Origin of the sequence: Pseudomonas sp. PS01301 (assembly GCF_029960215.1) — a bacterium.
GTDB classification, from domain to species: Bacteria; Pseudomonadota; Gammaproteobacteria; order Pseudomonadales; family Pseudomonadaceae; genus Aquipseudomonas; species Aquipseudomonas coleopterorum.
On record NZ_JASCPM010000038.1, the window covers coordinates 1 to 45,719 of the forward strand.

Here is a 45,719-nt window from a genome sequence, read left to right on the forward strand (position 1 = left end):
GGGGTCCGCCATCTCTGTCGCGGGGGCGCACGCCGCGTCGGCGGTGCATGCGGTGTGCCTGAATGAACGCGATGAAGCCGGACGCGGCTTGCGCCGCTGCTACAGGGGGGTGAATGTGGCTACGAGGTGTTCCTTGGCGGGCTTGCGCAGGCGCTTGATCAGCCGTTCGTGGCGCAAGGCTTCGCTTTTGCTTGGCCATGCTTCCACGTACACCAACGCCACTGCCGGGCTGGACAGGAAAAACCGCGCGCCCTTCCCACTCTGGTGCTTGGCGAAACGGCGCTGCGGATCGTCACTGATGCCGCAGTAAAGCGAGCCATTCGCCGCGCGCACCAGGTAGACGTACCAAGGCTTGGGTGGCGCGATAGCGGTCATCGATTCAGCAGCGTCTGTGAGCAAGCAAAATCACTCCACCTTAGTCGCCACCGCACCTACATGCAGCGTACGCCCTGCACCCATGCCGGCGGCCGTGGCCGCGACGCCGATGACGGCGAACACCCAACCCACTGCGCCCCACCCACCCGTCATGTCGTGCACCAGGCCGACCGCAAAGGGCCCCATCGACGCGATGGTGTAGCCCACGCCCTGAGCCATGCTCGATAGATTGGCCGCCACATGGGCATCGCGCGAGCGCAGTACGATCAAGGTCAGTGCCAGCGCGAACACCCCGCCCTGGCCCAACCCCAGCACAATCGCCCAGCCCCACATCCCGCCCAGCGGTGCGTAAAGCAGGCCGAACAACCCAGCCAGGCTCAGCGCCATTACCGCGAGAATCGGCAGGCGCTGGTCACGGCCGCGGGTGGCCAGCCATGGCACGGTCAACGCGCTGGGCAACTGCACGATGATCGAGAATGACATGACCAGACCCGCTTCCGCAGCCGATAAACCGCGCCCGATCAGGATCGACGGCAACCAGCCGAAGACGATATATGCCAGCGAGGACTGCAGCCCCATGAACAGCGTGACCTGCCACGCCAACGGATCACGAAACAGCCCACTGACACGATAGCGAGCGCGCTGCACACCATGCTTCTGTCGCGTCTGCGGCCACCAGAACACCGCAGCCAGCAACGCCGGCACCATCCAGAACGCCAGGCCGATGCGCCAGCTGTCATCGAAATACTGGCTCAGCGGAACGCTGGAACCGGCCGCCAATGCCGCTCCCAGGCATAACGCCATGGTGTAGACGCCGGTCATCGTGCCGGCCTGTCGGGCGAAGTCGCGCTTGACGATGCCAGGCAGCAGCACACCGATGATCCCGATACTGCCACCGGCCACCAGGCTGCCGATGAACAAGCCCCAGATGCCCAACTGACTGCGCAAAGCGATACCGGCCGCCAGCACGAGCAACACGCCAAGGACCACGCGCTCGCTGTCGAAGCGGCGAGCCAGCAAAGGCGCCAGCGGCGCGAAAAGGCCCAGGCACAGAACCGGGAGCGTGGTCAGCAGACCGGCCGTCGAGCCGCTCAGGCCGAGGCTGGCAGAGACCTGCGCAAGCAACGGCGCCATGCTCGACAGAGCCGGACGCAGGTTGAGCGCCACCAGCACCAGACCAAGGATCAGCAACCAGGGTTTATGCAGCGGCGTGACGATATCGCGACTCGAAGGGGTACAGTTGGCAGTAGGCATAAAAGTCCAGAAACGAAAGTGCGGACCATTGCCAGGACGAGAATGCCTGGTGGTCTCTTGGATACGGCTTTGAACGAAGAAGCGTAGAGCCTATTGCCAGCAATGGCAAATGCCTGGCTAGCAGTGTGTCCTTCAGACCGCGGCGCGCCCTTCGCGGGCAGAGCCCGCTCCCACAACTGGGCCCCATAACAGGCGCGGATCCCCTGTGGGAGGGGGTATGTCAGCAAGGGCAAATGCCTGGCTGGCAGTGTGCCCTTCACCCCGCAGCGCGCCCTTCGCGGGCAGAGCCCGCTCCCACAACAGGGCTCCACAACAGGACCTCACAACAGGCGCGGACCACCTGTGGGAGCGGGCTCTGCCCGCGAAGCAGGCGCCGCGGTGCAGCAGACCTGAGACGAAAAAACCCGGGCACAGGCCCGGGCTTTTCGTTTGCTGCAAACAGTGATCAGTGCAGGATCTGACTCAAGAACATCCGCGTCCGGTCACTCTGCGGGTTGTCGAAGAAGTCGTTCGGCGCGGCCTGCTCGACGATCTCCCCCTTGTCCATGAAGATCACCCGGTTCGCCACGGTGCGGGCAAAGCCCATTTCGTGGGTCACGCAGAGCATGGTCATGCCGTCTTCGGCCAGGCCGATCATGGTGTCGAGCACTTCCTTGACCATTTCCGGGTCGAGCGCCGAAGTCGGTTCGTCGAACAGCATGATCTTGGGCTTCATGCACAGCGCCCGCGCAATGGCCACACGCTGCTGCTGACCACCGGACAACTGACCGGGAAACTTGTGCGCCTGCTCCGGAATGCGTACGCGCTCCAGGTAATGCATGGCGATTTCCTCGGCCTGGCGCTTGGGCATCTTGCGCACCCACATCGGCGCCAGCGTGCAATTCTGCAGAATGGTCAGGTGTGGAAACAGATTGAAGTGCTGAAACACCATGCCCACTTCGCGACGTACCGTTTCGATCTGCTTGAGATCATTGGTCAGCTCCACCCCGTCGACGATGATGGTGCCCTGCTGATGCTCTTCCAGACGATTCAGGCAACGAATGGTGGTCGACTTGCCCGAACCCGAAGGCCCGCACAACACGATACGCTCGCCTTGGGTCACGTTCAGGTTGATGTCCTTGAGCACGTGGAACTGGCCGTACCACTTGTTCACGCCTTGCATCTGGATAATGCCCGGAGCGCCGGCCGGTTTCTTGATCGCTTCACTCATGATTAAGCTCCTAACGCTTGTGGCCAGTGTCCAGCTTGCGCTCCAGGTGCATGGAGTAGCGGGACATACCGAAACAGAAGATCCAGAACACCAGGGCCGCGAACACGTAGCCCTCGGTCGCCATGCCCAGCCACGCCGGGTCGGCTGCCGCCTGCTTGACGCTGTTGAGCAGGTCGAACAGGCCGATGATGATCACCAGGCTGGTGTCCTTGAACAATGCAATGAAGGTGTTGACGATGCCCGGAATGACCATCTTCAGGGCCTGCGGCAGGATCACCAGACCCATGCTGCGCCAGTAGCCCAGCGCCATGGCCGAAGCCGCCTCGTACTGCCCCTTGGGAATGGCCTGCATACCACCGCGCACCACCTCGGCGACATAGGCCGACTGGAACAGGATCACGCCGATCAGCGCACGCAGCAGCTTGTCGAAGTTCATGCCCTCAGGCAGGAACAGCGGCAGCATCACCGAGGACATGAACAGCACGGTGATCAAGGGCACACCGCGCCAGAACTCGATGAAGGTGACGCAGACCACCTTCACCGCCGGCATTTTCGAGCGACGGCCCAGGGCCAGCAGAATCCCCAACGGCAAGGCACCGGCGATGCCGACAGTGGCGATCACCAGGGTCAGCATCAGACCGCCCCACTGGCTGGTGGCCACGTTAGGCATGCCGAACGCCCCGCCGTGCAGCAGGAAGTAGGCGATGATCGGGTACAGCACCAGGAAACCGATGCCGTAGACCGCCTTGCGCTTGAACCGCGAGATGAACAGCGGCGCCACACCCAGAACCGCCAGCCAGACGGTCAGGTCGACGCGCCAGCGCAGCTCGGGCGGGTAGTAGCCATACATGAACTGTCCGAAACGTTGCTGGATGAACACCCAGCAGGCGCCTTCCTTGGTGCAGTCGGCACGGGTGGTGCCGACCCAGTTCGCGTCGAAGATCGACCAGCTCAACAACGGCGGTACGATCAGCCAGATCAGGTACAGCGATAACAGCGTCAGCAAGGTGTTGAGCCAGCTGGAAAACAGGTTCTGGCGCATCCACGCGACCGGGCCGAACACTTTGCTCGGTGGTGGCTGGTCGGGTTTGAAAATATGGGTCGTCATGCGCTCATCCTCACCGTTCGATCAGCGCAATGCGCTTGTTGTACCAGTTCATCAGCAGGGAAATGCTGATACTGATCGCCAGGTACACGCTCATGGTGATGGCAATGACTTCGATCGCCTGCCCCGTCTGGTTGAGCACGGTACCGGCGAACAGCGAAACCATTTCCGGGTAACCGATACCGGCAGCCAGCGACGAGTTCTTCGCCAGGTTCAAGTATTGGCTGGTCAGTGGCGGAATGATCACGCGCAGGGCCTGCGGGATGATCACCTTGCGCAGGGTCGGGCCGTTGCGCAGCCCCAGGGAATGCGCCGCTTCGGTCTGGCCGTGGTTCACCGACTTGATGCCCGAACGCACGATCTCGGCGATGAACGCCGCGGTGTACACGGTCAGGGCCAGGGTCAGGGCCAGCAGTTCCGGGATCAATACCCAGCCACCGACGAAGTTGAAGCCCTTGAGCTCGGGTTTTTCCCAATGCACAGGAGCGCCGAAGATCAGCGAGCACAGGGCCGGCACGACGATCAGGATCGCCAGGCCCACCCAGAACTTGTGGAACGGCTCGCCGGTGGCTTCGAAGCGCTTGGTGGCCCATTTGGACATCAGCACGATGCCGACGATGGCCAGGATGACGCTGATCACGAACGGCCAGAAGCCCGGTGCAGCAAGGGCAGCCGGCATGTTCAGGCCGCGGCTGCTGACGTAGAAGCTGTCCATGAAGCCATGGGCGGCGCGCGGCCCAGGCAGCGTCAGAAACACCGCGAAGTACCAGAACAGGATCTGCAGCAGCGGCGGGATATTGCGGAACACCTCGATATAGATCGTCGCCAGCTTGTTGATCATGAAGTTGGGCGACAGCCGAGCCACACCGATCACGAAACCCAGCAGGGTTGCCAGGATGATGCCGATGATCGACACCAGCAGGGTGTTGAGCAGGCCGATCACGAACACGCGCGCGTAGCTGTCCGATTCGGTGTAGTCGATCAGGTGTTGGGCAATGCCGAAGCCGGCACTGCGTTCAAGAAAGTCGAAGCCGGAAGTGATGCCCCGGTGTTGCAGGTTGGTCTGTGTATTGTTGAACAGAAACCAGCCCATACCGACCACCGCCACAATGGTGATGATCTGGAAAAGCCACGCACGCACACGTGGATCAGTCAGGGACAGGCCCTGCTTGGGTGCGCCGATTTGATTTTGCATGGAAAGCCCCAGAGGAGAGGGAGAACAGCGCCTGACGGCAACGTGCCGTCAGGCGCAGGGCCGATCAGCGTACAGGTGGTGCGTACTGGATACCGCCAGCGTTCCACAGAGCGTTCTGGCCACGGTCGATCTTCAGCGGGGTGTTCGCGCCCAGGTTGCGCTCGAACATTTCACCGTAGTTGCCGACCTGCTTGACGATCTGTACCACCCAGTCTTTCGGCAGTTTCAGGTCCTTGCCGTATTCGCCATCGGCGCCCAGCAGACGAGCCACGTCGGGGTTCTTGGTCGACTTGGCTTCGGCTTCGACGTTCTTCGAGGTCACGCCCGCTTCTTCGGCGTTGAGCTGAGCGAACAGGGTCCACTTGACGATTGCCAGCCAGTCTTCGTCGCCACGGCGTACCACTGGGCCCAGAGGCTCCTTGGAAATGGTTTCCGGCAGCACGATGTAGTCGTTCGGTGCGGCCAGCTTGCTGCGCTGGGCGAACAGCTGCGACTTGTCGGAGGTCAGTACGTCGCAACGGCCGCCTTCCAGGGACTTGGCGCTTTCGTCGGAAGTGTCGAATGTGATTGGGGTGTACTTCAGGCCATTGCCGCGGAAGTAGTCGGACACGTTCAGTTCGGTGGTGGTACCGGCCTGGATGCAGATGGTTGCACCGTCCAGTTCCTTGGCGCTCTTCACGCCCAGCTTGTTGTTCACCAGGAAGCCGATGCCGTCGTAGTAGGTCACGCCGGCGAAGACCATGCCCATGCCCGCATCGCGGGAGCTGGTCCAGGTGGTGTTGCGCGACAGGATGTCGATTTCACCGGACTGCAACGCGGTGAAACGCTCCTTGGCGTTCAGCTGGCTGAACTTGACCTTGGTGGCGTCGCCGAACACGGCGGCAGCGACGGCACGGCAGACGTCGGCGTCGATACCAACGATCTTGCCCGAAGCATCAGGAACGGAGAAACCCGGCAGGCCGTCGGAGACGCCGCACTGTACGAAACCTTTCTTCTGGATGGCGTCCAGAGTGGCACCCGCCTGAGCGAAGCTGCTCACGCCCAGAACGGTCGCAGCGGTCAGTACAGCCAGGGTGGATTTCAACATCTTCATTCAAAACCTCCAGTTGCTCTTGTTGTGTCCGAGCTTGAATTGCGCTGCACCTAAATGAGGCGGTATCGACCCGTGTCGGCTAGTTGTTGGGTCAAGCATCAATCGCAATACAAGTGATGAACCCGAGTGGCCAGATGGCGCGACCGGGATATGCAACGCTTGCCCCCGCTCCCCGCAAGGTCCGACGCAGTGCCCTGCGGCGTCTTTCGCGATCATCGACGGATTTCCATAACCCGGGTGGACTGCTCTGCGTCAGTTCCGGAGGGCCGTATAGTGTTACCGCCGATGAGGATGCTGGTATTACGCCAGTTACATAGCAAGCGCCGTACCATAGTGGTTACCGAAAGCGTTTAAGTGCACGTCAATAGAAAAACTTGTAGCCTTGCGACATCTTCTTCAGAGATCGCACCATCGCGCCCCGTCGCACTGCACTCAAACAGAGCGGGCGCCCCACAACGGAGCAACCATGACTGATCCCTTGATCATCGAACCGAACCACACCGCCGACGCCTGTGTCATCTGGCTGCATGGTCTGGGCGCGGATAGATATGACTTCCTGCCGGTAGCAGAAGCCCTGCAGCAACGCCTGCACAGCACGCGCTTCGTACTGCCCCAGGCGCCGACCCGCGCGGTCACCATCAACGGCGGCTACGCCATGCCCAGTTGGTACAACATCATTGCCATGAGTCCGGCACGGGCGATTGACCAGGGTCAGCTGGAAGCGTCTGCGCAGATGCTTTGCGGCCTGATAGAGGAGCAGCAGGCGAGCGGGATCGCGCCGGAGCGAATCTTCATCGCCGGGTTTTCCCAAGGCGGCGCGGTGGTCCTGCACACGGCCTACATCACTTGGACAGGACCGTTGGGTGGGGTGCTGGCGCTGTCGACCTATGCGCCGACCTTCGACGAGAAGATCGAGCTGGCCGCGAGCCAGCAGCGCACCCCGGCACTCTGCCTGCATGGGCAGAACGACGAGGTGGTGATCAATGCCATGGGCCGCAGTGCCTACGAACACCTCAAAGGCTGGGGCGTGGACGCAGCGTGGCGGGAATACCCCATGGGTCACCAAGTGTTACCGCAAGAGATCGCCGATATCGGCGACTGGTTGGCGCAGCGGTTGCACTGACCCCAGGCAGGCCATTCACGGCCAATGACCGCTCCTACACATCCCTCGTAGGAGTGGTCATTGGCCGCGAACCAGGCGCCCTGGTGTATCTGCCATACATCGGTACACCCTTCACCCGCCTTTCCCACATCCAGCACTCTTCTACCGTCGTGCGCGATTCTTGCATTACACTGCCTGACGCACATTCCTTAACCAATCGATGAGAAGCCCGTGCTCAAAGCACTCAAGAAGATGTTTGGCAAGAGCGACGCACAGCCGCTTGCTGCCGACACTGGCGCCACCCGCGCGCTACCCGTCGACACTGAAGAATCGACCCCGCCGACCACTGCGGCGGTTGCACCGGCCGCCAGCCCTGAACCGGCAGCAGCCGCTGCACCCATCATCGTCGAAACGCCCCGCCGCCCTCGCCCACCCAAGCCTGTGGCACCGGCCTGGAACCGCGCCGACTTTCAGGTCGCCCCGCAGGAAGGCAAGACCCGCTTCCACGACTTCGCGCTCACCGACGAGCTGATGCACGCCATCCACGACCTCGGTTTCCCCTATTGCACGCCGATCCAGGCGCAGGTGCTGGGTTACACCCTCAAGGGCCGCGACGCCATCGGCCGTGCCCAGACCGGCACCGGCAAGACCGCCGCCTTCCTCGTGTCGATCATCTCCCAGTTGCAGCAGACGCCTGCGCCCAAGGAGCGCTTCATGGGGGAGCCGCGCGCGCTGATCATCGCGCCCACCCGCGAGCTGGTGGTGCAGATCGCCAAGGATGCCGCAGGCCTGACCAAGTACACCGGCCTGAACGTAATGACCTTCGTCGGCGGCATGGACTTCGACAAGCAGCTCAAGCAGCTCGAAGCCCGTCACTGCGACATCCTGGTCGCCACCCCCGGTCGCCTGCTGGACTTCAACCAGCGCGGCGAAGTACACCTGGACATGGTCGAAGTGATGGTGCTCGATGAAGCCGACCGCATGCTCGACATGGGCTTCATCCCCCAGGTGCGTCAGATCATTCGCCAGACCCCGCCCAAGCAGGAGCGCCAGACCCTGCTGTTCTCGGCCACCTTCACCGAAGACGTGATGAACCTGGCCCAGCAGTGGACCACCGACCCGGCCATCGTCGAGATCGAACCTGAGAACGTCGCCAGCGAAACCGTCGAGCAACACGTATACGCCGTCGCCGGCAGCGACAAGTACACGCTGCTGTACAACCTGGTCACCGGTAACGATTGGGAGCGCGTCATCGTGTTTGCCAACCGCAAGGACGAAGTGCGCCGGATCGAAGAGCGCCTGGTGCGCGACGGTGTGAATGCCGCGCAGCTGTCCGGCGATGTGCCGCAACACAAGCGCATCAAGACGCTGGAGGGGTTTCGCGAAGGCAAGATCCGCGTGCTGGTGGCCACCGATGTGGCAGGCCGTGGCATCCATATCGATGGCATCAGCCATGTGATCAATTTCACCCTGCCCGAAGTGCCGGATGACTACGTTCACCGCATCGGTCGTACGGGGCGGGCCGGCACCAGTGGCGTGTCGATCAGCTTCGCAGGCGAAGACGACTCCTACCAACTGCCTTCGATCGAAGCGCTGCTGGGCCGCAAGATCAACTTCGAAATGCCATCAGCCGAGCTGCTCAAACCGGTAGTGCGCAAGCACAGCTAATCCCTGTAGGAGCGGTCCGTGGCCGCGAAGGCCTCACCGCGCCGTCCTTTTGTGGGAGCGGGCTCTGCCCGCGAAGGCCTCATCGCGGTACACCTGCTCCACAGCACCGATCTCTTGTGGGAGCGGGCTTTGCCCGCGAAAAGGCCGCCACCGACCTTCAGATCACTCCCAGCGCTGGGCCGCCTGCTCGTCGCTTTCTCGCCCCTGCACCCAGCGCGGGCCATCCTCGGTGTTCTCCTTTTTCCAGAACGGCGCGCGGGTCTTGAGATAGTCCATGACGAAATCACAGGCCTGAAACGCCGCCTGACGATGGGCGCTGGCCACACCGACGAACACGATCGGCTCACCCGGTTCCAGCGCACCGACACGGTGCAGGATCTCCAGTTTCAGCAGCGGCCAGCGCTGCGCCGCCTCGACAACGATCTTCTCCAGAGCCTTTTCCGTCATCCCAGGGTAGTGCTCCAGCAACATCCCGCGCACTTCGAGCCCGTCATTGAAATCGCGCACGTAGCCAACGAAACCCACCACGGCGCCCACCCCGGTATTGGTCTGATGCAAAGCGTTGAGCTCGGCACCGGGGTCGAAAGGTTCGTGCTGCACGCGAACGCCCATGCTCAGCCTCCGGTAACGGTTGGAAAGAATGCCACTTCATCGCCGTCGAGCAGCGGCTCGTTCAACCCACACATCTCCTGGTTGCGGGCGCACATCAGGCCCTTTTCACCGAGCACTTCGCGATCGCCGCGCAGGATGAGGAATTCACGCAGCGTCTCGACATTGGCGAACTCACCCTCTACCACTTCCTCACCCACCCCCAGCAATTCGCGATAGCGGGCGAAATACAGCACCTTGCAGTTCATGATGCATCCGCCTGGAAATGGCCACTCTTGCCGCCCAGCTTCTCCAGCAGGCGCACCGTTTCAATGACCATGCCGCGATCCACCGCCTTGCACATGTCGTAAACCGTCAGCGCAGCCACGCTGGCCGCCGTCAGGGCTTCCATTTCCACGCCGGTCTGGCCGGTCAGCTTGCAGCGGGCGTGGATCAAGACGCTGTCCTCGCCATCGGCTGCCAGCTCGACCTTGACGCCGGTCAGCATCAGCGGGTGACACAGAGGAATCAGATCGCTGGTCTTTTTCGCCGCCTGGATGCCAGCAATGCGCGCTACCGCGAAGACATCGCCTTTGGGGTGCTCACCGTCGACGATCATGCGCAGGGTCTGCGGCAGCATGCGAATGCGCGCCTGGGCCACGGCCTCGCGAAAGGTCACCGCCTTGTCGGTCACGTCGACCATATGGGCGCGGCCTTGAGAATCGAGATGAGTCAGCACGGAAAGACAGCTCCTGGATATGAACCTGAGTATGAAGGGCTCGAGTGTAAACCCGATGCCTGTTTCCTGCACAAGGCCAGGCGCTCCTCCTCGGAAAATTCGCAGATTCTTTGGGATTTGGATGACTTTGCGCAGCCATCGAGCCTTCGATAATCGTCCCGCCTGCCGTGATCCACGCGCCCCCCAGTGTGGACCGCCGCAGGCGCCCCATCACCCAAAGGAGAAACCCCCTGATGAAATCTCGCTTGCTCGCATTGCCCCTGGCCCTGCTGATGACCGGCTCGGCCTGGGCCGACCAGCGTATCGACCACGTCTTGACCGTCACCGCCACCATCCCAACCGACAAGTTCTTCGTCGAACCGCTGGGCGGCAACTGGATGAACGACCCGCAGAACATGAGCTTCAAGCCAGTGGACGGGACCCTGGAGCCGATCCGCAAGCAGCTCTCGGTCAAAAGCAGCAGTGGCGCCATCAAAGCCAAGCTGCTCAACTCGCCAGCGATGACCAGCGGTGCCAACACGATCGCGCTGAACGTCAAGATCGGCAGCCAGGTGCTCAGCACCAAATCGGAAATCGTGACCACTGCCGCCGACGCCGCTGCCGGTAGCGTGGTCGACTTCCTGGTCACCGCAGGCGCCAAGCCCACGACCGGCTATGTACCGGGTAACTATCAGGGCTTGGTCAACCTCGTGTTCGAAACTCCAGATCCAAAGTGATCGCGCTTCCGCTTCTGAGCTGAACCCTGCCTCCCGGCGGCGCGCCTGTGCGCTCGACCGGGCGGCATTTGCCTGTGTGATACCCATGACGAGAACCGCCACATCGGTCTTCAGAGAACGTTTGGCGGCGGGCATGCTGTGCCTGGCGACGTTGCCGACCACGGCATCCGCCGACACACCCGCTTCCTTTAACCCCTTGGGCGTGTTGAGCCAGGCCGAAGGCTTGCCGCGCGAATTCAACGACCACTTCTTCGATGTTCCTCTGGCAGTACGCGTGGACCTGGATGGGCGCCTGCTGGGCGAAGCACTGGTCATGCTCAGCCGTGATGAAAAGGTGCAACTGATCGAATTCACCGGCAGCGAAGACAGCCAGGAACCCGACGCGCAACGGCAACGCTGGAGCGAGTACCTGAGCGACCCACAACCGCTGGGCAACTGCGCCCGAGACTGCACCAATGACTTGCTGGCGCTGCATTACAGCCTGAGCAATTCACAGCTTTCCATTCTGACCCGTACCGTCGAGCGTCTCAGCGAAGAGGAGCGCTACCACGCGCTTCCCGCGCAAGGCAGTCACGGCGTCATTCTGCGCAACCAACTGAACATCTCCGGCAATGAAGCCGACCAGACCGGCCGCTATGCATTGCAAGCCCAAGGCAGCGTCGGCCAATGGACCACCCTGGGGCAGCTTCAGGTGGACCGCTCCAGCGACACCCAACAGCGCACCCGGCACCGCGTCGACCAACTGTACGCCGAGCGCCTGGAGCAGGGTCATTTCTACCGCCTGGGCTACTTCATGCCCGATGCCCAGGGGCTGATGCGCCAGCCGCGCCTGCTCGGCGACAGCCCGGACACGGCGCTGGGCATCATGTATGGCAGCAGCGACAGCCTGGCGGTAAACAGCGCCAATCCCAGCGCCACGCCGATCTACGTCACGCCGAACCGGCCCGGCGTGGTGGAGATCTATCGCAACGGTGCGCTGATCAATAGCCAACCGGTCCAACCGGGCTTGCAGGCAATCGACACCAAGGTGCTGCCCGGCGGCATCTATGACGTGGAAGTACGCTTGATCGAAGATGGTCAGGTCACCGCCAGCACGGAGGAATTCATCTACAAGCCGTCCAACTGGAGCAATCCCGACGAGCCTTGGCGCTACAACCTTTACATGGGCCAACGCACCACCTGGCTGTCCAACTGGGAAGATGATGACGATACCAGCATGACCGCCGGGGCCTTGTTCAACTACCTGGCCCACTCGCGACTGGTACTTGGCGGCTCGCTGCAGCACGTCAGGGGCTTCAACCAGTATGGCGTTTCCGCCGACTGGGACGCGCTGGACACCCTCAAGCTGTACGCCAATGTGTTCCAGACCGACGAGCACGGCCATGGCTACGACCTGCAGGCGTTATGGAACTACCCAGCCGGCAACCTGGTGCTCAGCCGCAGCCAGACCTGGCAGCAATACCCACGCCTGCGTGGCGAGCTTGTGCGCGCACCGGGCCAGGAAGTCACGCAGACATCGCTGTCGTGGCTGCACCGTCTGGACCGCCGCATCAGTACCACCAGCCGTGTTTCGCAAACCAATGGCCTGTATGGCGGCACCTCGGTGGACCTGGGTCTGACCTACCATGGCAGCTTGCTGGGCTCGCTGGCCAACTGGCGCACCTCGGTATTCGATCGACCAGGCAACCCCGGCACCGACAACCAGCGCAACCGTGGCATCAACTTCACATTGAGCATGAGCCTGGGCGACGACGGCCGGCGCTTCTCCGGCACGCTCGGCTCGCGCACCGCGCGCGATGGCACCCGCGACCAGAACCTGTCGCTGACCTATCAGCAAGCGCTGGACCACCACACCTTGCGCAACGTTTCCACCACCCTGAGCGCCGACCGCTACGGCGCCGGGCTGGCAGGCAACATGCAATTCCAGAACCGCGCCGTGTATGGCGACGTTCATATGCAGAACTCGTCCTACGACAACACCCTCAGCGGCGGGCTGAACCTGGAAAGCACCGTGGCCGTGGGTGGCGGCAAAGCGGCCATGAGCGGTGATGTGCAAGCCTACGACGCCAGCATGATCGTCGATGTGATTTCCGACCTGGACGACCTCACCCTGCGCGCCGACAACCTGCAAGGCCCCAGCGCCCAGCTCAAACCGGGCCGCAACGTGATTCCGGTCAATGCCTATCGTCCAGGCCAGGTGCAGTTCGATTTCCAGGGCCTGGACGCCCACGCGGCGGTGATTCAGCCCGCCGGGTTCAGTTACCACCTCAATCGAGGCGGGGTCGATTATCACCAGGTGCGCATCATGCGTACGGTCACCGTGCTGGGGCGCCTGCTGGACGTACGCGGCGCACCGATCAAGGGAGCGCTGGTGATCAACCATGCCAGTCGCAGCCTGACCGAGCCCGACGGATTCTTTGCCGTGGAAATGAGCGAGTCCACGCCCACTCTGGAGGTCCGCCAGCGTGGCGGCAGGCTGTGCTTCATCAAGCTGGATGAGCGCCATGCACGCCGCGAAAACGAAGTGCTGTTGGTCGGTGACCAGCAGTGCAGCCCCGACACGCTGGCAGGCGCCGGCCTCAACCGTGAAGGAGACGCCGGATGAGGCGCCTGATCCTGTTCGCAAACCCTGTGCTGGCCGCGCTGTGTCTGGCCGTGCTGTTTCTGGCCAGCAACGTCGCCCGTGGTTCGGAGGCGGTGATTACCGCAGAGCTCAGAAATGGGGTTTTTATCAACACGACCCCCAGGGCACATTTCTGCAGTGTTTTCGCTTCAGGCAGCTTTTGCTGGAATACCTGGTCGGTCAACCTGCCGCTCAGCTACTACAAATCCATCAACCTGGAGACCACCAACGAGCGAGAAATGATCTATGTACGGGCGCCGAGGGTGATGACACTCCAATTGACCAACCAGGCCACTCATGAGACCGCCCAGGCCACTCTGCGCCCTCAGTACATCAGCCAACGCGCAAGCCATGCCACTCATCGGGTGATGAGCTATGCCGTCGCCGGTGTCAACGGCTGCCAGAGCCTGGGCGCCCATTACAACGGCAGCGACCATACTCGCCATCTGTGGACCATACCTGCAGGCGCCTGCTACAGCCCACCGACTGCCGTTGCGGCGGTCGAGCAGTCTTATGTCAGCGAACTGGGCATGACCTTCTTTCCCGAGTTTCCCAAACCCGAAACCTTGAGCCCCGGCCTCTGGGAAGGCGTGGTCACCCAGCGCGTCGGGCCGGGGGCCGAGTTCGATTTCGGCGAGACATACGGCAACAGCGCAGACTCCATTACGGTGCGGGTACAACTGACGATCAAACACGACATCCGCGTGGACATGCCTGCAGCCGGTACCGAAGTGGCCCTGGTCCCACCCAGAGGCTGGTACGACTACAACAATCACAAAGTAGTGCCCGAGCGCTTGTTCAAGGATCTGCCATTGCGGGTATGGGCGGGCAGTACCTTCTCCGTCTATCTGGAGTGCCAATACCCCAATACACCGCGCTGTCGCATCATCGCGCCGGTGGGTGGAGCAATTGGCTCCCATGCCGTGGAGGTCGATGTGACGCTCAGCTTGCCGGGGCCATTCACCAGCAGCGGTCAACCCGTTGACCACCTCGTACTGCAATCGCGCGTCGCCAACGCCAAGCTGATTACGCCTTCTGGCACTGCCGCCAACCAGCCCGGCACCCTGCACCTGAACATCGGCAAAGCCGCAGTCAGCCGAATGCTCTCCTACCCCGGTGCCCAATACCGCGGAAACATCACCGTCGTTTTCGACGCCAACCCATGAGGGTCCATCATGAAATACCTTATCTACCTACTGTCCTTGATGATCCTTCCAGCCCAGGCTGCGCCCGAGCTGAGCATCGGCGCGCTGTATGAATACCTCGACGGCGGCCGCAGCACCGCCCTCAAACGTATCTACAACGGCGGTGACAGCACCGCCTTCGTCAAGGTCATGGTCGCCGAATTGGTGTATGCCGCCGACGGCACCGTCACCGAGGTCGCCATGGACGGTCAGCCCTCGGACCAGCGCAGCCTGGTGGCGAGCCCGGCGCGGCTGATCGTTCCGGCCAATGGCATGCAGCAGGTGCGTTTGCTGTTCCGCGGCGAACGCGACAAGGAACGCTATTACCGCTTGCGTTTCATACCCGTACTGCCGGAGGTCAACGATGGCTTCGGGCTGACATCCGAGGAAGCCGAACAGTACGACGCATCGCTCAAGGCCGGCGTGAACATCCTGGCGGGGTACGGCGCAGTGGTGTTCGTCAGGCCTGCGCAACCCCAGTACGCCACCGAGGTGGTGCACGAGCCCAAACGCTTCATCATTCCGAACAAGGGTAACTCGACGATCGTGCTCGACCACTTCAACGACTGTGATCTGAACGGCAACGACTGCGCGCCGCCCACCAAACACCATGTGCGGCCGACCAAAAGCCTTGAGTTCGAGCGCAAGCCCGGTCGCAATTATCGCTTCGTACTGGAAGAAGGCACGCAGCAGCGGGCGTTCGATTTCAACGGCTGACCGGCCATCCGGCGGTGCGCGCGAAGCCTGTTCGCGCCCACCGGCCAGTGGTCAGATCAGAGATGGGATTCGGCATACTCGGCCAGAATCGACCGCGGTACACCCTGCAGCGTGATGTGCACGCCCTGCGGGAAATCCTTGAAACGCTCCGTCAGGTAGGTCAGCCCCGAGCTGGGCGCCGACAGGTAGGGGGTGTCGATCTGCGCCAGGTTGCCTAGGCAGATCACTTTGGAACCGGCGCCGGCACGGGTGATGATGGTTTTCATCTGGTGCGGCGTCAGGTTCTGGCACTCGTCGATCAGGATCAGGCTTTGCTGGAAACTGCGGCCTCGGATGTAGTTGAGGGATTTGAACTGCAACGGCACCTTGCTCAGGATGTAGTCGACGCTGCCGTGGGTGTTTTCATCCTCCATGTGCAGGGCTTCGAGGTTGTCGGTGATGGCGCCCAGCCAGGGCTCCATTTTTTCCGCTTCGGTACCGGGCAGGAAGCCGATCTCCTGGTCCAGCCCCTGCACGCTGCGGGTGGCGATGATGCGCCGGTAGCGCTTGGTCACCATGGTCTGCTCGATGGCGGCAGCCAGGGCCAGAATGGTCTTGCCCGAACCCGCCGCACCGGACAGGTTGACCAGATGGATGTCCGGGTCCAGCAGGGCGAACAGGGCCAGCGCCTGATAGATGTCGCGCGGCTTCAGACCCCAGGCTTCCTGGTGCAGCAAGGGCTCCTGATGCAGGTCCAGGATCATCAACTCGTCGTCCTTGATGCCCTTGATCCAGCCAACGAAACCCTGCTCGTCGATGATGAATTCGTTCATGTGCACTGACGGCAGCAGCTCGCTCAACTGCACGCGGTGCCAGGTGCGGCCGTGGTCCTGACGGGTCTCGACCTTGCTTACGCGGTCCCAGAACGATCCGGGCACGTTGTGATAGCCGCGAGAAAGCAGCGACACGTCGTCGACCAGCTGGTCGGTACTGTAGTCCTCGGCGGCAATGCCGCAGGCGCGCGCCTTGAGGCGCATGTTGATGTCTTTGGTGACCAGAATCACGCTCAGGTCGGGGTTGCGTGTGTGCAGGTCGATCAGCTGGTTGATGATGATGTTGTCGTTGAGGTTCTGCGGCAACAGGTTCGAAGGTTCGGGACGCTTATCCATCAGGATGGACAGAAAGCCTTTGGTGCTGCCATTGACGCGCATGATCGGCACGCCGGACTCGACCACTGAAGGCGAGGCATCGCCCAGGGTCTTGTCGATCAGACGGATGGCCTGCCGACACTCGGCAGCGACGGTCTGCTTGCCATCCTTGAGTTTGTCCAGTTCCTCCAGGACGGTCATGGGAATGGCGACGTGGTGTTCTTCGAAGTTCAGCAGGGCGTTCGGATCGTGGATCAGTACGTTGGTATCGAGCACATAAAGGATTGGCTGATCGGAAGAGGTGCTGCGTCCTTGTTCATCCATACTCGGTCACCTTTTTGGGAGCCTGACAACGCAATACCTGGACGGTGCTGCGCCGCGAAAAGGCCGCCGGATTCCCACATCAAGGAGCAGGACCTGCGCACAGGTGGAGTGTCTCTGGAAGACGCCACCTGTGATGCAGGGTTCGGCGGTCTGTCTTCGTAATACCGCAAAACCCATGAAGGAAAAAAGCACTTTACGGTTTTTTTGAAGTTTATTTTTCCGTAGTGCGAATAACGCTTGGCGGCTGCAACGCACGCCGTTAGAGTCCGAAGTTGACCCGCCCGTCATCAGACCGGTAAATTTCGCAAAAAACCTGCCAAAGCCCCGTAAAACCTGACGTTTAACGCTTTTGTTCACTGAACGTCGGCGCAGGCTTGCCATTGGATGTCGGTCTGGGCGGTTTCGCGCATCAGCCAGGGCACCGCAGTCTGAGCCTTGGCCAGGCTGTCATGAAACACCACGATCCCCCGTCGCCACAGCAGCATCAGGCTGAGCGTGCGCTCGCCGGCCTGCTGAGCGGTCAGGCGGCTGTCGTCGTCCATCGAATCGATGTTCCACAGCGCCACTTTCAGACCCGCGCCAGCGAAGAACCCACCGCTGTCGACGCGGCGCTGACCGTACGGCGGGCGGAACCAGGCCACGTAGCTGTCGGGCAGATCGCTCTGCAGCAGAGCGATGCTGCGCAGTATCGAGTCCTGCCATTTGTCCCATTGTCCATGGGAAACGTACTGCCAGCCCAGGGTCGCCACGCACTGCCCGGCATACAGCGCCTGCAATTGGGCCACCGAGGTCTTGTCGGCGCGCGCCTGCAGGCTCTGGCCTGGGACGAAGAACGTAGCGCTCAGATCCTGCGCACGCAGGTAGCCGGTCAGCGCATCGGTGGCGCCATCGACCGGGCTGGGGCCGCCGTCGAAGGTCAGCAGGAAGGTGCGGTCGGCAAAGTCATTGCCATCGAATTCCTGTTCCGACACCAGTTGCACTTCACTGGTGGTCTGCGGCGATACGGCGGCCAGGCGCAACAATTCGTTGAGATAGGCCTCGCTGAACACCTGGCCCGGCACGGCAAACCCGGAATAGAAGGACTCGGGCGCGATACCCAGATCGGCCGCCTGGGTGCGCAGATCGCTTTCGCTGTCGATGGCATAGCAGAACGAGGCGTCCTGCTCGCAGCTTTGCTGCGCCAGATCGAAATTGGCCCAGAGCCGCTGCCAGAGTCGCTGGCGCAAGTCGTCGATCGCCAGCAGGTTGATCTGGCGCAGGCCCAGACGTGCGGTCAGCTGTGCTTCGTCCTGGCTTTCACTGGCCAGCAACGAACGGGCGAACAGCAGTATCTGCGCGCGCGAGGCGACATCGAACAGCACCGGCGAGTCGATGCGCTCGGGCCAGTGACTGCGCTCCAGGGTCGCCACCGGCGGCGCGGCGACGGCGGCCTGAGCGGCGCAGAACAGAGCGGCCAGCATCCTTGATACCCAACGCAACGGCGATCTCCTCGATGAAGGGTGCGCGGGCACTATACCGCTGTCATGCCGCGGCGCGTAGCGTGGTGGTGCGCGCGGGCCTTCCCCCACCTCGTTTCTGTGATTACAGTAGGCAATCAACGGCGGTTCAGGAATCACCCTATGCTTCGCTTGGCCCTCGCCGTGCTGATGCTGGCCACGCCCACGGCGTTCGCCGCCGGCAAGGTCAGCATCTTCAACTGGCCCGATTACATGGCCCCCGACACCCTGTCCAACTTCAAGCGCCAGACCGGCATCGACACCCAGTATGCCGTTTTCGACAGCAACGAAACCCTGGAAAAACGCCTGCGCGAATCACCCGCAAAGTACGACGTGATCTTTCCGTCCAACCACTTCATGAATCGGCATATCAGCGCCGGCAATCTCGAGCCACTGGACCGCAGCCGTCTACCCAACTGGAAGTACCTGAACCCTGTCCTGCTGCGCGCCCTGGAGATCAACGACCCCGGCAATCGTTACGGCTTCCCCTACCTTTGGGGCTTCAGCGGCATCGGCTACAACGTGCAGCAGGTCAAGGCCGCTCTCGGCGACGATGCGCCGGTGGATTCCTGGGATCTGGTGTTCAAGCCGGAAAACATTGCGCGCCTGAAGAAGTGCGGAGTCGCCTTCCTCGACATCGGCCCCGAATTGTTGCCCATGGCCCTCAACTATCTGGGACTGCCCTCGCACAGCCAGAATCCGGCCGACTACGACAAGGCGCGCGCGCTGCTGCTGAGCATCAAGCCCTACGTACGCTATTTCGATTCGGTGGAGTACAGCCATCAATTGGCCGAAGGCAAGCTGTGCGCCGTGGTCGGCTTTTCCGGCGATATCCTGCAGGCGCAGACCCAGGCCAGACAGGCCGGCCAGGGCGTCGAGATCGAGTTCACCTTGCCGCGGGAGGGCTCGACCATGTGGTTCGACATGGTCGCCATCCCCGCCGACGCTCCGGACGAAGACGCGGCGTACACCTTTCTCAACTACCTGCTGGACCCCAAGGTCATGGCCAACATCACCAACAGCGTGCACTACGCCAATGGCAACGAAGGCGCCGATGAATGGGTCGACCCTGCGATCAAGGGCGATCTGCGGATCTACCCCAGCGCCGAGGTGATGAGCAAGCTGTTCCTGCTACAGCCAATGCGGGCCGACATCGAACAGCTGCGCACCCGAATCTGGAACCAGATCCGTCACTGAGGCCCTGGCTTGGATCAGTGATGCTCGCGAGTGGCGCGGAATTTCACGTCCGGCCAGCGTTCTTCCATCAGCGCCAGATTGACTCGCGTCGGCGCCAGGTAGGTCAGGTGCCCACCGCCGTCCAGGGCCAGGTTCTCAGCGGCCTTGTTGCTGAATTCCTCGAGTTTCTTCTTGTCGGCACACTCGATCCAGCGGGCGGACCACACGGTGATCGGCTCGTAGGCGCATTCCACCTTGTATTCCTCTTTCAGGCGGCTGGCGACCACGTCGAACTGCAGCACGCCGACCGCGCCGAGAATGATGTCGTTGCTGCGCTCGGGGAAGAACACCTGGGTGGCACCTTCCTCGGCCAACTGCTGCAGCCCCTGGCGCAACTGCTTGGACTTGAGCGGATCCTTGAGCCGCACCCGGCGGAACAGCTCCGGGGCGAAGTGCGGGATACCGGTAAAGCCCAGGCTTTCACCCTCGCTGAAGGTGTCGCCGATCTGGATGGTGCCGTGGTTATGCAGGCCGATGATGTCGCCGGCGAACGCTTCTTCGAGCTGCTCGCGCTCGGAGGAGAAGAACGTCAGGGCATCGCCGATGCGCAGGTCCTTGCCGGTGCGCACATGGCGCATCTTCATCCCCTTCTCGTAGCGGCCCGAACAGATGCGCATGAAAGCGATCCGGTCGCGGTGCTTGGGGTCCATGTTCGCCTGGATCTTGAACACGAAGCCGGAGAATTTCTCTTCCACCGGTTCCACGGTCCGCTCGTTCGCCACCCGCGGCAGGGGGCGCGGTGCCCAGTCCACGACGGCATCGAGCACATGGTCGACGCCGAAGTTGCCCAGCGCCGTACCGAAGAACACCGGCGTCAGCTGGCCGGTCAGGAACTCGTCCTGGTTGAATTCGTGGCAAGCGCCCTGCACCAGTTCCAGTTGCTCGACGAAGCGGTCGTACTCGTCACCCAGGTGCGCACGGGCCTCGTCGGAGTCCAGCTTCTCGATGATCTTCACATCGGTACGCTCATGGCCATGGCCCGGCGTGTAAACGATGATGTAGTCACCCGCCAGGTGGTAGACACCCTTGAAGTCGCGGTAGCAGCCTATCGGCCAGGTGATCGGCGCGGCCTTGATCTTGAGCACCGCTTCGATCTCGTCGAGCAGCTCGATCGGATCGCGAATGTCGCGGTCCAGCTTGTTGATGAAGCTGACGATCGGCGTGTCGCGCAGGCGGCAGACATCCATCAGAGCAATGGTGCGCGGCTCGACGCCTTTACCGCCATCGAGCACCATCAGCGCCGAGTCCACCGCCGTCAGGGTGCGGTAGGTGTCTTCCGAGAAGTCTTCGTGACCAGGGGTGTCGAGCAGGTTGACCATGTGCTCGCGATAGGGGAACTGCATCACCGAGGTGGTGATGGAAATCCCGCGCTGCTTCTCCATTTCCATCCAGTCGGAGGTCGCGTGACGGTCGGACTTGCGCGACTTGACCGTACCGGCCACGGCGATCGCCTTGCCCATCAGCAAGAGCTTTTCGGTGATGGTCGTCTTACCCGCATCCGGGTGGGAAATGATGGCAAAAGTGCGGCGTTTCGCGACTTCGGCGGCCTGTTGAGTCATGGGGGATCGCCTGGCGAGGGATAGAAAATGGGCGCGGATTATAGCCCAGTTCCAACGGTGGGGGCCACTGCGTGCGCCATGGCATTTACCCAGGCTCTGCCTTGGCCGTGCGATATCTACCACCGCGCAGCTGCGCACCCCAGGCAACGTGGTGCCCCCATCGCAGGGCTCGATTCCTTGAAGCCCGCAGCGGTGCCTCTTGCCCCCCGGAGCTGCCAATGACGACCCTACCACTGCCCTGGTTTCACAGCCGCGCGCTGGAACAGCGCTTCCTGCGCCATCTGAACGCTGTATCCCACCCACTCCTGACGCCTGAAGCGGCGCAATGGCTGCGCCAGCTTGCCCAGCCCGAGCGCGATCACCAGGCACACGACGAAGTACGCGTGGATGGCTTGAGCGTGATCACCGCGCAAGGGCATGCCGTCGAATTGCCCTTGAGCATGATGATCAGTACGAGCCAGCAGCCATGGGTGGCGCATTACCACCCGATCAGCGGCTTGCAGCTGTTCGACGACCGACGCCACCTGAAGCGCCACCTGCTTGACCGTTTGACGGGCCCCGATGGCGATGTGGCGCTGAGCTACCTGCACACGCTGGAGGAAAATCGACAGCTGCACCTCGACGGGCTCGACGAGGTACAGGTCACGCTCATGGAGGGTTCAGTGTTCGATACCCTGATGCTGGACATCCAGCATCGACTGAGCGAGCAGTTGCGCGGGTTGCGTCAGTTGTTGCTGGATCAGCCCATTCCCGATGAGCAGGTGACCCGCGGATCCGCCGCCGTCATGGCCAACCGGCTCGCCCACTACTGGCGCGAGGGAGCCGACCAGCCAGCGCTGCCTGCCGAACAGCTGACCCACCAGTTGCGTACGCAACTGATCACCGAGCTTACCCGTTTGCAATGGGACGGCACGCTGCCTGCCGGCGAGCATGATCGGCTCTGGGCCTGGCTTCAGGGCCAGGTACAGCCATCACCTCTTTCCTGCTTCATCCTGCAAGGATCGACTGCCGAAGGTCGCCAGCAGCCTTTGACAAACAGCCTGGTACTGACCGGTGACAGCACCGCGGCTGCGTACTTCTTCAACGCCGCAATGGGGCTGGTGCATTACGCCGACCGTTCAGCACTCCTGGCAGCGCTCACCGATCTGGAGCAGCGTGCTCGGTGGCTCTCCTGCGTGCCGAACGCACAACAGCCGGCCTTCAAGGCACTGCCCATCACCGGCATCGAACTGGTACCCGAGCCTGACTCCTCAGGGGGTTTGCACAGCTACACCCGACGCCTGCTTCAAGTACAGCACTCGGTGTTCTCGGACAGCTCGCCGGCTGCTGCCACGCGAGATATGCATACGCACTGCGAGCAAGCCCTGGCCCTGCATCAGCGGCTGGCCCCGAGCCTGCAAAGGCTGGCCCCGCCCTTCGCCGCTGACCCACGCGACAGCCTGGTCAGCCTGATGCAACTCACCGGTGCGGCGCAAGATGACCTGCAGCAGCCACAGCGCAGGGTGAGCGCGCTGACCGAACTGCACATCCACTACGCCAGCTACCTCGAACGCGGTCCCGACTTGCGCTGGGCCGCGCTTCAAGCCCTGGAGTTGCAACTGGCGAGCATTCTGCCAAACGGACCACCCGCCCGCTCGCTGTACCTCAGCGACCGCAATCGGTCCGCTGCGGCGACGCCTTGGGTCGATAGCCTCTGGACAAACGAGCCCCTTGCTGCTGGCACTAGCTGGCAGGTCGGTACGGTGGTAGCCGAAGGCTCACGTCAGGTGCTGCAGCAGATACCGAGCTTGCTGATCGAGCACATCACCGGGCAAGCACAGCGCAGCCTGTACCGCGAACTGAAAATCGCCTTGGGCCATCGTGAAGCCACTGGGCAGGCCTATCAACGTTCGTTGCGGCGCTCGCTGTTCGGCGTCGAATGGGCACTGTTCAAGCGGAGTCGATCAGTCGCCTCGCCGCTGGTGGAAGCGTTGCTGCGCGGCGACCCGGTACAGGTGTGGCAGCACAAGACCGGTCACCCCGCGCACGCCAATGCCGACGCGCTGATGTTGAGCCAGTCCACTGATGCCAGCGGGGCCGTTGTGATCTGGTCGCGTGAGGTGGGCTTTCAACTGTTCGAGTCTCTCGAGGCCGCGCATCGCAACGCCACGCAATGGTCGCCACGGCCGGCCGAACTGAGCCCTGGGCTGAGCAACTGGACCGCCCTGCCGGGCGATGCACTGAACACCTTGAACAGCCTGGACAGCGAGGACCGGCAACGAACCGCGCTGCAAGCCTATGATCAACTGCGCAACCAGGACTGGCCCGCTGAATCCTTGCCCGACCTGCTACGCGAAGCCATGACCGTGGACAGCCTGCAGCAACAGCTGTATCGCCTGCAAGACATGGCCCGCGGCTTGGTGGCAAAGGCGGCCCTGCCCGTCTGGTTGCAGCAGGCGGCCGTCGAAGATCAGCAGCACTACCTGCGCGCACTGGGGTTGAACCTGCTGGCGAGCCCGGCCGAAGACGACTATCTGTTTGGTGTTCCCGATATCGGCACTTACACACACGGCGTGCTGCAACGCCGGCTGAACCAGGACTTCACGCACGATCGTTTCAACCCCAAGGCGATCTTCATCACCACAGCCCGATACGTGCCGGCCCCGGTAGCGTCGGGAGAAATTCCGTCCGGCATTCCTGCAGCTTCGATCGTGCGACGGCAAACCCTGATCGAATACGCCTTGAACCACTACCGGGACTGGGACGCCGCCGTCACCCGCATCGAGCTGGGTGAAGGGCATGTGGCGCCCGCCGTGCTGGACGCCGACTACTGCCGCCGATTGGTACGAGAGGCCGATGTGGGCGCGCACTACCAGGCGCTGCTCAAGCAGACCTTCGACCCTACGGACCTCGATTATTCTCGACGACTGACGCTGTACGCCCGCCAGCTCCCGGGGCAGCTGCTGGAATGCGCCTGGCGAACTCGGCTCCAGCAAACCCTGCCCCTGCAGGCGGTCGAGCTGATCACTCGCGTGGCCTGCATGCCCGACCCCACTGTGCGACAGCCACTCAACGGCCAACCCGTGTTGGTGACCGCGCTGCAGTTGATTGCCAAGCCGGGAATGAAACCGGACACGGTGCCCGGTTGCTATCTGTTCAGGGCCGGTGAAGAGGGGCCGCTGGTGCTCTACTTGCCTTATGAAGCCACGTACACCTTCCAAGCTTTCGACAGTGGCACCGCCTTGCTCACGGCCCTCGCCGCCGATCCGACCCTGCAGACGCGACTGCTCGCGCGCATGCCGGAAAACCTGCGGCCGCGCTATGCCCATGGCGGCTTCCGCGAGCCGCATCTGGGCCGCACCGGGGACAACGACTTCAATCTGACGCAGAGCACCCGGACAGGCCCGGCATTGGCCTGCAACCCTATCGCCGGTAACGCGCTGCGCTACCTGTTCGTGGAGAACGGTCTGTATCTGCAAGCCCTTGCCGCCACGCAATGGGTCACCGCAGAACAGGTGCGCTGGCAAGCGTTGGTCAATGTGTTGAGCCTGGCTTGGGAGCAGCTGAGCATGTTCCTGCCGGGCAAGGTCGGGCTGGCCGTAGCCGCCTGGCAAACCGAGCTGGCGCTGTTGGACATCGCCCAGAACGTGCCGCAAAACAGCTGGGGGCAAACCTTGGCGCAGTTGACCTGCGCCCTGGTGCAGGGGCTGGCGATCAGTCAGGGAATGGCGCAGCCTGCGCTTCAGGGCAGCGCGCGTGAGTACTTCTGGCAAACCGTGCACAGCGCTCCGGAGTACGGCCTTGCGCTTACGCGCTACGAGGCGCCCACCGAGACCCTGCGCTCATTGACGTTTCAGCCGCCAACGCGCACTTACCTGAACGCCGGCGACCAGACCCACTTCCTCAGCCTCAACGGCAAGGTCTATCGCACTCGTCAGGAGCAGGATCGATGGTACCTGGCCGGGCAGCCTGATGATGACCTTGGCCCCAGGGTGCTGCTGGACGCCGAGCAAACGTGGGTCATCGATCCCGATCAGGACCTCGCCATCAGCGCAGGTGGAGTGCCCAGCAGCCTGGGCAGTCGCCTGGTCCGCTGGTCGCTGAGCCGTAACGAGATCATCATTCATGCCGTGGGCTGCCAGCAGATCCGCCGATTGCGTCCGCACCGTGCCGACATCCTCTACCGAGCCCATCGCGATGCCTTGGGTTATCTGGGCAATGCGCTGGTCAGCCTGCGAACAGCGCGGACCGTCGGCAGCGCAGACGCCCATACCTTGAAAGTGTTCAAGCACTTCTTCGGTGTCGCCCAGGTCACGGCCCTATTGATCGAACGCGTTCAGGAAGTGCTGGAGAAACTGGCCCGGGTCATGGCGTCGCGCGCCTACTCGCCGACGAGTTCGAAACGCTACGTCATGGCAAGCCGCCTGAGCGAGCAATCCTCGGTGGGTATTGCCTTCGTGTCTGTACAGGACCCACAGGGACAGGTGTTTCTGATGGACGATTTCTTCGATTTCGAAACGGCTCGCCTGTTGCCCCTCAAACCGTCCTACACCTCAACGCAAACCGACGCCGTGAGCAAGGCGATGATCCTGTTGCATGAGTTCAGCCATATCGCCTGCGACACCCGGGACATCCGCTACATCGAAGCGGCGACGCCCTATACCGATCGCTTGCGCCCGGGCGTAAGACGAGCATGGCTGGTGCGTCAGCACGACGTGTCGTTCTCCCATCTCACGCCTGCGCGCCAGTTGTTCGTCGTCCGCGATGGCGCTACCGGACAGGTGCGCGATATCCGCAACGAGGACCGCAAAGGGCGCGCTCTGATCCTGCGTCTGGCAGGCTCGCCCGATCTGGACGATGCACGTCGGCGGTTCCAGACCGACGCGGACATTCGCGCGCAGATTCTGTTGAAGAATGCCGATTCGGTGACGCTGTTGATCTATCGCCTGGGAAATCGCACAACCCCCTGACGCGGCTCGCGCCGCTGCTACACAGCCACCCCAATCCCCTGTGGAAGCGGGCTCTACCCGCGAAGGCAGCGCAATCCCGTGTGGGAGCGGGCTCTGCCCGCGAAGGCCGCACTGCGGTGACTCAGACAGGTCGCATTCAACGCCGACGCGGCTCGCGCCGTTGCTACAGGCACCGCAACCCCCTGTAGCCGCGGCGCAAGCCGCGTCAAATGCCCTGGGCAACTCTCCCCCGAACGCCGTCCCACGCAAGCTTTATGGTCATAAAAGGTGGCCAAATGCTGCCTCACTGTGGGAACCTCTCGCGGCACGGAGACGTCCATTCCCTGATTCGCGCTGTCGTCAGGGGCTGCAAAATCAGCAAGTTAGCCTGACGAGGCTGCGCTTATGGCTCGCACCACGCGAGCTGCTATTCGCGTCCTACCTGGGCCGATCGCTCGCCCGAGCGCTCGTCGCAGGCCCGGTAGGCGCCGACTGAAAAAGGAGTCCGCCTGTGGCTAATCGCTATGGCAAAGGGCTGTTAGGGGGCGCGGTTATCGTTGCCGTCCTGGCCCTGCTGGTCCATTGGATCGGCATAAGCACTATCGAGCACTACCGTGAAGACCTGCTGTTCTACCTGCAAGCGCACCTGATTCTGGTGCTGGTATCAATGTTCGCCGCACTGTTGGTGGGCATCCCTGCCGGCGTCGCGCTGAGTAGACCCAGCATGGTCAAGCGCGCCGAACGCTTCATGCAGATCTTCAACATCGGCAACACCATTCCTCCCCTGGCGGTCCTCGCCATCGCCCTGGGCATCCTGGGCATCGGCAGCGGCCCTGCCATCTTCGCGCTGTTTCTCGCCTCCCTGCTGCCCATCGTGCGCAACACCTACGAGGGGCTGAAAAACGTTCAGGGTTCACTCAAGGAAGCCGCCACCGGCATTGGCATGACCCCACGCCAGGTGCTGTTCAAGGTGGAGTTGCCCAATGCCGTGCCGATCATCGTCGGCGGTGTACGCGTGGCGCTGGCGATCAACGTGGGCACCGCGCCCCTGGCGTTCCTCATCGGCGCCAACAGCCTGGGCAGCCTGATCTTCCCCGGCATCGCCCTGAACAATCAGCCGCAGCTGCTGCTGGGCGCCGCCTGCACCGCGCTGCTGGCCTTGATCCTGGACGGCATCGTGACCCTGGTCAGCCGCCTCTGGCTTGAACGCGGATTGACTCGCTGAGCGAAGGAATGAATTCAATGAAGAAGTTAAGCATCGTACTGGGCCTGGCCCTGCTGTGCGCGGGCGTCGCGCAGGCCGCGGACAAACCCGTGATCCGCCTCGGCGCGCGGGTGTTCACCGAGCAAACCGTACTGGCGGCCATCACCGCCCAATACCTGGGCAGCAAGGGCTACGACGTACGGGTCACCGGCGGCCTGGGTAGCAACCTGGCGCGCAGTGCCCAGGAAAGCGGCCAATTGGACATGCTCTGGGAATACACCGGCGTCTCTCTGGTGTCCTACAACCACATCGACGAAAAGCTCGACAGCGCCGCAACCTATGCGCGAGTCAAGGAGCTGGACGGCAAAAAAGGGCTGGTCTGGCTGACCCCCTCGCGGTTCAGCAACACCTACGCCCTGGCCTTGCCTGAAGACGTCGCCAAGGCGTATCCCCAGATCAACACCATCAGCCAGCTGAATCAGGTGCTGATCGACGAGCCGAAGAAAGACCACATCCTGGCCCTGGATACCGAGTTCGCCAATCGCTCCGACGGCCTGGTGGGCTTGACCCAGACCTACGACCTGAAATTCACCCGCCGTGACATTCGCCAGATGGATGCCGGCCTGGTCTATACCGCACTGCGCAACGGTCAGGTCTTCACTGGCCTCGTCTATACCACCGATGGCCGCCTCAACGCGTTCAAGCTCAAGCTGCTCGAAGACGACCTCAAGTACTTCCCCGACTACACCGCTGCGCCCGTGGTTCGCCAGCAACTGCTCGACGCCCACCCGCAACTGGCCGCGCAACTCAAGCCGCTTGCCGAGATGCTCGACGATGCCACCATGCGTGAGCTCAATGCCCAGGTCGACGTCGCGCACCGCAGCCCGACCGTCGTGGCGGCCGAGTTTCTCAAGGCCCATCCGATCAACGATCAAGCCCAGGAGAAGCCATGAGTTTCCTCGACACCTTCTCCCACCTCGACTGGCCCTTGGTGCTGCAACTGACCTGGCAGCACATCACCCTGGTCGGCATCGCCGTCAGCCTGGCCATCCTCTTCGGCGTGCCGATCGGCATCCTGATGACCCGCTTTCCGGCACTTGCCGGGCCCCTGCAGGCCTGCGCCACGGTGCTGCTGACGATCCCCTCGATCGCCCTGTTCGGGTTGCTGCTGCCGTTCTATTCCAAGTTCGGCCAGGGCCTTGGCCCACTGCCGGCCATCACCGCCGTGTTTCTCTACTCGCTGCTGCCGATCCTGCGTAATACCTACCTGGCCCTGACCGGCGTGGAGCCCGGCATTCGCGAAGCGGCCAAGGGCATCGGCATGACCTTCGGCCAGCGCCTGCGCATGGTCGAACTGCCCATCGCCGTGCCGGTGATCCTCGCCGGCGTGCGCACCGCCGTGGTGATGAACATCGGCGTCATGACCATTGCCGCCACCATCGGGGCCGGCGGCCTGGGCGTCCTCATCCTCACTTCCATCAGCCGCAGCGACATGTCCATGCTCATCGTCGGCGCCGTGCTGGTCAGTGTCCTGGCGATCATCGCCGACCTGCTCCTGCAATGGCTGCAACGCGCCCTGACTCCCAAAGGATTATTGAAATGATCGAACTTCAGAACCTGACCAAGACCTTCCACAGCAACGGCAAGGAAGTCAAAGCCGTCGACGCGGTAAGCCTGACCGTCAACGAAGGCGAGATCTGCGTATTCCTCGGGCCTTCGGGCTGCGGCAAGAGCACCACGCTGAAGATGATCAACCGGTTGATCATGCCCACCTCCGGCAAGGTCCTGATCAACGGCGAGGACACCACCGGCCTGGACGAAGTGACCCTGCGCCGCAACATCGGCTATGTGATCCAGCAGATCGGCCTGTTTCCCAACATGACCATCGAGGAGAACATCACCGTGGTCCCGCGCCTGCTCGGCTGGGACAAGAAGCGCTGCGCCGAGCGCGCCCGCGAGCTGATGAGCATGATCAAGCTGGAACCCAAGCAGTACCTGCACCGCTACCCGCGCGAACTCTCGGGCGGCCAGCAACAGCGCATCGGCGTGATCCGCGCCCTGGCCGCCGAGGCGCCGTTGCTGTTGATGGACGAGCCCTTCGGCGCGGTCGACCCGATCAACCGCGAGATGATCCAGAACGAGTTCTTCGAGATGCAGCGGGCCTTGAACAAGACCGTAATCATGGTCAGCCATGACATCGACGAAGCGATCAAGCTGGGCGACAAGATCGCCATCTTCCGTGCCGGCAAGCTGCTGCAGATCGACCATCCCGACACCTTGCTGGCCCATCCGGTGGACGACTTCGTCAGCAACTTCGTGGGCCAGGACAGCACGCTCAAGCGCCTGCTGCTGGTCAAGGCCGAGGACGCCGCCGACAACGCACCGTCGGTGAGCCCGGAAACGCCGGTGGCCGATGCACTGGAACTGATGGACGAACACGACCGGCGCTACGTCGTGGTCACCGACGCGCAGAACAAGGCCATGGGCTATGTACGCCGCCGCGACCTGTATCGCCAGGTCGGCAGCTGCGTCGACTTCCTGCGTGAATTCAACGCCACGGCGGCCTACGACGAGCACCTGCGCATCCTGCTGTCGCGCATGTACGAGTTCAACCGCTCATGGCTGCCGGTGCTGGACGCGGAGAACGTGTTCCTTGGCGAAGTGACCCAGGAATCGATCGCCGCCTACCTCAGCTCAGGCCGCTCGCGCGGCATGAAAACCAGCATCGTCTCCCCCGCCGAAACCGCCCAGGCCTGATCGGCACCCTCGCGTGAAAGACCGCGCCGGATGCTTCGCGGCCGAGGACCGCTCCTACGAACTGCACACAATTCACCCGTAGGAGCGGTCATTGGCCGCGAAAGCCCCCCCTGGCGGTCCCCCAGCCCTACCCCAGATTGAACCGCGCCGTATTCTCGCTCAGCATCCGGCTGCCCTCTCCCAACCGATCCGCCGCCTGGTTCACAGCCCGCGCACCATCGAGCAGGCGCACCGCGGCCTGATCCACCTGCTGGATATTGCTGCTCACCTCATCGGCTGTAGCGGCCTGCTCCTCAACCGCCGTGGCGATCTGCGCCAGGGTATCGGTCACCCCCTGCACCGCTCCGGCAATCTCACCCAGGCGCTCACCCAGGCCCATCACCGACTGCGCATCGACCTGCGCCTGCCCACACGCGGCCTGCATCAGGTCCACGGCCTGCTTGACCGTCGAACGCAGGCTTTCCACCGTCCCGGCAATCTGCCCGGTGGACGCCTGCGTGCGCTGCGACAGGCTGCGCACCTCATCGGCCACCACCGCAAAGCCGCGCCCCTGCTCGCCTGCCCGGGCCGCCTCGATGGCCGCATTGAGCGCCAGCAGATTGGTCTGTTCGGCAATACCGCGAATCGCATCCACCACCGACTGGATCTGCTGCCCCTGTTCACTCACCCGGCCAAGCGCCTGCGCCGTGTCGTTCAAGCGCTGGTTGAGCTGCTGAATACTGGCGGTGGTGCGTTGACTGTCGCGGCTGCTGTCTTCGGCAATCTGCCGGGTGTGCTGCGCGCTCCCCGAAGCCTCCTCGCAACTGCGGGCCACGCCTTGTGAAGTAGCGGCCAGCTGCGTGGCGGCCGCCGCGATCTGGCTGATCTGTTGCTGCTGCGCCTCGACTTCATCGAGCGTGCCGCTGGATTGGCTATTGAGCGTCACCACCGCCTGGCTCAACTGCACGGTCTCGTGGTTGACCCCCAGCAGACTGCCACGCAATTGCACCACGGCGGCATTGAGCGCCGTACTGATCGCCGCCAGCTCGTCACGCCCCTGCACCGCTACCTGAACACTCAGATCGCCATCGCGCAGCGATTGCGCCAGCGTGGTGATCCCGCTGGCGCTGCGCCGAATCGACGCCTGCAGGCACACGAACAGGTACAACGCGGCCAACAGCAACAGGGCGAATACGGCAGCGCCTGGAATCAACTGGCGAACGGCTTGATCGTGATAGTGATCCAGCCGCCACTCCAACGACTTCAGCGACTCGTGACGCAATTCGTTCAGGGCGCCGAGCATGCCGTCGATACTGCTTTCGAACTGCGCGGCAGACAGCTTGATGTCGCCGCCGAACAGATTCTCGTCCAGACGCTTCAACTCGCCGTCCAACGTACCCAGCGCTTTCTGGTACTGCTCGTCCCAGCCACGCAGTTGTTCCGGCAAGCGCTGCTGCAAGGCGCCGCCGGCTTTCACCAGCTGCTCGCGCGCATCGTTGATGCGGCTGCGCAGATCACGCATCTGCAGACGACTCTGCAGGCTGAACTGCCCCGCTACCAATGACGAATGACCAATGCTGCCCAGCCGCCCGACGCGCTCGATCAGATCAGGCGCCTGCTGGGTCGCGATCTGCATCAGGAGATAGGTTTCCCGCCATGGATCGACGATCAATCCGCTGGCCATGGCGATCTGCTCGCGCAGCACCTGCACCGACGTCAGCGCGGTCGTGAAGCGATCGTAGCCGTCAGGCCACCAACCCACTTGGCGCAGGCTCGCCAGATCCAGCCCCCTGGTCGCGGTTTGTACCGCTTGCAGCCGCCCCAGGGTATCGGCAGGCGCCTTTTCGCGCGCCAGCTCGCTGCTCAGCTTGTCGAGCGACGCCTGGATCCCCGGCGTGGCCGCCTCCAGCGCAGCGATCGCCGCCTGCGCCTCTGGCGTTGGCTGGCGCTGGATATCCACCGCTTTCCAGCGCGCGGCACGGTTGCGCTGCGCCGACAGCTGCGCATCCAGGCTGTCGAGTGCCAGCAACTGATGCACGCCGCTGCGCTCGGCATTGATGACCGCCAGCCGGTCGCGAAAGTCTTCCCCCAACAGCCACAGACTGCCTACCAGCGGCAGCATGAACAGGAGAAACAGCAGCTGAAACTTGCGCGCGAAACCATAGCGACCCAGCAACCGGATACCCGGCGACAACAAAGCATGCATGTCCGACAACTCCACGGAGACTGCAGGTACCTACGGAAACGTGGCGCCAGCAAAATGCCATCTGAGCAAGATTCAGACCAATCATCTTCCCTCGGCTTTGCCCGTACCCTGGATCGCCCCACCGCTGGCGCGGCTCCGCTTTGGTGCAGAAGCCCCCGACTCCCTGCTTCCAATCAGTGCAAAGAATGTGTAACCGGAAGTGGCAAGAGAGCCGTAACGCATTACCGATGGCGCGCAAACACCGCCTCCAATGACATGGCCCGGAACCTGCTACACGCAAACCGCAAAAGCTGACCACACAGTTATGTTTCAGCACACGCCAACGCTCGCTCAGGCTGGCTCGCTACACACACCGTCGCCGCACGATCCGGCGTCCATCGTCCCAGGGGAGCAACATGCTGGACTCATTCTTCAAGCTCAAGGCTCACAACACCACCGTGCGCACGGAAATCCTCGCCGGGGTCACCACCTTCCTGGCCATGGCCTACATCCTGTTCGTCAACCCCAGCATCCTGGGCGAAACCGGGATGGACAAGGGTGCCCTGTTCGTCGCGACCTGCCTGGCGGCGGCCATCGGCTCGGCGATCATGGGCCTGATCGCCAACTACCCGATCGCCCTGGCGCCGGGCATGGGCCTCAATGCGTTCTTCACCTACACCGTGGTCCTGCACCTGGGCCACAGCTGGCAGGTTGCACTGGGCGCGGTGTTCATCTCGGCCGTGTGCTTCTTCCTCCTGTCGATCTTCCGCATCCGCGAATGGATCATCAACAGCATTCCCCTGCCACTGCGTTCAGCCATCGCCGCAGGCATCGGCCTGTTCCTGGCGCTGATCGCACTGCAAAACGCCAAGATCGTGGTCGCCAACCCGGCCACCCTGGTCGGCATGGGTGACTTGTCCAAACCCGAGCCGGTCCTGGCGATCCTCGGCTTCTTCATCATCGTTGCCCTGGAAGCGCTCAAGGTCCGCGGCTCGGTGCTGATCGGCATCCTGCTGATCACCGTGCTGTCCATCGTGCTCGGCATCACGCCGTTCAGCGGCGTGGTATCGATGCCGCCATCATTGGCGCCGACCTTCCTGCAACTGGACATCAAGGGTGCGTTCGACGTCGGCCTGATCAGCGTGATCTTCGCCTTCCTCTTCGTCGATCTGTTCGACAACTCCGGCACCCTCATCGGCGTGGCCAAGCGTGCCGGCCTGATGGGCAAGGACGGCCACATGCCGAAAATGGGCCGCGCCCTGATCGCCGACAGCACCGCCGCACTGGCCGGCTCGCTGCTGGGCACCTCGACCACCACCAGCTACATCGAGTCGGCAGCGGGCGTCAGCGCCGGCGGGCGAACCGGCCTGACCGCCATTGTGGTCGCCTGCCTGTTCCTCCTGGCGCTGTTCTTCGCGCCCTTGGCCGGCAGCGTTCCAGCATTCGCCACCGCCCCCGCCCTACTGTTCGTGGCGGTACTGATGGCGTCGGGGCTGGCAGAAATCGACTGGGACGACATCACCGTTGCCGCACCCGTCGTCGTCACCGCGCTGGCCATGCCGCTGACCTACTCGATCGCCAACGGCATCGCGTTCGGTTTCATCACCTGGACGGCGGTCAAACTGCTGAGCGGCAAATGGCGCGAACTCAATTCGGCACTGGTCGTGCTGTCGATCATCTTCGTCATCAAGCTGGGCTGGTTCGGTGGCTGATTGCCGCGCCGCGCGCCCCCTTGTACCCGCGCATGGCCTAAGCGTTTGATCGCACGCATAAATATTTTGCAAAGGGGTGTTGACACAATCCCGTTTCAAGCGAATAATGCGCGCCACTTGGCTACATAGCTCAGTTGGTTAGAGCATAGCATTCATAATGCTGGGGTCCGGGGTTCAAGTCCCTGTGTAGCCACCAAGTACGAAAAAGGGCTTACCGAAAGGTAGGCCCTTTTTTTATGCGCGCATTTCCACATGACCACAACTTGCTACCATGACCTTCATTTCCCCTCCCGGAGGTCTCCATGCGTGCAACGGTGCTGGTGCTGGTCGAAACCATCAACGACTACGTGTCGATTCTCGAAGATCAAGGCTACAACCTGATCATGGCGCCCTCGCCTGCCGAGCGCGCCAAGGCGATCGCCGACCACGCGGATCGCATCGATGCCGTCCTCACCCGTGGCCCGTTGGGTTTGACGGCGGAAGAGATGGCGGCTCTCCCTAAGCTGCGCATCATCTGCGTACTGGGCGCAGGCTACGAGAACGTCGATCTGTCAGCCGCCAGGGCACACGGCTTGACCGTGACCAACGGCGCTGGGGTGAATGCATCCTCGGTGGCTGACCACACCCTGGCGCTCTTGCTGGCCCTGATGCGCGATATCCCGCGCGCCGATGCGTCGGTCCGGCGTGGCGAGTGGGTCAAGAGCATGCGCCCTTCGGTGGCCGGCAAGCGGCTGGGCATCATTGGGCTGGGAGCCGTCGGCCTGGCAATCGCCAAGCGCGCCGCGTTGGGTTTCGACATGAGCGTGCACTACCACAACCGCACGCAACGCGATGATGTCGACTATGGGTACTGCGCCAGCCCGACAGAGCTGGCCGCAGTCAGCGATATTTTGGTGATTGCCACACCGGGCGGCGCGCAAACCCGCGCCATTGTCGACGCCAGCGTGCTGAAAGCACTGGGTCCGCAGGGGTTTGTGGTAAACATCGCCCGCGGCAGCGTAGTGGCGACGGACGATCTACTGACGGCTCTGCAAAACAATGCAATAGCCGGTGCGGCGCTGGACGTGTTCGACGACGAGCCCAACGTACCAGACGCCTTCAAGACGCTGCACAACGTCGTCCTGACGCCTCACGTGGCCGGCCTCTCACCAGAAGCCACGCGAGACACGGTGACGATGGTTGAACGCAACCTGAGCGCATTCTTCAGTGGCGAACCGGTGCTGACACCCGTCCACCTCTAACCACCACAATGCATCACGGCAAACACCCTGTACCCTGTGGGAGCGGGGCGGGCGGCGAGCCCTCTGCCCGCGAAGAACGCACCACCGCTCCCCAACCTCACACAAAGATCAAATCACCCCACAAGCCATCCGCGCCGCACCACCACCCAACGGTGCCGGGGAATCGGAATGGTTGTCACCACCGGCATGCACCATCAACGCATGCCCTTCCACTTCGCTCAATTTCTTCAAGCGCGGCGCCAGCACCGGATAGGTCGCGGTGCCATCGGCATTCACATAGATCGCCGGCAGATCCCCCAGGTGACCTTTGGCATCATAGGGACCCAGGTGCTTGCCGGTCTTCTGTGGATCGAAGTGCCCGCCTGCCGCTTCCGCAGCCGACATCTTGCCGTCCTTCATCGCCGCCGCGCAGCTGCCATTGGCATGTACGTGGAAACCATGCACGCCTGCCGGCAGCGACTTGAGCTGCGGCGTGAACTCCAGCCCGTACGGCGTTTCCTCGATCATCACCGTGCCGATCGGCTGTGGCGCGCCCTCGGCGCTGACCAGATTCATCTGGACTTCCTTGGATGCCGCATTGGCGCTACCGATCGACATTGCAGCCATCAGTGCAAGCCAGCCATAAGACTTCATCGTGCCTCCTTCGCTTCGCGTTTGATTACCGACAGGGTCGCGACTCGCGTCGCCGCCCCATCCCGTTCAGAACCCGAATCGGGCCCACTCGTTCCTGCCCATCAATCCAGCGCGCGCAGACGGTATTGCGGCGGCAGTTGATCGAAGCCACTGATGGTCACGTCCAGGCTTTTCCAGCGGCCATCCTTGATGCCGTAGATGCAGCCATGCACCGACAGCTCCTGACCACGGTGCCAGGCGTTCTGGACAATGCTGGTATGCCCGACGTTGGCCACCTGCTGAATGACGTTAAGTTCGCACAGACGGTCGACCTGCTCCTCTTCGGTGGGCAAGGTCGCCAGCACCTTGCGGTGCTCGTAGTACAGGTCGCGAATGGTCCGCAGCCAGCCATCGATCAAGCCCAGCTGGCGATCCTGCATCGCTGCGCGCACGCCGCCGCAGCCGTAATGGCCGGTCACCAGGATGTGTTTGACCTTGAGTACATCGACCGCGTACTGGATCACCGACATGCAGTTCAGATCGGTGTGCAGCACCACGTTGGCCACGTTGCGGTGCACGAACAGATCCCCCGGCAGCATGCCCACGATCTCGTTGGCCGGCACCCGGGCGTCCGAGCAGCCGATCCAGAGAAACTCCGGGGTCTGCTGACGCGCCAGCTTGGCGAAGAACTCCGGATCTTCTTCCTTGATCGCCTCGGCCCAGCGCGCGTTGTTGTCGATCAGTTCCTGTAGATCATGCATGTTCAAGCCTCAAGAATGATTTGGATTATGACTGGCCAGCGCCGCACAAGGTCACGGTCGGTCCCGACAAATCACGCTGAATCTTTCCATCCGCACGAGGGTCAACCCTATCTAGACACACACCAGAGGATTGCCGTAATGACTGACTCCCATCGCCCCTACAATGCGCCACAACCCAACCCGATCGACGACACCGAAGATCGCATGGGCCAAGTCCGCGAGCTGGATTTCGATGACACGGACGGTCCCACCGGCAGGATCGGCGATACCATCCCCGCCGACGAGCTGGAGCAGCTTGTCCCTGAAGAGCGCGTACGCGAAGCAGGCCTGACCGGCGCCTCGATGGATGATCACAATCCGACCGAGGACGACCTGAGCCCTGAAACACTGATCCACGAAGACGGCGCACGTTCGCCCAACGAGCCAGGCGAAAGCGGTCCCGCTGACCAGGAACTGAGCTTCGTCGATGAAGATGACATTGGCGGCGGCGATGGCCTGGATGAAGAAGAACTGGCCCTGATCGATCCGCTCGACGGCAAACGCTGAGGCCGGCGTCCACACCGATCACTTTCCCAGGCTCATGCAGGGTAGTGATCGGTGGCGCTTACTTGAACAAAGCAGTCATTCGAACAACGTACAGGCCATGACCAGCGCATCCTCGCGCCCACCGGCCATGGGGTAGTAGTCCCGTCGCTTGCCGATTTCGTTGAAGCCATAGCGCTCGTACAGTCGGTACGCTGATTGATTGCTGGCTCGCAGTTCCAGAAAGCACTCACGCCCGCCCAGCTCGTAGGCTCGCGACATCAGCCGCTCAAGCAACTTCAAACCCAGTCCACGACCCTGGTTCTCCGGCTTCACAGTGATGTTCAGCAGATGAGCTTCGTCGATGATGACGTTGAGCACGCCATGCCCCACCTGTTGCTGGCCGTCGAACATCAACCAGATTTCGTATGATTTCAAACCATCGAGAAAGATGCCCCGCGTCCACGGATGGGTGTAGGCAGCGAATTCGATCTTGAGTACGGCATCCAGATCCGCTTCGGTCATTCGGCGAAAGCTTACGGCATCACTCATCACGGTTTTTCCAACGCGGTAACAGACGGCGCATCGCCTGCCACACGGCAGCCTTGCGCTCGGGTTCATCCATCAACAGCTCAAGACCCGGCACGGCCCAGGCCAGCCCAAGCCCTTCCACTTCCAGCTCGCGGTTGTAATCCTCGGCATTGGCACGCCCGGCAAAACGAATTGCCGGCAACCCGACCAACCACAGGCACGTGCACGGTGCCTGCTCCAGCTGCGCCATGACGAAGCCCTGTACGAAATCGCAGGCCGCATCCGGCCCCTGGTCCAACTGGCCGCGCTGCAGAAACGGCCAGCGGATCGGCTCGCCCAGAATCTGCGGCGCATCGGGCAGGCCGGCAGCGCGCAGCATATCCTTGAGCAGCAGGTACGAAGGATCGCGGCTCTGGAACGCCTGACCCGTCGCCAGCTCCACCAGCACCAAGCAAGGACCGGCGCGCAGCACCTGCAAGGCGAAGCGCGGGGGCGGACTGACCGGTTTGGCGACCGGCGCCTCGACGACCTCTTCGGTTACAGCAGTCACGGCCGGTCGTGCAACGCTGGGCCGCGGCACCTCGATCCTGGGCCGCTGAACCTTGGCCGGATCGGGCAGCGCAGGCTCCACCGCGCGCGGAGCATTCGGCAGCGCCGAGGTCACCGCCGCCTGCTCGGCAGGCTCCAGAGGCGACGGCAGCACCTCGACATGCGCAAGTACACAGGCACGCGAAGGCGCTGCGAACGGCAGCTCGGTACGGGGCAGCCAATGCACTACCTGCATGGCGTCCAGATAGGCGCGGCGACGGGACTCGTTGAGCAAAGGGTCAGCCATCTGTGGGTAAGTCGAGGCGGTGGATTCTACCGATGTTCGACACGATGTGCCGCCACGTTTTACACAAGCGCTCGCGCGCAGCACCAAAACCCGCCCCATCATGCAGTACAATCGCGACCCTTTAACCTGGCACGAGTCGACCAGCCGATGATCGAACCCAAGCGCGTGCTGCGCGCCCTCGCCGACCACTGGGCCCTGCTGGAGCCGCTGTGCGAGCACTTCGACCAAGGTACCCTGAGCCTTGTCGAGCTGCGTCAGCAGCTGGCTGCACAACGCCTGGACAGCACTGCCCAGGAGATCACCAGCCTGCTCGACACCTGGATCCGGCTGGACATCCTGGTACCCGTCGCGAAAAGCCCCAACCGCTTCGAGCTCAACGCGCAGATCCACGACTTCCTCGCCTACCTGCGGCGCGAACACCGCCTGGGCCTGTGCCTGGAGATCGAAGCCTACCTGCGCCACCTCGAACGTTTGGCCGGGCACATACAGGATGCCTTCGACATTCGCGATGGCAACGACCTGGCTCGCCAGCTGCGACTGCTCGACATGCGCGTGCGCGATGTGCTGAAAAAACTGGCCAATGACGAGCAGGCGCTGGTGGCCGTGGCCGAGCGGGCCAAGACCCGCGATCGCCAGGTTGACCTGCGCCAGCGCTACGCCGAGGTCCTCGCGACATGGGATGAATACGTCGAACCCATGATCCAACTGGTCAACGCCGACGGCGCCTTCGAGCAAGGCGTGCGCAAGGTCGAAAACGTCCTGCTGCGTTTGCTCGGTGAACAGCAGCGCCTTGGTCACCTGGTCGATGACGACATGCTGTTGCGCACCCACGCGCGCATTCTCGAAATGCAGACGTGCGCGCAGCTGACCCTGCGCCATGCCCGTGAACTGCTGCTACCCCTGCGCGAGGAAGCACGTCGGCACAACGCCGTGACCCGCGGCGCAGCCCTCGCACTCTCGGCCATTCGCCGCAAAGGCCTGGACGCCGTCCCCCAGGCCGCCCTGCCATTGTTCAGCCGTCCGCAGAGCACATTCCTGGGCAGCGCCAGCCAGGTCGAAGCCTACGTCTACGCCCTCGCCCGCTTCGAAGCCAAGCCCGCCCCCTTCCCCAAGGCGCACAAGAGCGACACCGCAGGCAGCCAGCGCGCACCCCGCACGGTCAAGGAAATGCTCGAACGTTGCGAAAACGCCCTGCCGATGCCCGACCTGATGCTCTGGCTGCTCGACCAGGAACCCGATGGCGCCACCGATGAGCTGCTGTACTGGTTCTCGCGCCTGTCACGGGACAAGCGCTTTGCCCGCCAACGCCTCGAACGCCGTGACTACCATACCCGCGAGCACCAGCTGAGCCTGCGCTCCTTCGCCCTGCTTTCCAGCGCCGAGCCCGCCACAGCGGTCACCCCGGCACACTCCGCGAGCACCGAACATGCATCTTGACCTCAACGAACTGACCCACCTGGCGCCGATCTTTCGCGAGCTGCTCAAAGGCTTTCACATCAGCCGCCGCGACCCGGAGCTCTACTCGCAACTCTCGACCCTGCAGGACGTGTACCGCGGCCTGTTCAAGGCCCTGGGCTTCGAACTGGTCTGCGACACCCGCGGCTTCTACTACTTCGTGCCCGAACTCGCTGCCGCTCAGGTCAACAAGACCGCGCAGCGTCTGTCCCTGTTCACCTTCATCCTGGTGGAGCACCTGGCCGATCAAGGCCGCGATCCGATTGCCGTACTCGATGGCGGCAGCCTGGGGCGCGACGAACTGCCGGCCCTGCTGGACAAATACCGCGACCTGTTCCTGCAGGCCGAAGTGCAGACCCAGGAAGAACTGGAAGAGAAGATCCTGCGGCGCATGACCCAACTCGGCTTCACCGCCGAAGACAATGGCATCTATCGCTTCCTGGCGCCGATGCATCGCTTCCTCGATGTGTGCCTATCGGTGCAGCAGGACCGCGACCTGGCCGCCAGCCTGCACAGCGCCCTGCCCCTGCCGGTGCCGATGCTCGCGGGGGACGATACCGATGACGGCGATGACATCAGCGACGAACAGGCCTTGGCCCTCGCCATAGCCCAAGAGCGACAGGAGCTCGACGCATGACCCAGGAACGCTACGGCATCCGCCGCTTCGCCTTGCTCAACACCGCCGGCTACAGCCTGGGATTGTTCCCGCTGGAGCAGCCGCTGTCGGTCTACGGCGCCAACAATCTGGGCAAGAGTGCCTCGATCAACGCCCTGCAGTTCCCGATCCTGGCGCGCATGTCCGACATGAGCTTCGGCAAGTACACCCTGGAGCAGTCGCGTCGCTTCTATTTCGCCACCGATACCAGCTACATCCTCTGCGAAGTCGTCCTGGCCCACGGCCCCCATGTCATCGGCGTCGTCGGTCGCGGTCCTGGCGGGGGCTTCGGTCATCAGTTCTTTGCCTATGCGGGCGAGCTGGATCTGGCGCATTACCAGCAGGACGGTACCTGCCTGCGCCAGAAAGAGCTGTTCAGCAATCTCGAACGCCATAACCTCAAGGCCTATGAGCTCAAACCCGAGGAGCTGCGTCGCCTGCTGGTCGGCGGCCACACCAGCGTACCGCTCGACCTCACCCTGATCCCCCTGCGCTCGACCAGCGAGCAGAGCCTGAAAACCTTCCGCGCCCTGTTCATCAACCTGCTGCACATGCGCGAAATCACCGCGGCCAAACTCAAGCAGCTGTTCCTCGATGCCTTCGAGCACAGCCTGCGCTCGGGCAGCGTCGACTACATCGCCGCCTGTGAAGAGGCCTTCCGCGACGTACGCCGCATGGAGCAGGACTACAACGCCCTGGTCGCTGCCGGCCCGCTGGTCGAGGCACTGGCCAATGGCGTCGCCCAGCGCGACGGCCTGCGCGGCAAGCTGCACCGTCTCTCGCCGATCCTGGATGGGCTGCTGGGTACCTGGCAGGACTATGCCGGCGCGCGCAAGGAAGAGCTGGTCATCCAGTCCGAGCACTACCGCAACGAACAGGATGTGCTCCAGACCAACCAGCGCGGCAGCACCCAGGAGCTCATGCGCCTGGAGCGCGAAATCTCGACCATCCAGCGCTGGCTCGGCGAACTCTCGGTCCTCAAGAATCGCTTCGCGCTGGTCACCGACGTACGGATGCTGGAGCAGCAGCTGCTGGCTGCCAAGGATGCCCACGACGAACTGGCCGGCGCCCTGGCGCAGTCTCGGCAGTTCAGCGCACAGGACCTGCAGGAGCGGGTCGGCGACGTCGAGCAGCGCCTCAAGTCCATTCGCCAGCAACTGGAGCATGCCGACAACAACAGCTACGCGCGCCTGCGCGAAGAGTTCTCGCAGCAGGATGTCGACCGCCTGATGCGCCTGTTCAACGGCGCGCTATTCAGCCTGCCCACCGGTCCACGAGGCCTGGACCTGGATGACGGCAACGCCTGGGTCGACACCGTGCAGACCGTGCTTGACCGCTTCAAGGGCGAGCGCTTCGAACTGCCAGGACTCTCCATCGACCTGTCCACCATCGAACCGCCGGTGTTGCAGGCCCTGGCTGATCGCGCCGCCTTGCGCGAACAACGTGCGCGCCTGGAAAAGGAATTGCAGCAACTCAAGACCCAGCAGGCCGTTGCCGCGGACCTCTCGGCCAGCAAGTCGCGCTCCGAGACGCTGTACCAAGAGGTTCTGGATGCCCAGAAGGCCTTGGAAGACTACCGTCGCAGCCAAACCCTAAGCGGCGAAGAGCAGGACAAACTCGAACAGCTTGCCCAACTCGAAGCGGCCCAGGACGAACTGGCGCGCTCCAGCGACGCCTTCACCGAGCGCGTCGGACAGCTGTCTGCCAAGCTGCAACTGGTGGGCCGGCAGATCGCCGACCTGGAAAGCAAACAGCGCACCCTGGACGATGCCCTGCGCCGCCGCCACCTGCTCCCGGCCGATCTGCCATTCGGCACGCCTTTCATGGAGCTGATCGACGACTCGATGGACAACCTGCTGCCCTTGCTCAATGACTATCAGGACAGCTGGCAGAGCCTGCAACGTGTCGACGGACAGATCGAAGCCCTGTACGCCCAGGTGCGCCTCAAGGGCGTGGCCAAGTTCGACAGCGAAGACAACGTCGAGCGCCGTCTGCAATTGCTGATCAACGCCTATGCCCATCGCACCGACGAGGCCCTGACCCTGGGCAAGGCTCGACGCGCCGCCGTCACCGACATCGCCCGGACCCTGCGCAACATCCGCAGCGACTACGACAGCCTCGAACATCAGCTGGCGTTGTTCAACCGCGAGATCAACAAGCGCCAGGTGTCGAATCTGCAAAGCTTCCGCATCGTGCTCGCACCCAACAAGGACGCCCTCAAGCACATCGACCAGATCATCCACAGCGCAGGCCAATACGAGGAAGGCGAAACCCTTTCCGTATTCGACCTCAACCAGAGCGCCGAGCAGGACAGCAAGAACGAGGAGGCCAAGGAATACCTGGCCCGCATGGTCGCGGCCAATCATAACCAGCTCGGCCTCAAGGACCTGTTCGAACTGGCCTTCGAAATCACCAAGATCAACGGTCAACCGGTCATCCACACGGACATCGATGGCGCCGCCTCCAACGGCACCACAATGACCATCAAGGCGCTGACCAACATGTACCTGTTGCTGCACCTGATGGATCGCGATCAGGCCGGCCGCATCCGTCTGCCCTATTACCTCGACGAAGCCGCCGATATCGACGAACGCAACCAGGCCGCCCTGCTGGAAACCAGCCAGCAACTGGGTTTCACGCCGATTCTGGCGAGCGTGAAACCACAGGTATCCGCTCACGTAGCCATCGACCTCGAAGGCGGCAGCAGCGCCGAAGGCATCTACATCGACGAAGCGGACTGGAAATTCATCCGCCGCCACGACGAACTGACGAAAGCGGTCGCTGCACTCGAAAGCGAGGCCACTCGGTAAACGCAACGCAATGAACGAGCCCCGCAACAGCGGGGCTTTTTTTTGAAGCCTTCAACCACTCGCCGACCTGATCAGCTCAACCGCCGCCGGGTCGGTCTTGATCAGGCTCAACTGGTGCAGGCTGATGTAGCGCCCGTCCTTGTATTCGACATCGCGCAACGTACCTTCGTGGGCAAATCCAAGCTTCTCCAGCAGATGCAAGCTGGCGGCATTCTCCGGCTCGACGTCTTCGTGAACTCGACTTTTTCAACCCTTCGAGCGTTCAGTCGTCACTCATATGGATGCCCAGATCGTTACGCCCAGGCGCAACATGCGGCTTGAGAGTCAACGCCGGAATCTCATAGTCCCCACCATTCTGGCGACGAAATCGCAGCGGCTCGTCATCAAACAGATTATCCAGCCGGACTGCATAGGCTTCACAAACCTGTTCGAACCGAGTCGCGTCCATTTTGCCTGTTTTGTAGATCGGAAAAGGCGGCATCACCGTGAACCCAGGATAGAAAAGCACACCGTGTTGAATGGGGAACAGCAGATCATTCAGCGCACCGTTCACGCCTCGATCACTGTAATGAGGCTCCCACCCGCCCATGGTCACCACCAACATGGCGCGCTTTCCCATCATGCTGCCTTCGCCGTAGCGATCACCCCAATGACTTTCGCTGTGTTCGCCAACGCCGTAGGCAAACCCGTAGGCATAGACGCGCTCGATCCAGCCCTTGAGGATTGCAGGCATCGAGAACCACCACAGTGGAAACTGAAAGATCACGGCGTCCGCCCAACGCAACTTTTCCTGTTCTCCCTCGATGTCCACCGGCTGCGTGCCCGCAGCGAATACACGCTGCGATTCAAGCGCAGGGTTGAAAGGCGCTTGGTTGTCATAACCAGGGGCATCGTAGGTATCCAGAGGCGCTTTCCAACCCATGGCGTACAGATCCGAAACGACTACTTCGTGCCCCCCGGCTTTCAGGTGAGCGATGGCGAAATCCTTGAGTGAGCCATTCAGGGATCGAGGTTCAGGATGAGCGTAGACAAGCAGCAGCTTCATGTGGAGCTCCAAGTAAATGAATGCCACACGGTAGCGACCGGCTCGCTATGATAGAAATGAATTCCCGAAACAGCTGGTATTTACATGCACAATATCTTGCGCCGACTGGATCTCAATCTACTGGTCACGCTGGATGCACTGCTGTCCGAGCAAAACGTCACGCGCGCCGCCCGACTCCTCAATCTGGCTCAACCGACAGTCAGCCTGCAACTGGGTCGACTGCGGGAGATTCTGGACGATCCCTTGTTGCTGCCAGGCCCGCGAGGGATGTCACCTACCGAGCGAGCCAAGGCGTTGCGCGGACCGTTGCGTGAAGCCCTGGTGGCTTTGGAAGCGACGCTGAGCCCGAGCGCCCCATTCGAGCCTGCACTGTCGAATCACACTTGGAAGATCGCTGCGAGTGATTACGCTATGACCGCATTGGTGTGGCCATCGTTGGCGGTGCTCAGACGCCTGGCACCGGACACCCGCCTGATGCTGTTGAACAAGAGTCCCCTCAGCCTCGCCGATGACCTTGAAAATGGTCGGATCGATCTGGCCCTGCACACCCGCGATGAAGCACCAGCAAAACTGCGTCACAAGTCTTTGGTTCACGAACGCTATGTGCTGGCAGGGCGTCGAGGTCATCCCGCATTGGCAACCCCGATTTCGCTTGAGGCATTCTGTGGTCTTGAACACACCGTGGTGTCACCCAATGGCGCTGGCTTCGTTGGCAGTACTGACCAGGCACTGGCTGCCCAGGGCCTGGAGCGCAAAGTCGTTCTATCCGTATCCACTTTCAACTCGCTTGTCTCAGCACTGGCTCACAGTGACCTGGTCGCGGTGGTGCCGGAAAGACTTGTGCAGGATCAGCCAGCTCTTCACGTCCAGATACCTCCACTCGCTATTCCAGGTTTTGAGATGCTCATGTTATGGCCGGAAAGACTGCATCGAGACCCTGGCCACATGTGGCTGCGCGATCTCATCGCCTCTGGAATGCACAGGGGCACAGGTCCATAGGCAGGCGTGCTGAAAAAACCACCCGCCAAGGTGGTTATTTTTGCCTCAAGAAAGACAAAACCCCTACCTGCTTGCGCAGATAGGGGTTTCGGAATTGAATCTTGACGATGACCTACTCTCACATGGGGAAACCCCACACTACCATCGGCGATGCATCGTTTCACTGCTGAGTTCGGG

Annotated in this window: 38 protein-coding genes and 1 tRNA gene; 20 read left to right on the forward strand and 19 right to left on the reverse strand. The window is 62.5% G+C overall.

The window, feature by feature from the left end; all coding sequences use genetic code 11:
- Positions 1–99 precede the first annotated feature (99 nt).
- The 6 genes from QMX89_RS17530 to QMX89_RS17555 form a co-directional block, all read right to left on the reverse strand.
- The gene (locus QMX89_RS17530; protein WP_049861822.1) at positions 100–375 is read right to left on the reverse strand and encodes a GIY-YIG nuclease family protein; all 276 of its coding nucleotides are present in this window, start codon (positions 373–375) and stop codon (positions 100–102) included.
- Positions 376–405: 30 nt separating this feature from the next.
- Positions 406–1,629 carry a CynX/NimT family MFS transporter gene (locus QMX89_RS17535; protein WP_282349191.1) on the reverse strand — a complete coding sequence of 408 codons (1,224 nt, stop codon included), beginning with the start codon at positions 1,627–1,629 and terminating at the stop codon, positions 406–408.
- A gap of 445 nt (positions 1,630–2,074) precedes the next feature.
- Complete coding sequence (locus QMX89_RS17540) at positions 2,075–2,839, reverse strand: amino acid ABC transporter ATP-binding protein (protein ID WP_056844941.1); 765 nt, start codon at positions 2,837–2,839, stop codon at positions 2,075–2,077.
- A gap of 10 nt (positions 2,840–2,849) precedes the next feature.
- On the reverse strand, positions 2,850–3,947 hold the full coding sequence (locus QMX89_RS17545; RefSeq protein WP_090356317.1) for an amino acid ABC transporter permease: 1,098 nt from the start codon (positions 3,945–3,947) through the stop codon (positions 2,850–2,852).
- A 10-nt stretch (positions 3,948–3,957) separates the two neighbouring features.
- On the reverse strand, positions 3,958–5,139 hold the full coding sequence (locus QMX89_RS17550; protein WP_282349192.1) for an amino acid ABC transporter permease: 1,182 nt from the start codon (positions 5,137–5,139) through the stop codon (positions 3,958–3,960).
- Between the two features lie 64 nt (positions 5,140–5,203).
- The gene (locus tag QMX89_RS17555) at positions 5,204–6,232 is read right to left on the reverse strand and encodes an amino acid ABC transporter substrate-binding protein (RefSeq protein WP_049861817.1); all 1,029 of its coding nucleotides are present in this window, start codon (positions 6,230–6,232) and stop codon (positions 5,204–5,206) included.
- Positions 6,233–6,698: 466 nt separating this feature from the next.
- On the opposite strand from QMX89_RS17555, the gene QMX89_RS17560 reads away from it, so the two are divergent.
- Positions 6,699–7,355, forward strand: a complete 657-nt coding sequence (locus QMX89_RS17560; protein WP_282349193.1) for an alpha/beta fold hydrolase — start codon at positions 6,699–6,701, stop codon at positions 7,353–7,355.
- Between the two features lie 210 nt (positions 7,356–7,565).
- The gene (rhlB, locus tag QMX89_RS17565) at positions 7,566–9,002 is read left to right on the forward strand and encodes an ATP-dependent RNA helicase RhlB (protein ID WP_282349194.1); all 1,437 of its coding nucleotides are present in this window, start codon (positions 7,566–7,568) and stop codon (positions 9,000–9,002) included.
- Positions 9,003–9,164: 162 nt separating this feature from the next.
- Here rhlB and moaE read toward each other — a convergent pair whose 3' ends face one another.
- The 3 genes from moaE to moaC are packed head-to-tail and all read right to left on the reverse strand — an operon-like array spanning position 9,165 to position 10,329.
- Complete coding sequence (moaE, locus tag QMX89_RS17570) at positions 9,165–9,614, reverse strand: molybdopterin synthase catalytic subunit MoaE (protein ID WP_049861814.1); 450 nt, start codon at positions 9,612–9,614, stop codon at positions 9,165–9,167.
- A gap of 2 nt (positions 9,615–9,616) precedes the next feature.
- Positions 9,617–9,859: a MoaD/ThiS family protein gene (locus QMX89_RS17575; protein WP_049861813.1), complete on the reverse strand. Its 243-nt coding sequence runs from the start codon at positions 9,857–9,859 to the stop codon at positions 9,617–9,619.
- Positions 9,856–10,329, reverse strand: a complete 474-nt coding sequence (gene moaC / locus QMX89_RS17580; RefSeq protein ID WP_282349195.1) for a cyclic pyranopterin monophosphate synthase MoaC — start codon at positions 10,327–10,329, stop codon at positions 9,856–9,858. Before moaC ends, QMX89_RS17575 begins: the two co-directional genes overlap by 4 nt.
- Positions 10,330–10,562: 233 nt before the next feature.
- Between moaC and QMX89_RS17585 the strand changes: the two genes are divergently transcribed.
- The 4 genes from QMX89_RS17585 (at position 10,563) to QMX89_RS17600 (ending at position 15,569) form a co-directional block, all read left to right on the forward strand.
- Positions 10,563–11,045, forward strand: coding sequence for a CS1 type fimbrial major subunit (locus QMX89_RS17585; protein ID WP_282349196.1), 483 nt, complete (start codon positions 10,563–10,565; stop codon positions 11,043–11,045).
- 85 nt (positions 11,046–11,130) lie between these two features.
- Positions 11,131–13,650 (forward strand): TcfC E-set like domain-containing protein, encoded by a 2,520-nt coding sequence (locus QMX89_RS17590; protein ID WP_282349197.1) that lies wholly within the window; start codon positions 11,131–11,133, stop codon positions 13,648–13,650.
- Positions 13,647–14,834: a hypothetical protein gene (locus QMX89_RS17595; protein WP_282349198.1), complete on the forward strand. Its 1,188-nt coding sequence runs from the start codon at positions 13,647–13,649 to the stop codon at positions 14,832–14,834. The genes QMX89_RS17590 and QMX89_RS17595 overlap by 4 nt, the downstream gene beginning before the upstream one ends.
- Before the next feature lie 9 nt (positions 14,835–14,843).
- On the forward strand, positions 14,844–15,569 hold the full coding sequence (locus QMX89_RS17600) for a molecular chaperone (protein ID WP_282349199.1): 726 nt from the start codon (positions 14,844–14,846) through the stop codon (positions 15,567–15,569).
- 56 nt (positions 15,570–15,625) lie between these two features.
- Here the strand turns inward: QMX89_RS17600 and QMX89_RS17605 are convergent, their stop codons facing one another.
- Together QMX89_RS17605 and QMX89_RS17610 are read right to left on the reverse strand one after the other, a co-directional pair.
- Positions 15,626–17,020 (reverse strand): PhoH family protein, encoded by a 1,395-nt coding sequence (locus QMX89_RS17605; RefSeq protein WP_049861807.1) that lies wholly within the window; start codon positions 17,018–17,020, stop codon positions 15,626–15,628.
- Positions 17,021–17,373: 353 nt separating this feature from the next.
- Entirely contained in the window at positions 17,374–18,480 is a 1,107-nt protein-coding gene (locus tag QMX89_RS17610; RefSeq protein ID WP_282349200.1) for a polysaccharide deacetylase family protein, read from the reverse strand.
- 159 nt (positions 18,481–18,639) lie between these two features.
- Here QMX89_RS17610 and QMX89_RS17615 point away from each other — a divergent pair, with 159 nt between their 5' ends.
- Positions 18,640–19,713: a polyamine ABC transporter substrate-binding protein gene (locus tag QMX89_RS17615; RefSeq protein WP_282349201.1), complete on the forward strand. Its 1,074-nt coding sequence runs from the start codon at positions 18,640–18,642 to the stop codon at positions 19,711–19,713.
- A 14-nt stretch (positions 19,714–19,727) separates the two neighbouring features.
- Here QMX89_RS17615 and QMX89_RS17620 read toward each other — a convergent pair whose 3' ends face one another.
- Complete coding sequence (locus QMX89_RS17620) at positions 19,728–21,311, reverse strand: peptide chain release factor 3 (protein ID WP_049861804.1); 1,584 nt, start codon at positions 21,309–21,311, stop codon at positions 19,728–19,730.
- A 218-nt stretch (positions 21,312–21,529) separates the two neighbouring features.
- On the opposite strand from QMX89_RS17620, the gene QMX89_RS17625 reads away from it, so the two are divergent.
- The 5 genes from QMX89_RS17625 to QMX89_RS17645 all read left to right on the forward strand — a co-directional run bounded on the left by QMX89_RS17625 (position 21,530) and on the right by QMX89_RS17645 (position 30,200).
- Positions 21,530–26,260 (forward strand): DUF6543 domain-containing protein, encoded by a 4,731-nt coding sequence (locus tag QMX89_RS17625; protein ID WP_282349202.1) that lies wholly within the window; start codon positions 21,530–21,532, stop codon positions 26,258–26,260.
- A 490-nt stretch (positions 26,261–26,750) separates the two neighbouring features.
- On the forward strand, positions 26,751–27,464 hold the full coding sequence (locus QMX89_RS17630; protein WP_049861802.1) for an ABC transporter permease: 714 nt from the start codon (positions 26,751–26,753) through the stop codon (positions 27,462–27,464).
- Between the two features lie 17 nt (positions 27,465–27,481).
- Positions 27,482–28,396 carry a glycine betaine ABC transporter substrate-binding protein gene (locus tag QMX89_RS17635; protein ID WP_282349204.1) on the forward strand — a complete coding sequence of 305 codons (915 nt, stop codon included), beginning with the start codon at positions 27,482–27,484 and terminating at the stop codon, positions 28,394–28,396.
- Positions 28,393–29,046, forward strand: coding sequence for an ABC transporter permease (locus tag QMX89_RS17640; protein WP_049861800.1), 654 nt, complete (start codon positions 28,393–28,395; stop codon positions 29,044–29,046). Before QMX89_RS17635 ends, QMX89_RS17640 begins: the two co-directional genes overlap by 4 nt.
- Positions 29,043–30,200 (forward strand): ABC transporter ATP-binding protein, encoded by a 1,158-nt coding sequence (locus tag QMX89_RS17645; RefSeq protein ID WP_043186305.1) that lies wholly within the window; start codon positions 29,043–29,045, stop codon positions 30,198–30,200. The genes QMX89_RS17640 and QMX89_RS17645 overlap by 4 nt, the downstream gene beginning before the upstream one ends.
- 127 nt (positions 30,201–30,327) lie before the next feature.
- On the opposite strand, the gene QMX89_RS17650 is transcribed toward QMX89_RS17645, so the two are convergent.
- The gene (locus tag QMX89_RS17650; protein ID WP_282349206.1) at positions 30,328–32,385 is read right to left on the reverse strand and encodes a methyl-accepting chemotaxis protein; all 2,058 of its coding nucleotides are present in this window, start codon (positions 32,383–32,385) and stop codon (positions 30,328–30,330) included.
- Positions 32,386–32,780: 395 nt separating this feature from the next.
- Here QMX89_RS17650 and QMX89_RS17655 point away from each other — a divergent pair, with 395 nt between their 5' ends.
- From QMX89_RS17655 to QMX89_RS17665, 3 genes are all read left to right on the forward strand, one after another.
- Positions 32,781–34,076 carry an NCS2 family permease gene (locus QMX89_RS17655; RefSeq protein WP_282349208.1) on the forward strand — a complete coding sequence of 432 codons (1,296 nt, stop codon included), beginning with the start codon at positions 32,781–32,783 and terminating at the stop codon, positions 34,074–34,076.
- Between the two features lie 119 nt (positions 34,077–34,195).
- Positions 34,196–34,272, forward strand: a tRNA-Met gene (locus QMX89_RS17660).
- 106 nt (positions 34,273–34,378) lie between these two features.
- Positions 34,379–35,317, forward strand: a complete 939-nt coding sequence (locus tag QMX89_RS17665; RefSeq protein WP_282349210.1) for a 2-hydroxyacid dehydrogenase — start codon at positions 34,379–34,381, stop codon at positions 35,315–35,317.
- A 108-nt stretch (positions 35,318–35,425) separates the two neighbouring features.
- Here QMX89_RS17665 and sodC read toward each other — a convergent pair whose 3' ends face one another.
- Positions 35,426–35,950: a superoxide dismutase family protein gene (gene sodC / locus QMX89_RS17670; protein WP_056844925.1), complete on the reverse strand. Its 525-nt coding sequence runs from the start codon at positions 35,948–35,950 to the stop codon at positions 35,426–35,428.
- Between the two features lie 101 nt (positions 35,951–36,051).
- A complete protein-coding gene (gene can / locus QMX89_RS17675; protein ID WP_049861794.1) occupies positions 36,052–36,690 on the reverse strand; it encodes a carbonate dehydratase in 639 nt (212 codons plus the stop codon).
- Between the two features lie 138 nt (positions 36,691–36,828).
- Between can and QMX89_RS17680 the strand changes: the two genes are divergently transcribed.
- Positions 36,829–37,236: a serine kinase/phosphatase gene (locus QMX89_RS17680; protein ID WP_282349212.1), complete on the forward strand. Its 408-nt coding sequence runs from the start codon at positions 36,829–36,831 to the stop codon at positions 37,234–37,236.
- A gap of 75 nt (positions 37,237–37,311) precedes the next feature.
- Here the strand turns inward: QMX89_RS17680 and rimI are convergent, their stop codons facing one another.
- Together rimI and QMX89_RS17690 are read right to left on the reverse strand one after the other, a co-directional pair.
- The gene (gene rimI / locus QMX89_RS17685) at positions 37,312–37,764 is read right to left on the reverse strand and encodes a ribosomal protein S18-alanine N-acetyltransferase (RefSeq protein WP_043186281.1); all 453 of its coding nucleotides are present in this window, start codon (positions 37,762–37,764) and stop codon (positions 37,312–37,314) included.
- The gene (locus QMX89_RS17690; RefSeq protein ID WP_282349218.1) at positions 37,757–38,566 is read right to left on the reverse strand and encodes an energy transducer TonB; all 810 of its coding nucleotides are present in this window, start codon (positions 38,564–38,566) and stop codon (positions 37,757–37,759) included. Before QMX89_RS17690 ends, rimI begins: the two co-directional genes overlap by 8 nt.
- A gap of 159 nt (positions 38,567–38,725) precedes the next feature.
- Here QMX89_RS17690 and mksB point away from each other — a divergent pair, with 159 nt between their 5' ends.
- The 3 genes from mksB to mksF are packed head-to-tail and all read left to right on the forward strand — an operon-like array spanning position 38,726 to position 43,498.
- Entirely contained in the window at positions 38,726–40,015 is a 1,290-nt protein-coding gene (gene mksB / locus QMX89_RS17695) for an Mks condensin complex protein MksB (RefSeq protein WP_192001228.1), read from the forward strand.
- Positions 40,005–40,670, forward strand: a complete 666-nt coding sequence (gene mksE / locus QMX89_RS17700; protein ID WP_056844923.1) for an Mks condensin complex protein MksE — start codon at positions 40,005–40,007, stop codon at positions 40,668–40,670. Before mksB ends, mksE begins: the two co-directional genes overlap by 11 nt.
- On the forward strand, positions 40,667–43,498 hold the full coding sequence (mksF, locus tag QMX89_RS17705) for an Mks condensin complex protein MksF (RefSeq protein WP_282349214.1): 2,832 nt from the start codon (positions 40,667–40,669) through the stop codon (positions 43,496–43,498). The genes mksE and mksF overlap by 4 nt, the downstream gene beginning before the upstream one ends.
- Positions 43,499–43,549: 51 nt before the next feature.
- On the opposite strand, the gene QMX89_RS17710 is transcribed toward mksF, so the two are convergent.
- The gene (locus QMX89_RS17710; protein ID WP_282349215.1) at positions 43,550–43,699 is read right to left on the reverse strand and encodes a GNAT family protein; all 150 of its coding nucleotides are present in this window, start codon (positions 43,697–43,699) and stop codon (positions 43,550–43,552) included.
- A gap of 61 nt (positions 43,700–43,760) precedes the next feature.
- Positions 43,761–44,543 (reverse strand): NAD(P)H-dependent oxidoreductase, encoded by a 783-nt coding sequence (locus tag QMX89_RS17715; protein WP_282349216.1) that lies wholly within the window; start codon positions 44,541–44,543, stop codon positions 43,761–43,763.
- A gap of 84 nt (positions 44,544–44,627) precedes the next feature.
- Between QMX89_RS17715 and QMX89_RS17720 the strand changes: the two genes are divergently transcribed.
- Complete coding sequence (locus QMX89_RS17720; RefSeq protein WP_282349217.1) at positions 44,628–45,542, forward strand: LysR family transcriptional regulator; 915 nt, start codon at positions 44,628–44,630, stop codon at positions 45,540–45,542.
- Positions 45,543–45,719 lie beyond the last annotated feature (177 nt).

Bases quoted from the DNA above. Each gene is read 5' to 3' on its own strand.
- QMX89_RS17595 (WP_282349198.1), top strand. From the start codon at position 13,647: ATGAGGCGCCTGATCCTGTTCGCAAACCCTGTGCTGGCCGCGCTGTGT.
- QMX89_RS17600 (WP_282349199.1), top strand. From the start codon at position 14,844: ATGAAATACCTTATCTACCTACTGTCCTTGATGATCCTTCCAGCCCAG.
- QMX89_RS17640 (WP_049861800.1), top strand. From the start codon at position 28,393: ATGAGTTTCCTCGACACCTTCTCCCACCTCGACTGGCCCTTGGTGCTG.
- QMX89_RS17610 (WP_282349200.1), bottom strand. From the start codon at position 18,480: ATGCTGGCCGCTCTGTTCTGCGCCGCTCAGGCCGCCGTCGCCGCGCCG.
- QMX89_RS17585 (WP_282349196.1), top strand. From the start codon at position 10,563: ATGAAATCTCGCTTGCTCGCATTGCCCCTGGCCCTGCTGATGACCGGC.
- QMX89_RS17650 (WP_282349206.1), bottom strand. From the start codon at position 32,385: ATGCATGCTTTGTTGTCGCCGGGTATCCGGTTGCTGGGTCGCTATGGT.
- QMX89_RS17575 (WP_049861813.1), bottom strand. From the start codon at position 9,859: ATGAACTGCAAGGTGCTGTATTTCGCCCGCTATCGCGAATTGCTGGGG.
- QMX89_RS17635 (WP_282349204.1), top strand. From the start codon at position 27,482: ATGAAGAAGTTAAGCATCGTACTGGGCCTGGCCCTGCTGTGCGCGGGC.
- sodC (WP_056844925.1), bottom strand. From the start codon at position 35,950: ATGAAGTCTTATGGCTGGCTTGCACTGATGGCTGCAATGTCGATCGGT.
- QMX89_RS17540 (WP_056844941.1), bottom strand. From the start codon at position 2,839: ATGAGTGAAGCGATCAAGAAACCGGCCGGCGCTCCGGGCATTATCCAG.
- QMX89_RS17550 (WP_282349192.1), bottom strand. From the start codon at position 5,139: ATGCAAAATCAAATCGGCGCACCCAAGCAGGGCCTGTCCCTGACTGAT.
- moaE (WP_049861814.1), bottom strand. From the start codon at position 9,614: ATGGGCGTTCGCGTGCAGCACGAACCTTTCGACCCCGGTGCCGAGCTC.
- QMX89_RS17545 (WP_090356317.1), bottom strand. From the start codon at position 3,947: ATGACGACCCATATTTTCAAACCCGACCAGCCACCACCGAGCAAAGTG.
- QMX89_RS17560 (WP_282349193.1), top strand. From the start codon at position 6,699: ATGACTGATCCCTTGATCATCGAACCGAACCACACCGCCGACGCCTGT.
- QMX89_RS17625 (WP_282349202.1), top strand. From the start codon at position 21,530: ATGACGACCCTACCACTGCCCTGGTTTCACAGCCGCGCGCTGGAACAG.
- QMX89_RS17655 (WP_282349208.1), top strand. From the start codon at position 32,781: ATGCTGGACTCATTCTTCAAGCTCAAGGCTCACAACACCACCGTGCGC.
- QMX89_RS17615 (WP_282349201.1), top strand. From the start codon at position 18,640: ATGCTTCGCTTGGCCCTCGCCGTGCTGATGCTGGCCACGCCCACGGCG.
- QMX89_RS17620 (WP_049861804.1), bottom strand. From the start codon at position 21,311: ATGACTCAACAGGCCGCCGAAGTCGCGAAACGCCGCACTTTTGCCATC.
- QMX89_RS17665 (WP_282349210.1), top strand. From the start codon at position 34,379: ATGCGTGCAACGGTGCTGGTGCTGGTCGAAACCATCAACGACTACGTG.
- QMX89_RS17590 (WP_282349197.1), top strand. From the start codon at position 11,131: ATGACGAGAACCGCCACATCGGTCTTCAGAGAACGTTTGGCGGCGGGC.
- mksF (WP_282349214.1), top strand. From the start codon at position 40,667: ATGACCCAGGAACGCTACGGCATCCGCCGCTTCGCCTTGCTCAACACC.
- mksE (WP_056844923.1), top strand. From the start codon at position 40,005: ATGCATCTTGACCTCAACGAACTGACCCACCTGGCGCCGATCTTTCGC.
- QMX89_RS17720 (WP_282349217.1), top strand. From the start codon at position 44,628: ATGCACAATATCTTGCGCCGACTGGATCTCAATCTACTGGTCACGCTG.
- QMX89_RS17715 (WP_282349216.1), bottom strand. From the start codon at position 44,543: ATGAAGCTGCTGCTTGTCTACGCTCATCCTGAACCTCGATCCCTGAAT.
- can (WP_049861794.1), bottom strand. From the start codon at position 36,690: ATGCATGATCTACAGGAACTGATCGACAACAACGCGCGCTGGGCCGAG.
- rimI (WP_043186281.1), bottom strand. From the start codon at position 37,764: ATGAGTGATGCCGTAAGCTTTCGCCGAATGACCGAAGCGGATCTGGAT.
- QMX89_RS17605 (WP_049861807.1), bottom strand. From the start codon at position 17,020: ATGGATGAACAAGGACGCAGCACCTCTTCCGATCAGCCAATCCTTTAT.
- QMX89_RS17555 (WP_049861817.1), bottom strand. From the start codon at position 6,232: ATGAAGATGTTGAAATCCACCCTGGCTGTACTGACCGCTGCGACCGTT.
- QMX89_RS17530 (WP_049861822.1), bottom strand. From the start codon at position 375: ATGACCGCTATCGCGCCACCCAAGCCTTGGTACGTCTACCTGGTGCGC.
- QMX89_RS17680 (WP_282349212.1), top strand. From the start codon at position 36,829: ATGACTGACTCCCATCGCCCCTACAATGCGCCACAACCCAACCCGATC.
- QMX89_RS17645 (WP_043186305.1), top strand. From the start codon at position 29,043: ATGATCGAACTTCAGAACCTGACCAAGACCTTCCACAGCAACGGCAAG.
- mksB (WP_192001228.1), top strand. From the start codon at position 38,726: ATGATCGAACCCAAGCGCGTGCTGCGCGCCCTCGCCGACCACTGGGCC.
- QMX89_RS17535 (WP_282349191.1), bottom strand. From the start codon at position 1,629: ATGCCTACTGCCAACTGTACCCCTTCGAGTCGCGATATCGTCACGCCG.